The following is a 54,397-nucleotide window of genomic DNA, read 5'->3' as shown; positions in this document are numbered from 1 at the left end:
AGGTGCGAAAGGCGAACTAACTCGCGTTCTTAACGATGCAGTTGTAATCGCTCAGGAAGAAAATAACCTGACTTTCGGTCCTAAAGAAGGTGTTGCTAACGCATGGGCTCAAGCAGGTACTGCTCGCGCTCTAGTTAACAACATGGTTGTTGGTGTTACTGAAGGCTTTACTAAGAAGCTAACTCTTAAAGGTGTAGGTTACCGTGCTGCTATCAAAGGCAACGCTGTAGGTCTAACACTAGGCTTCTCACACCCAGTTGAGCACGAGTTGCCAGCGGGTATTAAAGCTGAATGTCCAAGCCAAACTGAAATCGTGATCACTGGTGCTGACAAGCAACTAGTTGGTCAAGTTGCGGCTGACATTCGTTCTTACCGTGAGCCTGAGCCATACAAAGGCAAAGGTGTTCGTTACGCAGATGAAAATGTGCGTACTAAAGAAGCTAAGAAGAAGTAAGGTAACACTATGGATAAGAAAGCATCTCGCATCCGTCGTGCTACACGTGCACGTCGTAAGATTGCAGAACTGGGTGCGACTCGCCTAGTTGTACACCGTACTCCTCGTCACGTGTACGCACAGGTTATCGCGGCTAACGGCTCTGAGGTTATCGCAGCAGCTTCTACTGTAGAAAAAGCGATCCGTGAGCAAGTGAAATACACTGGTAACGTTGATGCAGCTAAAGCAGTGGGTAAAGCTATTGCTGAGCGCGCTCTTGAGAAGGGCGTAACTGCAGTTGCATTTGATCGTTCTGGTTTCCAATACCACGGTCGAGTAGCGGCGCTAGCAGAATCTGCTCGCGAAGCTGGTCTGAAATTCTAAGGTAGGGTTGGAAGATGGCTAAAGAACAACAAGTTCAAGCGAATGATTTGCAAGAAAAGCTAATCGCAGTTAACCGCGTATCTAAGACGGTTAAAGGCGGTCGAATCATGAGCTTCACTGCACTAACAGTAGTTGGTGACGGTAATGGTCGTGTAGGTTTCGGTTACGGCAAAGCTCGTGAAGTACCTGCAGCGATTCAAAAAGCAATGGAAAAAGCGCGTCGTAACATGACTACGATCGCTCTAAACGAAGGCACTCTTCACCACCCAGTGAAAGGTCGCCATTCGGGCTCTAAAGTTTACATGCAGCCTGCTGCAGAAGGTACTGGTGTTATCGCAGGTGGTGCGATGCGTGCAGTACTAGAAGTTGCTGGTGTACACAACGTACTATCTAAAGCGTACGGTTCTACGAACCCTATCAACATCGTTCGTGCAACGATCGATGCACTAGGTAGCATGAAGTCACCAGAAATGGTTGCTGCTAAACGTGGTCTAACTGTTGAATCTATTTCGGAGTAAGAACACCATGGCAACTATTAAAGTAACTCAAACTAAAAGCTCAATTGGTCGTCTGCCAAAGCACAAAGCTACTTTGCGCGGTCTAGGTCTTCGTAAAATCAACCACACAGTAGAACTTGAAGATACTCCGTGTATTCGCGGTATGATCAACAAGGTTTACTACATGGTTAAAGTTGAGGAGTAATCAGAATGCGTTTGAATACTCTAGCACCGGCTGCTGGCGCGAAAACTTCTGCGAAGCGAGTAGGTCGTGGTATCGGTTCAGGCCTAGGTAAAACTGGTGGCCGTGGTCACAAAGGTCAAAAATCACGTTCTGGCGGCAGTGTTCGTCCAGGTTTCGAAGGCGGTCAGATGCCTCTGAAACAACGTCTACCAAAATTCGGTTTCACTTCTCGTAAGAGCCTAGTGTCTGCTGAAGTTCGTCTAGCTGAGCTAGCGAAAGTTTCTGGTGACGTAGTTGATCTAAACAGTCTTAAAGCTGCTAACATCATCACTAAGAACATCGAATTTGTAAAAGTTGTTCTTTCTGGTGAAATCAACAAAGCAGTGACTGTGAAAGGTCTACGTGTGACTAAAGGCGCTAAAGCTGCAATCGAAGCTGCAGGCGGTAAAATCGAGGAATAATCTCGAGGAACGAGGTACAGATGGCTAAGAAACCAGGACAAGATTTTCGTAGTGCTCAGAGCGGCTTAAGTGAACTAAAGTCGCGCTTGTTATTCGTAATTGGTGCACTTTTAGTATTCCGAGCCGGCTCCTTTGTGCCGATTCCTGGTATTGACGCTGCTGTACTTGCCGATTTGTTCGAACAGCAAAAAGGTACCATCGTTGAAATGTTTAACATGTTCTCCGGTGGTGCTCTTGAGCGTGCATCTATATTAGCATTGGGCATCATGCCGTATATTTCGGCATCTATTGTTGTCCAATTGCTAACTGTAGTTCATCCAGCGTTAGCTGAACTCAAAAAAGAGGGTGAAGCAGGCCGTCGTAAGATCAGCCAATACACACGCTACGGCACGCTTGTACTTGCAACCTTCCAAGCTATAGGTATTGCAACTGGCCTACCAAACATGGTCGACAATCTGGTTGTTATCAACCAAACCATGTTTACGCTAATTGCTACCGTAAGTTTAGTAACCGGTACCATGTTCTTAATGTGGTTAGGTGAACAAATTACAGAGCGAGGAATTGGTAACGGTATTTCGATACTGATTTTTGCAGGTATTGTTGCTGGATTGCCTTCTGCAATCGGTCAAACAATCGAGCAAGCGCGTCAAGGTGAATTGCATGTACTTCTTCTGTTGCTAATCGCGGTATTAGCTTTTGCAGTCATTTACTTCGTTGTTTTCATGGAACGTGGTCAACGCCGAATCGTCGTTAACTACGCGAAGCGTCAACAAGGTCGTAAAGTATTTGCTGCGCAAAGCTCGCATCTGCCTCTTAAAATTAACATGGCAGGTGTAATTCCAGCGATTTTTGCATCAAGCATTATCTTGTTCCCAGGAACATTGGCTCAGTGGTTTGGTCAAAACGGCGAGAGCAGCGCGTTCGGTTGGTTAACTGACGTGTCTTTGGCTCTTAGCCCAGGTCAACCGTTGTATGTAATGCTTTATGCAGCAGCAATTATCTTCTTCTGTTTTTTCTACACGGCGTTGGTTTTCAACCCGCGTGAAACAGCAGATAACTTGAAGAAGTCTGGTGCATTCGTACCCGGTATCCGCCCAGGTGAGCAGACAGCGAAGTACATTGATAAAGTAATGACACGTTTAACCCTTGCTGGTGCACTGTACATTACCTTTATCTGTCTGATTCCCGAGTTCATGATGGTCGCGTGGAACGTACGTTTCTACTTCGGCGGTACATCGCTACTAATCGTAGTTGTTGTAATTATGGACTTTATGGCACAGGTACAGACTCATCTGATGTCTCAACAGTATGATTCTGTGTTGAAGAAAGCGAATCTGAAAGGCTACGGCCGTTAATCCGGCGGTAGACTCAGTTTCATTTACGGAGTTTAGCAATGAAAGTTCGTGCTTCCGTTAAAAAAATCTGCCGTAACTGTAAAGTAATCAAGCGTAACGGTGTCGTTCGCGTGATTTGCAGTGAGCCAAAGCACAAACAGCGCCAAGGCTAATTAGCAGAAATTTTTACTTGAAAATGAAGGTTGGGTCGAGTATATTCCTCGGCCTACCTTTTGCGTGCAAAAGAAGTAGTATTCCGCAGCGTATCCATAACGGGCTTTGCTGCGGCTAATTCTTTTATAGAAACACTTAGGAGTGAATAATGGCCCGTATAGCAGGCATTAACATTCCTGATCAGAAACATGCAGTAATCGCTCTAACAGCGATCTACGGCATCGGTAAAACTCGCTCTCAAGCTATCCTAGCTGAAGTGGGTATTGCTGAAAATGTTAAGATCAGTGAACTAACTGAAGAGCAGATCGATCAACTGCGTGATGGTGTAGCTAAGTACACTGTAGAAGGTGATCTACGTCGTGAAGTATCTATGAACATCAAGCGTCTTATGGACCTTGGCTGTTACCGTGGTCTTCGTCATCGTCGCAGTCTACCACTACGTGGACAGCGTACTAAAACCAACGCTCGCACCCGTAAGGGTCCGCGTAAGCCGATCAAGAAATAATCGGGAAGGTAGAGTACAATGGCTAAACAACCAACTCGCGCTCGTAAGCGCGTACGCAAGCAAGTTGCAGATGGCGTTGCGCACATCCATGCTTCTTTCAATAACACAATCGTAACCATTACTGACCGTCAAGGTAACGCTCTTGCATGGGCTACTGCAGGTGGTTCTGGTTTCCGTGGTTCTCGTAAGTCTACTCCGTTCGCTGCACAGGTTGCTGCTGAGCGTTGTGCTGAAATGGCTAAAGAATACGGCCTAAAGAACTTGGAAGTTATGGTTAAGGGTCCTGGTCCAGGTCGCGAATCTACTGTTCGTGCACTAAACGCCGCTGGTTTCCGCATCACAAACATCGTTGATGCTACACCAATCCCTCATAACGGTTGTCGTCCACCTAAGAAACGTCGCGTATAACGTTTCTAGGACAATTGGAGAAGAATCATGGCAAGATATTTGGGTCCTAAGCTGAAGCTTAGCCGTCGTGAAGGCACTGACTTATTCCTTAAGTCTGGTGTTCGCGCGATCGATACCAAGTGTAAAATTGATAACGCACCAGGTGTACACGGCGCTCGTCGCGGTCGTCTATCTGAGTATGGCGTTCAGCTTCGTGAGAAGCAAAAAGTACGTCGTATGTACGGCGTTCTAGAAAAACAATTCCGTAACTACTACAAAGAAGCTGCTCGCCTAAAAGGCAACACTGGTGAAAACCTACTTCAGCTTCTTGAAGGTCGTCTTGATAACGTAGTTTACCGCATGGGCTTTGGTGCAACTCGCGCAGAAGCACGTCAGCTAGTTAGCCACAAAGCTATCCTAGTAAACGGTAAAGTTGTAAACGTTCCTTCTTTCAAAGTAGCGGCTAATGACGTTGTTTCTATTCGCGAGAAAGCTAAACAGCAAGCTCGTATTAAAGCGGCTCTAGAAGTTGCTGAACAACGTGAAAAACCAACTTGGATTGAAGTAGATGGTGGCAAGATGGAAGGTACATTCAAGCGTATGCCTGAGCGTTCTGATCTATCAGCTGACATCAACGAACAATTGATCGTCGAGCTTTACTCTAAGTAAGGTTTAAACTAAAGAGAGGACACAATGCAGGGTTCTGTAACAGAATTTCTTAAGCCACGTCTAGTTGACATCGAACAAATCAGCTCGACTCACGCAAAAGTAACTCTTGAGCCATTAGAGCGTGGCTTTGGTCATACTCTGGGTAATGCACTTCGCCGCATTCTTCTATCTTCTATGCCTGGTTGTGCAGTGACAGAAGTAGAAATCGAAGGCGTACTTCACGAGTACAGCACTAAAGAAGGTGTACAAGAAGATATTCTTGAAATCCTTCTAAACCTTAAAGGTTTGGCAGTGCGTGTTGCTGAAGGCAAAGATGAAGTGTTCATTACTTTGAACAAATCAGGCTCGGGCCCTGTGGTTGCAGGTGACATCACCCATGATGGTGATGTAGAGATCGCTAACCCTGAACACGTTATTTGTCACCTAACGGATGACAACGCTGAAATCGCAATGCGTATTAAAGTAGAACGTGGTCGTGGTTATGTTCCAGCTTCTGCGCGTATCCATAACGAAGAAGACGAGCGTCCAATCGGTCGCCTACTAGTAGATGCTACTTACAGCCCAGTAGACAAAATTGCCTACGCTGTAGAAGCAGCTCGTGTAGAACAGCGCACTGATCTAGACAAGCTTGTTATCGATATGGAAACAAACGGTACTCTAGAACCTGAGGAAGCAATCCGTCGTGCAGCTACAATCCTAGCTGAACAATTGGATGCATTCGTAGATCTTCGTGATGTACGAGTTCCTGAGGAGAAAGAAGAGAAGCCAGAATTCGATCCGATCCTACTGCGTCCTGTAGACGATCTTGAACTAACAGTTCGCTCTGCTAACTGTCTGAAAGCAGAAGCGATTCACTACATCGGTGATCTAGTACAACGTACTGAGGTTGAGCTACTTAAAACGCCTAACCTTGGTAAAAAGTCTCTTACTGAGATTAAAGACGTACTTGCGTCACGTGGTCTGTCTCTGGGCATGCGCCTAGAAAACTGGCCACCTGCATCAATCGCTGAAGATTAATCGATACTAGTTAGAAGGATTAGGTCATGCGCCATCGTAAGAGTGGTCGTCAACTCAACCGCAACAGCTCACATCGCAAAGCGATGTTCAGCAACATGGCTAGCTCTCTAGTACGTCATGAAGTTATCAAGACTACTTTGCCAAAAGCAAAAGAGCTACGTCGCGTAGTTGAGCCTTTGATTACACTAGCTAAGACTGACAGTGTTGCTAACCGTCGTCTAGCATTTGCACGTACTCGTGACAACGAAGTAGTTGCAAAACTATTTAACGAACTAGGTCCACGTTTTGCTGCTCGTCAGGGCGGTTACACTCGTATCCTAAAAGCTGGCTTCCGTGCTGGTGATAAAGCTCCAATGGCTTACATTGAGCTTGTAGATCGCCCAGCTGCTGAAGAAGCTGCTGAGTAATCAGTTCGTAAGAACGAGAAAGCCGAGCGTTAGCTCGGCTTTTTTGTATCTGCGATTCAGTAAATCTTTATATCCAGCCTGCATTTATTTTACTCCATGCAGACTGGCAATTTAAAAAGTGATTATCACTTGCGCTTATTTACTAGTATTCCACAACCCGCCTAACGAACTTAGAAGTCCCTCGCTAGCGCCTTGCTTGTTCAAGTAATCCAAGATTACTGGAGCAAACTGACTGATCATAGAGGGATCTAAACCCAACGTATCGAATGCACTTTTTACTGCACTGATATTCTCAATATTCCCCAGTAAGCTTTGTGCTCCTTGCAAGTTTGAAAGCCCAGGAATCAAAGACTGTAATTCACTGCTATTTTCTTGTGAAAGCTGGCTTTGAGCCAAAGCGAGTAGTGCGCCACTACCTCCAGCCGCTTGTTCTGTAGATACAGGTAATTGGCTAGTTAGCATGTCTGTTAATGGAGATGATTCAGTGTTCAGGCTACTACCTACCATATCCATTAGGCCACTTTCTTTACTTTTTTGCGTGACGGAATCTAAGAATGCGTGTGCACTACCAATGTTCATTGATAAGAGTGCCAGAGTCAGGAGTATTTTACGCATAGTACCTCCGAAGGTTGAGCGTTTTTAACGTGATTTTATTGTTTTAAAGGCTATCAGAATGAAAGGTTTAGAGGTGAGAAAGTCTATTCAGTTTAGACAAAAAAACGGCGCTAATGCGCCGTTTTATTAAATCATAATTGAAAATGGTTTCAATTAAAGAATATCTAGTAGTTCTACTTCGAAAACTAGTGCTGCGAATGGAGGGATAGCTGCACCAGCGCCACGCTCACCGTACGCAAGGTCTTGTGGTACGTATAGTTTCCACTTAGAACCAACAGGCATTAGTTGTAGTGCTTCTACCCAGCCTTTGATTACGCCTGTAACAGGGAATTCAGCTGGTTGACCGCGAGATACAGAGCTATCGAATACAGTACCGTCAGTTAGCTCACCGTGGTAGTGAACGCGAACTGAGCTTTCTGCTGTTGGAACTGCACCAGTACCTTCAGAAATGATTTCGTACTGAAGGCCAGAGTCTAGAACGTTAACTTCAGGGCGTAGTGCGTTGTCTTTTAGGAACGCTTCGCCTTCTGCTGCTGCAATTTTCGCTGCTTCTTGGCGAGCGGTTTCTGCACGAGTGTGAAGTTCTTGTAGTGCTTTGTTGATTTCATCAATTTCGATTGATGGCATGTCACCAGTTAGTGCTGTTGCAATACCCGCTGCGATAGCATCAACGCTAAGACCTTCAAGACCAGAACCTGCAAGTTGCTGACCCATTTGCAGACCAATGCCGTAGCTTGCTTTTTGTTCTGCAGTTTCAAATTTAATTTCAGACATGAATGTCGCTCTTGTTAGGAGTGATAAAGGCAACAGGATATCAGTTTCGAGCTTAGGTTTAAATGATTGCGACTGAATGCTTAATTGAGGCGGCCAGGGTGTGACTTATCTCTTACTCCAAGTGAAATTTCTGCTAATTTAATCCAAATTCCATTTTAGTTTAGTGAAAAACATATACTCTCCGCGTCGGTATTTTTATACTGGCAGTAGAAGTATTAAGGGACTCATTAAAATGAATCGTCGCAGAAAGAAAAAGCAGCAAGTCGACTATGTCGAATTGGTTAAACAAAAATTCGCTGCTATCGACTGGAAGCAGCCGTTCAACAAAGAGCAGTGGTTGGAGCGTATACAGCCTGTTAAGCAGTTTTGGCTGCGCCTACCGAAATTCCATCAACGAGCTTTGATGGTTTTAGTACCATTGATTCTGGTACTCCTTGTTATTCCTTTGCCGAATAAAACAGAACAATCAGTTGAGCAAGCTGAGGTCGATCATCAGCGCGTAGCGATTCAGCTGAACGCACAGAGTTTAAGCCAGCAAAGAACCTCTCAGAATTCTGGGCCGAAATCCGAAGACTGGAAAGAGTACACGGTTAAAAATGGCGACACGTTAGCGCAGGTTTTCAGAAGTAATCAGCTCTCGATGGCGGATCTTAGCGCTCTAGTAAAAATCGAAGGCAGTGATAAGCCGCTGAGCCAAATTAAACAAGGACAATTGATTCGCTTTAAGCTTAGCGATGAAGGCGAGTTGGATATGCTGCAACTAGAAAAAAGCGGCCGGTCCGTCATGTTTTTCCGCTTATCGGATGGGACCTTTGGGCGCAACAAGTAGATGCTTCAAATGAACTAAAGACGCGAAGGTATCGCGTCTTTTTAGTTTATCTATAAATTAGTTAACCTAGCAATGAACGCGTTATATCGCTACGGCTTCTTTTCGCATATCCACATGAGGAATACCATCCTCTAGGTAGCGATCAGAAATAACTTTGAATCCATGACTCGCATAAAACTGGATGAGATGCTCTTGAGCTCCTATATCAATCGTCTGTCCTGGCCACAATATTTCACACTGTGTTAATGCCTCTTCCAGCAACTTATGTCCCAGACCATCACCACGCGCAGTTTGTTTGGTGACGACTCGACCAATGCTCACATTGTCATACGTAGTGCCAGCGGGTAGCAATCGTGCGCAAGCAACAAGTTCATCACCGTGGTAACCTATTAGATGATAAACACCTTCCAGTGTGTCTTTGCCATCCAGTTCAGGATAAGGGCAGGTTTGTTCAACGACGAATACATCCACACGTAATTTCATCATTGTATACAATTGTGTGGTTGTCAGTTGAGCAAAGGGCAAAGTAATCCAAGTGAGCATGTTGTCATCCGTCATGAGAGTAGAGTGACTGACTTTACTTTGTTTTGTACTCATACTCATTAACAAAGGTTAATTATCACTGGTTTTCCCACTAAATCTGGTGATAATGTGCCCTCTTTTCATCTCACCTGAGGATATTCCCGTGAGCAAACAAACTTTTGATCAAGTCGGGCTAAACCCAGCGTTACTCGCCACACTTGATTCCCTGAACTACACCCACATGACGCCAATTCAAGCTTTGAGTTTGCCTGCAATCCTAAAACATCGTGATGTCATCGGGCAGGGTAAAACGGGCTCAGGTAAAACCGCTGCATTTGGTTTGGGTGTTTTATCGAACCTTAACGTCAAACGCTTTCGTGTCCAGTCATTAGTATTGTGTCCAACTCGTGAGCTTGCGGATCAAGTCGCGAAGGAAATTCGTACTTTAGGTCGTGGCATTCATAATATTAAAGTGCTTACTCTCTGCGGTGGGATGCCAATGGGGCCACAAATTGGTTCTCTGGAGCATGGCGCACATATCTTAGTCGGCACACCTGGCCGTATTTTGGATCACCTTGAGAAAGGCCGAATTAACCTGAGCGAGCTGAATACCTTGGTGCTAGATGAAGCTGATCGCATGTTGGACATGGGTTTCCAAGACGCATTAGATGCGATTATTGATGCAGCGCCAAAGCAGCGTCAAACTCTACTTTTCAGTGCTACTTTCCCAGAGAAAATTGAGCAAATTGCGCAGCGTATTATGCAGACGCCTGAAGTAATTAAGGTGGAATCGACTCATGATACCTCAAGCATTGCTCAGCATTTCTACAAAGTTGAAGGTTCGGAAGCGCGTGATGAAGCGTTGGCGAACTTGCTACTGACTCACCAACCAGAGTCCGCTGTGGTTTTTTGCAATACCAAAAAAGAAGTGCAAAGTGTCGCAGATGAGTTGCATCGCAAAGGGTTCAGCGTTATCGATATCCATGGGGACTTAGAACAGCGTGAACGCGATCAAGCATTGGTGCAGTTTGCTAACAAGAGTGTTTCTATCCTTGTCGCAACAGACGTCGCGGCGCGTGGTTTGGACGTAGATAACCTTGATGCAGTCTTTAACTTTGAGCTATCGCGCGATCCTGAGGTTCATGTACACCGTATTGGTCGTACAGGTCGTGCGGGTAGTAAAGGTTTAGCGTTCAGCTTTTTTGGTGAGAAAGACGGTTTACGTGTAGCTCGTATTGAAGAATACCTAGAGATGGACGTGGTACCAGCAACATTGCCTGCCAAATCAAATCAGCAGCCATACCAAGCGAAGATGGTGACGATTAACATTGATGGCGGTAAGAAACAGAAAGTACGACCGGGTGATATTTTAGGTTGTTTGACAGGAAAAAATGGTATTCCAGGCTCTCAAGTTGGCAAGATCCACCTATTCCCGATGCGCGCCTACGTTGCGGTCGAGAAGTCAGCTGCCAAAAAGGCTCTACAAACCATTAGTAATGGCAAGATGAAAGGGCGTCAGTTCCGGGCGCGGCTTCTTAAATAGCATAGAAAGGCTCTTCGTTTGAAGGGCCTTTTCTTTTTCGAGTTTACTTGGATGTGTGATCTTTAGTTAAGCGCGCTTTAATTCGGCTCAAACTGATAGGTGTGATCCCAAGATAAGCAGCTATTTGGCTATCGGTAATACGTAGCTTTAAGTCTGGGTAGTGGGCGCAAAATAATTGGTATCGTTCCTCTGGCGAGTAGAGCAGCATAAAGCGTTCTTTGTTCTCTTTATTAACCAGTTGGTTTTCGAGTAGCTTTAAGTAAATGGCGTGTTTTTCTGCTCGCCATTGATGCAACGTTTCAATTGGTAAGCAAAATAGCTGACAAGCGCTCAGCGTTTCCAATAAGTAAGGCGAAGGTTGGTTCTTAATTATGCTCTCAAAGCCGATAACCCAGTCTTTTTCCCAATAAAATTCTTTACTGAACTCTTTGCCCTGCTCAGTGAGATAGCTTGCATGGCATAAGCCTTCAATAATGAAGTAAAGGTGCGAGCTAAACTCTCCTTGGTGGTTAAGAATGTGGCGCGTAGGCAGTTCGAGTAACTCACCATTTTCGATAAGTTGGTTTGCTTCTGTGTCTAAGAAGCCATGATTGACTAAGTCTGAAAAAAGATCGCTGTGCATGTGATAACTCAGAAACGGTTTTCTTTATTCTAACGGGTTTTATTGATAACAAAAAAGCGGCTCATGAGAGCCGCTTAGCGTTGTTGTCAAATCAGCCTTACTTATTCAGATCGATTTGGTAAATCGCGAAACCAATGTCGTCAGTCGCGACACGTTTCATTGGGTATTGACCTTTATCTTTAATGAATTGCGCCGCTTTATCGCTAGGAGATGTTTCGAAGCGAATATCTAGCTTTTTATCGGATTTAATCGGTGCGAAAGACCAGTTGTTGTCAGCGCTTGGTGTCACTTCACCTTTTTCTTCACTCACGCGAGAAATATAAGCGGCGACGACAGAGCGGTTTTCATCTGGTGCGTCAAACGCAATAAAGTCTGGGCCCGTACCAGGGAAGGTATTGCTATAAGCACGGTAGTTATTAGTTGCGATGATGAAGTCTTGTTTTGGATCAACTGGCTTACCATTGAATGTCAGATTCACAATACGCTGAGAATCTGGATTAATCACTTTGCAGCTCGCATCGTATTTGGGCGGTTGGGTGATATCGATCTGGTAGTTCACCCCATCAATGACATCGAAGTTGTACGTACGGAAATTATCCCAATCAATCAAAGATTGTGGTTCAGGATTGTTGATGTCGATGTGGTTGAATTGACCCGCGCTGCACTCTAGCCATTCGCGAACCTCTTTACCTTTCACTTTCATCGCGACCAAGGTGTTGGGATATAAATAAAGATCGGCAGCATTACGGAAGGTGAGCTGACCGGATTCGACTTCTGTAAAGTTATTCGGATCGTTCTTACGCCCCCCGACTTTAAATGGTGCTGCGGCACTCAATACTGGAATGTCAGCGAGATCTGGGTCGCCTTGAATAAAGCGTTCCACGTAATCTTTCTGAGCAAGGTTAACGATCTGAATGGTTGGGTCGTCCTGCACCAATGCCAAGAAGCTATACATGACATCATTTGCTTTGCCGATTGGTTGGTTTACAAATTCACGAGTGCCTTTGTGATCCTCTTCTAACGCTTTCACAATACCTTCATCGGCTTTAGCTAATGACTTCTTATTTACTTTATCGAAGATAGGGCGTGCTTCTGCTTGGCCTTCAACTACTTGCCATCTGCCGTCTTCCTCTTTCAGCATCAAATCCATCACACCTACATGACTTCCCCAGCGACCAGGCATCACTGACGTCACACCATTGATGGTCCCTTTCTCGGTATCAACACCAGGTAGGTTTGCAAAGTCTTTCCCTGGGAAGACCGCGTGAGAGTGGCCAAAAGCAATCGCATCAATACCTTCAACTTCTGTGAGGTAGTAAACTGAGTTTTCAGCGCCAAGCTTGTATGGGTCAGTAGAAATGCCCGAGTGTGGAATCGCCACAATCACGTCTGCGCCTTCTTTCTTCATTTGAGGAATGAGTTTTTCTGCCGTTTCCTTAATGTCTTTAGCAAAGACTTTGCCTTCTAAGTTCTTCTTGTCCCACACCATTATTTGTGGTGGTACAAAGCCGATATAACCCACTTTTATTTGATGCGCTTCGCCGTTTGTGTCTTTAAAGGTGTGGGTTTTGATCAGGTAAGGCTTGAAGTAATGCTCACCGGTTTTTTTATCAAATACGTTTGCGTTGATGTAAGGGAAGTTTGCACCCTTCAACGTCTTTTGTAGGAAATCTAAGCCATAGTTGAACTCATGATTGCCAATGTTGCCCACATCGTAGTCTAGTTGGTTCATCGCCTTGTAGACTGGGTGGACATCGCCAGCGTTAATCCCTTTCGCCGCCATGTAATCGCCCATTGGGCTGCCCTGAATTAAATCGCCGTTATCTACTAATACCGTGTTTTCTGCCTCGGACTTAGCCTGTTTCACTATGGTCGCAGCGCGACTTAAACCAATTTGCTGTGATGGTTGGTCTTTGTAGTAATCGTAATCCATCACGTTGGTGTGAATGTCGGTGGTTTCGATGATACGAAGCTTGATGGTATCGGCCATAGCAGGGCCCGCAAGCGTTAGCATGCCACTTAACACTGCGAGGGAAATAGGGTGAACTGCCACTTTCATTTGGTGCTCCAATTCAATGGGAAGGGGGAATCGTACCGCGTAATGTATCAAACGCTGGTGCAACTTAATGATAAAGATACAGAAAACTGTGAACATAAATCAGTTTACTGAACCTTATTCATATTAACCGCCGACTTTTTCACGCTTTTGAATGAGACCAAACAAAAACTTCTTAGCAGATTTTTGAATAAAAAATGAAATTTTAGAATTTCAGGTAATATAAACGCCCCGCCATAATGCTTGCATAACGATATCAATGGACGATGAGCAAGCACATGGCAACGAACGATTCAGTCACTTCTTTTCCTAAACCAAAGCCCCGGTTAGTTTCTGACAACCCAGTAGCTGGTGTTACTCGTTTTGCAAAGCAATCGCTACAGCCTGGTGAAGTCGCCTTAGTGGGAGCGGGGCCGGGTGATCCTGAACTTTTGACAGTGAAAGCACTGAACTGTTTGCAGCAAGCCGATGTGGTTTTGTACGACTACTTGGTGTCTGAAGAAATCATGGCCTTGATCCCTAGCGATACGATTTTAGTGTGCGTTGGGAAGCGAGCTGGGCATCACAGTGTGCCGCAGGAGAAGACGAATCAGCTTTTGGTGGATTTTGCCAAACAGGGCTACAAAGTAGTGCGCATTAAAGGTGGTGATCCATTTGTATTCGGTCGTGGCGGTGAAGAGCTGGAAGTGCTTGCTGATGCAGGCGTCCGTTTTCAGGTCGTCCCTGGCATTACCGCGGCAGCTGGCGCAACGGCCTATGCTGGGATTCCACTGACTCATCGCGATTACGCGCAATCGGCCATCTTTGTGACCGGCCACTTGAAAGAAGAAAGCGATGAGATGGATTGGTCAACGTTGGCTCGTGGGAATCAGACTTTAGTGATCTACATGGGGCTGATGAAATCACACTATATTCAGGATCAACTCATTAAGCATGGTCGTTCAGCGTCGACTCCGATTGCCATTATTGAGCGTGGTACGCAGATTCAACAAAAAGTATTTACGGGAGAGCTCTCCCAACTCTCTGATTTATCGAAGGAAGCACAATCGCCATCTTTGATTGTTGTCGGAGAGGTAGTGCGACTGTCTCAAAAGTTAGACTGGTTTTTGTCTAGTACTGAATTCAACAAAAGTGCTATTGCCAACTCCATATAATTTCAGACCAAAGATTAGAGACGTAATGCGCCTTCAAGCTTAAAAAGGAAATACAAAACATGGACCAACAACGTTTAACTCACCTTAAACAACTCGAAGCGGAGAGTATCCATATTATCCGCGAAGTTGCGGCTGAGTTTGATAACCCAGTCATGATGTATTCGATTGGTAAAGACTCATCAGTGATGCTGCACCTAGCGCGTAAAGCGTTTTACCCGGGCAAAATTCCATTCCCACTTTTGCATGTCGATACCGACTGGAAATTCCGCGAGATGATTGAGTTTCGCGATCGCACCGCTGCCAAATACGGCTTTGAGCTTTTGGTACATAAGAACCCAGAAGGTCTAGCAATGGGCTGCAGTCCGTTTGTTCATGGCTCGTCAAAGCATACGGACATCATGAAAACGCAAGGTCTTAAGCAGGCGCTAAACAAATATGGCTTCGATGCTGCTTTTGGTGGCGCTCGTCGTGATGAAGAAAAATCACGCGCAAAAGAACGAGTGTATTCGTTCCGTGACAAGAACCATACCTGGGACCCTAAAAATCAACGTCCAGAGCTGTGGAAGACGTACAACGGTCAGGTCAATAAAGGGGAGAGCATTCGTGTATTCCCACTTTCGAACTGGACGGAGCTTGATATCTGGCAATACATCTATTTAGAAAACATCGAGATCGTACCGCTTTATCTCGCTGACAAACGTCCAGTTGTTGAACGCGACGGCATGCTAATCATGGTTGATGATGATCGTATGGAGCTTCAACCGGGTGAAGTGATCGAAGAGAAGAGTGTGCGTTTCCGTACTCTTGGTTGTTATCCATTAACTGGGGCTATCGAGTCTGAAGCGAACACTTTGACCGGCATTATCGAAGAGATGCTGGTGGCAACGTCGAGTGAGCGCCAAGGTCGAGCGATCGACCACGATCAGTCAGGATCGATGGAGCTTAAAAAACGTCAAGGTTACTTCTAAAGGATCTAAGGAAAGATAATGAACAGTGCAGTTGAAGCTCAATTAGCCGAGCTTGGTATCGAAGGCTATTTAACACAACACCAGTACAAGTCGTTACTTAGATTCTTGACTTGTGGCTCGGTAGATGACGGTAAAAGTACACTAATCGGTCGCTTACTCCATGACTCAAAACAAATTTATGAAGATCAGCTAGCGGCAGTGCACTCAGACAGCCAACGTGTGGGCACCACGGGTGAAAAGCCTGACCTTGCGTTGTTGGTCGATGGCTTACAAGCTGAGCGCGAGCAGGGGATCACAATTGATGTAGCTTACCGCTATTTCTCGACGCAGAAACGTAAGTTCATCATCGCCGATACTCCTGGACACGAGCAGTACACGCGCAATATGGCAACAGGCGCATCGACGTGTGACTTAGCGGTGATCTTAGTTGATGCACGTAAAGGCATTCTTGATCAAACTCGTCGTCACTCTTTTATTTCCAACCTACTGGGTTTGAAACACTTTGTTGTGGCGATCAACAAGATGGATTTAGTGGATTACTCTCAAGAGCGCTTTGAAGAAATCCGCGATGAGTATCTTAAGTTTTCTGAGAACCTGACCGGGGATATTGATATTCAAATCATCCCGATTTCGGCGCTTGAAGGTGACAATGTGGTGGATAAAGGGCAAAACCTAAGCTGGTTTAAAGGCCCGTCATTGCTTGAACTTCTTGAAACGGTCGATGTGGATCAAGAAAAAGGTGCGGGTGAGTTCCGCTTCCCTGTGCAATACGTTAACCGTCCTAACCTCGATTTCCGTGGTTTTGCGGGGACGATTTCTTCAGGTTCGATCAAAGTCGGTGATGCCATCAAAGCATTGCCATCGGGGAAAACGTCAACCGTGGCACGCATTGTTACGTTTGATGGTGATATTGAGGAAGCTCGTGCTGGGTTGGCGGTCACTCTGACGCTAAGCGATGAGATCGATATTAGCCGTGGCGATTTGATTGTCCTAGACAATGCTCAAGTGGAAACCACAAACCACTTGCTTGCCGATGTGGTATGGATGACAGAGCAACCTCTGCAACCGGGTCGTGACTACGACATCAAAATCGCGGGTAAGAAAACTGTGGGCCATGTTGAAGCGATTCGTCACCAATATGATATCAACAACCTATCGACTCATAGTGCGGCAGAGCTGCCATTGAATGGTATTGGCTTGTGTGAATGGTCTCTCAATGAGTCAGTTGCGCTGGACAATTACCAAGATTGTGCTGATACCGGCGGCTTCATCATTATCGATCGTCTGACGAACGTGACGGTTGGTGCAGGCATGGTCAAAGAAAGCCTCGCGGTGGTTGAGCGCGACTTGACGGACATCTCTGCGTTTGAAGTTGAGCTGAATGCACTTGTGCGTAAACACTTCCCACACTGGGAAGCAAAAGACGTCAGCCAATTGCTGAAAAAGTAATTGGCGCGCCCGAGCACGATAAGCTCTGATTCTATCTGTTGTTGTGCTTGGGGCGTCGCTGCCTAACTGAGTTGCGAAATGCAGTTAGGTTATTCTCCTAATACCAGAATGCTTCGGTGAAGCCCAAGAAAACCGAGCATTCTGACGTTCTTTTCGCTTGCGCTGATTTTGGTCTGTTTACTCGTTTGTCTGGTGTCTCACGGATAAATGAGCCGTTGTTGTGCCCTTTGGGCGATTTGGTAAGGAAAGGCTATGTGGGAACAAGGGTTTGTATTAGCGATTTTGCTTGGCATTATCACTTGTTTGCTTGTCACAAAAATTAAGCCTAGTTATGTCTTTGCGGGTGCCGCTTTTATTGCATTTATGGCGGGAATGATGGATTCAGCCACGATCGCATCCAACTTTACCAACTCTTCGTTATTGACTCTGGTTCTGTTGATTCTTGCATCGTGTGCTTTAGAAAAAACGTTACTGATCAGTTGGGTGAGCCGTAGTATTTCTGAAGGCCAGTTAGGTAGTGTGATCGCTAAGCTCGGTGTATCAACGGCCTTGCTCTCTTCATTCACGAATAATACCGCCGTGGTTGTCTCATTGATTGGGGCGATTAAGCGTAATCAGCAGCATGCGCCTTCGAAATTACTCATCCCGCTGTCTTACGCCGCCATTTTTGGTGGCACATTAACTTTGATAGGTACGTCGACTAACTTAATCATCAACAGCTTTGTTGAAGATGCCGGTTTGCCGAGCCTGAGTTTTTTTACACCCACGATGATTGGCTTGGCGGTGTTGGTGGGAGGAATGCTGATTCTTATCCCGCTCAGTTACTTACTGCCGAACTACGATGATCAAAGCCAAGAAGATTTACCGTACTTTCTTGAGTCTCGCGTAGAGCCTGGTTCACCGTTAGTTGGGCGCACGGTCAGCGAGAATAATTTACGTGCGCTGCGCAAACTGTTTCTTGCGGAGGTTGTACGAGATGGCGTGACGGTTTCCTCTGTAGGACCGGATTTCGTACTCAATGCGAAAGACCGATTGTTGTTTTGTGGTGATGTTGAGAGCGTCGCGACCCTGCAAGAAATTCCGGGCCTCAAGCTTTTTGGTCAGCAGCACTTGAATGGGCAAAATTTTATTGAAGTTGTGGTGAGCTCATCCGCGACGTTTTGCTATAAAACACTTAAAGAGAGCCGATTCCGTGACCGCTTTGATGCCGTTGTTGTCGCTATTCGTCGTGGCCATGAGCGCCTAGAGGGCGGTTTGGGTAGCATTACCTTAGCGCCAGGTGACACGTTAGTTCTGGTTCCGGGGAAGCGTTTTGAATCGGAGCGCCGAGCTCATCGTAAAGAGTTTGTTTTAGTGCATGATTTGGACTCTAGCGCTCGGCTTGATACGAATAAATCCTCCATCGTGCTACTGGGTTTTGCTGCCGTAATTGGGTGTGCGCTATTAGAACTAGTACCGATTATTAAAGGCCTTGCCGCGTATCTTATTGCACTTATCGCGTTTGGCATTGTACAGATTTCAGAACTGCGCCGCCGTTTTCCGATCGATATCGTCGTGATTGTCGGCTCTGCTTTGTCCATCGCTCAATTGATGATCTCTTCCGGCTTGTCAGAGAGAATGGGAGCGATGTTTATTGAAGCGTTCAATGGCTGGGGCGTGTTTGGAGCCTTGGTCGCAACTTACATCATGACATTAGTTCTTACTGAACTGGTGACGAATAATGCCGCGGCTGCGCTTTCTTTTCCTATTGGCTATAGCATGGCGGTCGGTTATGGCGTTGATCCGATGCCATTCATTATGGCGGTCTTGTTTGGCGCCAGTGCGAGCTTTATTTCTCCCTACGGTTATCAAACCAACTTGCTGGTGTACAGCGTAGGAAATTACAAATTGACCGACTATGTGAGAATTGGTGTGCCGATTTCGATTGTGTACTCTGTATTAGTACTTACTTTGATTCCGGTCTTCTTCCCGTTTTAATTCCGATATTTACAAGGATACGTTATGACTGCCGAAACGACGGTAAAAGATGAAAACATTGTTTGGCACCAGCATTCGGTTGATAAACAGTTTCGTGCTGAATTAAAGAAACAAAAACCTGCCGTATTGTGGTTTACCGGCTTATCTGGAGCGGGTAAATCAACCGTAGCGGGGGCGTTGGAAAATCGCCTTGCAGCATTGGGTTACCACACTTATTTATTGGATGGTGACAATGTGCGACATGGCCTGTGTAGTGATTTGGGCTTTTCTGAGCAGGATCGTCGCGAGAACATTCGTCGTATTGGTGAACTGGCTAAACTGATGGCGGATGCAGGCTTAATTGTGTTGTCGGCGTTCATTTCACCGCATCGTGCAGAGCGACAGCTAGTGCGCGACTTATTGCCAGAAGGGGAGTTTATCGAAGTGTTCGTCAATGCATCTCTAGAAGTCTGCGAAGGTCGCGATCCTAAAGGTTTGTACCGCAAAGCACGTGCGGGAGAAATTCCTAACTTCACTGGTATTGATTCTGAATATCAAGCACCGAAGAATCCGGAAGTCGATTTACCAGCGGGCGAAAAAAGCGTCGATGAGCTGGTGGACTTGTGCTTGGAAGCGCTTAAGTCGCGTGCAGTGATCCGATAAATAAGCATTTGGATCATTGGTGACCTCAAGCTCTTTGATCGGCTTAAGAAGCATTTGGATCATGGGTGGTCAAATGCTTCTCAAACTGCCTACACGGTATGATGAACCGTACTTTTAGCGTCACTATGGACACTAAATCTATGATTTAAAAGCGCAAGCATTTGGTCGTAGTAGTCGGCATGTGGTTTGTTACCGAGCAAGGTACAGAGTTCATTGCCTGTTGGCGTGAAGCGGTAATATAAAAGACGGACGCCTTTGCTGTTCACGTTCAGCGACAAGTTTTTACCTTGGTAGGTGAGGATCAATGGCGTCTCGATACCAATTTCGCCAGATTCAAGCTCGGTACTATGCAGTAACCCTAGTTCAATCAACAGCAACAAACTTGAATAGGGCAGCTGAAAACTTCCCATGTTTAAGCTGTTGGCGATGTCTCGTTTGCCGAAGCTAAATATTCCTCCTTGCGCTTTATAACCAATTAACAGCTTGCGACTGTGATCCCCTCCAAAACTGCACGCTAGAGAGGCGGCTCTTTGCAGAGTTTGCGCTTCTTTTGGTGACATATCTTTGAGGACTTTTAGCGCTTTCATAGACGTCGAGCCTGGGTTTGTCACTTCACGCTTCATCACTTGAGCCCATAACTTTTGCATCGCGCTGTTATGGATGTCTTGAGCCATTTCAAAAAAACGATACAACCAGTCTTGGTCAGGCTCTCCGGCTGTTTCATCTCGGCATGAACTGTGTGCTAGCTTTAAAATCTGCTCTAGGTTTTTTTGTCGCTGTTCTTGGCGTCTCTGTTCACGCAGTTGGGCTCTTTCAAGCGCGGATTTGGCTGGTGGATCGGTTTGTAGTAAGGCATCAAGACCGTGTATTTGGGCAATGGTTTTTACCTTGCTGGCACTGTCTTTGATGTAGCCCTGCTTCTTTTCTTGTTGTGTATTTTTTTGTGCGTTTGACTGATGTTCGATGACAACAGGTTGCTTTGTCGGTTCTGCCATTAATTTTCCTACCAAGAACTGCGCTGTTCGCTTGTTTAAATTTACACCTTATCTAACCAGGCGACCAGATAGGAGTTCTCAGTTTTTGAACGAATAGGGCTATCCAAAATGATAATGAGTTGTTAAAATTGTTATCGTTATTTTGGAGGGACAATGAAGTTCTCAGAAGCAGGTAAACTCAAAAAGCACCTGTCGATAGCGTTTCTTTTGGTTATTTATGTTGGCGTATTAGCGTATTTGTCTCGTTATATCGTGTAACACAGAACTAAAAAAGGCGCCGATGTGACGCCTTAGGTGTACCGATGCATGTCAACGACTTAAACTACATATCGTCGTAGGCTTCTATTTTCGATCCCTCAATAACGTAAGCCGTTTCAGCCAGCTCGTGGCTTATCGTCTCGGTTTTCAACTCCCCAACCACATATATGACATCCCACAGTTCTTGAACGGGTGCGCCTTTGGGAAACTTCACGTAAATGATTTGGTTTGGTGGCGGTGGTGGTACGTGGATACAAGCTCCAAAGTATGGCACCAACAAAAACTCGGTGACGGTATTCGCGTCACCTTCAAGCGGGATGACAAAGCCCGGGATTTTAACTTGGCTTCCATTTAGCTCTGGTCGAACGTTACCAATTTTAGACTGTTGCGCTGCGCCGCCACTGTGATCAGAAGCTGGCATGCCCACGCTGTCGAACAGTTTGCGTTCTTTCTCAGGTACTAGATCAATCCAGTCGAGCGTTAATGGCTCCTCGCTTGCGAGTACTGGTGCTATAAATGAGACGATCAGCAAGCAACTTGCGAGTATTTTTCTCCACATTTTATTAAATCCTTATTGTCATTCCGTCACTTAGTGACTGTCGGTAGGCGCGAAAAGCCGGGATGAAACCAATTACAATTCCAGCGCATTGTACGAAACCTAATAGCATCCATTCATAGGGCGATAAGAGGCTTAAAGTCAGATGTATTCCATAATGCTGTTGAATGATGGGTTGCACGATGGCGAGAATGGCATACAGCCCTGCCAGTCCGGTCACAATTCCGACAGCAGTAAGTAGACTGGCTTCGCTGATCAACAATGAGAAAACATGACGGGGTCTTGCCCCCATAGCGCGCAAAATCGCCATTTCACGGCGGCGCTCCTGCAAGCTGGTTAATAAGCTGCTTAGCATGCCGAGTAATCCTGCAATCACCACAAAGCCAGACACTGCCATTAAGGCTTGCTCGGCAACAGACATCATTCCCCACAGTTCATGCAACGCAACCCCTGGCATAATCGCGCTAAGCGGTTCTTTGGGATAAGTGTTGATTTGCCTTTGTAGGGCGAAAGTCTGAATACGAGATTTCAAACCGACCAGCATCGCGGTAATTTGCTTGGGCTGAAAGTCTCTGTTTTTGAGGTCTTGTGCCTTGGGTGTTGGGCCTAAACGTGCACCGCTTTCCCACCCGACGTGAATCGCTTCGATGGCTTCTAGCGAGACATGAACGGTTTTGTCGACTGGCGTGCCTGTGGGCGCAAGAATCCCGACAACTTTGAATGGCAGGTTGTCATGTCGGCTAAAGCCTACATCACTAATGCCGTGTGCAATGATGATTTCACTACCGACGTGATACCCCAGCTGTTTTGCGACATCAGAACCGAGCACGGTTTCAAATAAACCATTGAATTCTCGGCCTTCTGAAAAGGTTAGTGGTTGCTTACTTCCGAATTTATAGTGTTCAAAATAGCTGTGGTTGGTTCCCATTACTCGGAATCCTTTGTGCGAGTCGCCAAGTGAGATTGGAATCGCCCAATCTACTGCTCGATGATTGGCAAACTCTTGGTAGCTCTTCCAGTCAATGTTGTTGGTGGCATTGCCAATGCGAAACACAGAGTAGAGCAGCAAGTTCACTTGTCCAGAACGACCACCAATGATGAGGTCGGTGCCTGAAATTGTATTGGCGAAGCTGTCTTTTGCCTGAGTACGAATGCGTTCTACTCCTAAAAGGAGTATGACAGAAATCGCGACTGTCATGATGGTTAATATTGCCGTCGCCTTACGATTGATTAAGCTCTTCCACGCGAGCTTTGCAACAGCGCTCATGATGCGGCTCCTAGGTCAGATGCTTGGTTAATATCTGGTAGGTTAAGTGTGCGGTCAAATAAGGGCTCAAGCGTTGGATCGTGACTGACGAAGATCAGCGTAGCGTTGGCTTGATTCGTTTGCTCCATCAGGAGTTCAATAAACGCTTTACGGTTATCGTGGTCTAAAGCGGAGGTTGGCTCGTCAGCAATCACTAACCCCGGATACCCAATGAGTGCTCGTGCAGCCGCAACACGTTGTTGTTGGCCAATGCTCAGTTCCGATACCGGACGAGCATGAAGCTCGCTGGGTAGGTGGAGCCTTTCAAGCAGAGCTTGAGCTTGCTCTTCTAACGTTTGAGATGACGTTCTTGAAAGCGCGCGGCCACGTCGTGTTTGACTGAATTGGCAAGGCAGTAGTACGTTTTCAAGTACGTTTAAATAAGGCAATAAATTGAACTGCTGAAAGATATAGCCAATGTGATCGGCGCGAAATTTGTCTCTTTGACTTGCACTTAAACTAACAAGGTCAGTATTCAGTACGGATAGAGAGCCTGATGTTAACGTGTTGATGCCAGTTAGTAGGGCAAGCAGCGTAGATTTACCGCAGCCACTGGGACCTTTGATAAATACGTGCTCACCTTGGGCAATATGTAACTGTGGAATATGAATGGTTGCGTGTGTTGAACCGGGCCAGACAAACTGGGCATTATTTAGCTCAACAACATTTGACATGATTTCAGTCATACTAAATCACCAAAGCATTGGCGTGTAAGTGTGTACTTACACGCCACTCGTGTTATTTGATTACAATTTGGGAGTTATCTTTGCTCAGTTTGATGGCTGATTGCATGGTGTCAGTGAATATATTGACGTTGATTGACTCAGTCGTTGGAAATTGATTAAACCAGTCGGTTTGAATGTGACTGAGTTGGTTAACTTGGTCACAGCTGAAGCGATATTGCACCGAAAACTCACCATGTCCGCCATTTTCATGCTCCTCATGGTGAGCATCGTGACCGTCATGGTGCTCATGTTCATCATGATGTTCATTGTGGTGATCATGGTGTTCGTGCCCTTCATGATCGTGATTTGCATGGTCATCATGGTCGTGCTCGCTATGATCATGGTCTTCATGAGGGTTGCTGAGGTTATGGTTTACGTAAGCTTCTTCAATATCACAATTGGCTTGCGCGTTAATAGCAAACAGTGTGTTGCTGTCTTCTAGGGTGGCAATGGCTTGTTTAAGTGCTTGCTCTTGCAGTTCATTTTCTGGAGCATGCTCGAAACCGACCACATCGGCACCGGGAGCAGTAATCTCCACTAGCAGATCCTTTCCATCTTGGGCGATATTAAATTCGACGTGACCATGCACATGAGCACCGTGCTGGCGGTATTCGTCCGCATTTGCTGCTGTCGATAAAGAGAGACCAATGACAAGCGCTAAAACATGTTTCGATGACATTTTGTGTTTCCTAATTTTGCTGGCACTAACCCGAGCAATACCGGATCAGATTTTTATTTACTAAGGTGCGATTCGCTGACACGTTAGGTGCAGGAATACGCACAAATTATGTTGAGTGTGGAATAGTTTGGAAATTAAGCAAAATAAGGCGGGGCACGAGCTGCACCACGAATGTCTTCACTATTAACAAGGCGCTGAAAGACATCATGGTATTGGATGCGCGTAAATGTTGGCGTCGATAGGGTCGGTTGAGCTTTGGCTATGCCGTGCTGAACCCCAGAAAATAGCTGGCAATGATGGTGTGTGTGGTGTTCGGGAGTCAGATCAACTTGATGAAGGATTACCGCAAAGTTCCAAGCGATCAGCAACGCGACACTGAAAAATAAAACAGTGCGATGCCAATGCTTCCGTATCTTTTGCTGGTGGTGGTACATCTGAGCTCCTCTTACCGACTGTTATAATATAACACCCATAATGAGTAAAAGTTCACTCTTTTGTTGGCTAGTGGGAAAATTTACGTCAACACATGCGATGTCGCCGAATCTGAGACAGTCTCCTTGGTGGAATCACTGAGCGTTAAACTAGGCTCAAGCTTTAAGTTTGGTCGCATGGCTCCTTATACTGCGTACTACGGATATTAAGGAGCCAAGCAACGAGACTAGATGTTCTGTTTAATTAGCTCGATCACCTTTGCAATTTCATCTTGCTCAAGTGCGCCTTCTTTTACAAACAGCACTTTGCCTGTTTTGTCTTGAACAATAATGGCAGAGCTTTCTTCTTTAAGATCCCAAGTGTTGGCGACTACGCCATTTTCATCCAGAACCATAGATGACCAAGGAAACTCTTTTTTGCTGTCTTGGGCTGAAGATTTCACGAACGAACCTGTCCCCCAGATCGCATCATCTTGGTTAATGATCGTAGTTGTTTGGTAGCTTTCTTGCGGGAATTGCGCGGCGGTTATTGCTGACATCAAAGGGGCGTTCATTTCTTTTGAACTGCTACGACCTGCGATTGCTTGAATAACACGAACCTTACCCTGCATATGCTGGGTTGCCCATGGTTGGTATGCCACGCCCTCACCCTGCAAAACAATCTCGCCATAAGCCGCGACCTTGGCAGAAGGAACGGTCTCACCGACAGATAGGTTGTGTGCAAACGCAAAGCTTGGCGTTATAGCCAATAGTAGAGGCAGGAGAGTCTTAGTTTTCATATTGTTATATTCCGTACGAGTTGGAAGTTTTCCAGTATATATCCAGATCTAGGAAATTTGTAGAACTGTTGATAACATTTATTTAACGTATGGGGTGGTGTAATATTGCGTTATATTTAGAATTTGCTAAAATGAACCTCGTCGCAGATTGCGCATCAAGATTGCAGAGGATAAATAAGCAATCCGTGTTTTCTCAAAGGAATTGAGGTGAGTTATGCTACGTGAGTTTGCTGTATACCGACCATTACAAGTGGCACGTTTCGTTAAAACGTTGTTCAAAGGTCAATTCTTTATTGCTGGGGTTGGATGTTTTCAGTTCGACAATGGCAAAGTTTTGCTCCCTGACGTCAACGATCAGAAAAGACTCACCATCTTTAAAGAAGTCAACCAAGTGATTGCTTCGCTGTCTGTTTAAGAGCCCGTTGGCTTGAATTTAGTTTTCGATTTCAAAAAAGAGCGACCTATTCGGTCGCTCTTTTTGGTTTGAGTTAGTCGTAGGAACTAACTTTGTAAGCTGGGTGGGAAGCAAACACCTGTGCCACCGATACCGCAGTAACCGTCAGGGTTTTTAGCCAGGTATTGCTGGTGGTAAGTTTCGGCAAAATAATACGGGCCCGCTGGCTGTATCTCAGTGGTGATATTCTCGCGTAGTTCCTCTTGCAGTGCTTGTTGATACAAGAGCTTCGATTTTTCTGCGCTCTCTTGCTGCTTCGCGGAATAAGTGTAAATAGCCGAACGGTATTGTGTGCCCAAATCGTTACCTTGACGCATCCCCTGGGTTGGGTCATGTTTCTCCCAAAAAACGGCCAGTAGTTTTTCTAAGGAAATCACGCGTTCATCGAAGACGACTCGTACTACCTCTGTATGGCCTGTTTTACTCGTACACACCTCTTCATAAGTAGGATTGGGTGTATATCCACCGGCGTAGCCAACCGAAGTGGAGATAACCCCATCCAGTTGCCAAAATACGCGCTCAGCACCCCAAAAGCAGCCCATTCCCAGCAGAATTTGTTGTTGATGCGGCTCCAATGGTGCCTTTAAGTTAGATTTATTTACAAAATGATGATCTTCAACCTGCATCGGTTGATCTCTACCTGGCAAGGCATCTTCTATACTGATCAATGTTTGTTTGTTGAGCATGGTATTTGTCCTTCAATACGTGTCTTAAATTTGCGAACTTTTTCATTTCGTCTGTATCTGATGCTGTGATGACATAGACCGCGTTAAACCTATTAATATTACAGACTTAGACTTTAATTGGCGTTATCATTATTTACGTTTACTTAACCTCATTCAGCCAAAAAAGCATGATAAAAAAAGCTCTCCTCACCATTGTTGGCCTGTTTGCCTTTTCTCATGGTGCCTATGCCGATGTTTCTTTGACTTTAAAAGGCATCGATGGCGCTTTAGAAGAGAATGTCAGTGCGTACCTGTCGTCCATTCCAGCGAAGGACTACTCCACTTCTCTGCGTTTTCAAGCGAGATTAGATCAAAGTATCACTGAAGCTCTCAATGCGCTTGGGTATTATCATGCAAAAATTTCATACTCTATTCCGGAAGGGAATGATGAGTTGATCGTCAGCATCAAGCCGGGTTTACCTGTGAAAGTGAAAGTCATGGATGTGGTGATCACAGGTGAAGCAAAAGACGATGAAGAGTTCGCCAAACTTATTGAACGTTCACCGCTTAAAGTCGGCAAAGTATTGAATCAAGGTGAATACGATAGCCTGAAATCGGGTATTCGTAACTTGGCGTTGCAGCGTGGTTATTTCAATGGTGATTACAAGCTCAGCAAACTTGAAGTGATTCCTGACTTCAATGAAGCGAACGTGCGTTTGCATTATGACAGTGGTATTCGTTATCACTTTGGTCCGATTAACATTACTGGCAGTCAGATTTGGGAAAACCGTGTTGAATCAATGCGACCTTTTGAAATTGGTGAACCTTACTTGGTTTCGCAAGTGGGGGAGTACAACCAAAATCTGTCTAATACAGATTGGTTTTCATCGGTTTTTGTGGAGCCTGATTTAAGTAAATTGGATGAGGGACGCGAATTGCCAATTAAGGTCTCGCTCGCGCCAGCGTCAAAAAACCAAATAGAAACCGGTCTTGGTTACTCGACCGATACTGGTGTGCGTGGCACGTTAAAATGGAAAAAACCATGGGTTAGTTCACGTGGCCACAGCTTTAATACGGCGTTATCACTATCAAAGCCAGAGCAGACGATCACGGCAGGCTACAAAATCCCGCTTGATGATGTATTGCGTGAATACTACCAACTGCAATTTGGTTTAAAACACCTTGATAACCGAGATACGGAGAGTTTGGAATCCAACCTGGCAGTTGAACGACATTGGCTAACCGATGGCGGCTGGCATAAAACCATTTATGTTCGTCACTTGTACGAAAACTTCTCTCAAGGTCTGCAAGATGATGGGGTGCAATTTGTGTTACCCGGAGCCACTTTTTCACGAACTCGTGTCCGTGGTGGCAACATGCCAATGTGGGGGGATAAGCAAAGTGTAACGATCGAATATGGTGATCCTGCTTTGCTGTCAGAAACGCGAGTATTGCGCCTATTAGGTCGATCATCTTGGATCCGCGGGATCGGTGATAATCATCGTGGTTTGTTCCGCTTAGAAGGTGGTGCGAACATCACTGACGAATTTGAAAAGCTTTCACCTTCCCTGCGTTTCTTCGCTGGTGGTGATAACAACATTCGTGGTTATGGATATGAGTCTATTTCACCTGTGGATGAAAGTGGCGCCTTGACGGGTGGTAAATACATCGTCAGCAGCACATTAGAATATCAATATCGCGTGTATGGAAACTGGTGGGCAGCCACCTTCTACGATATTGGTGATGCATTTAACGAAACACCTGAATGGAAATCGGGTGCTGGTGTGGGTATCCGTTGGGCGTCTCCGGTTGGACCGGTTAGCTTTGATTTTGCGTGGGGACTGGATGAAAAACCAGAAAGAGAGTTCCGCATCCACTTCTCATTGGGGCCTGAGTTATGATCAAAATGATGTTTAAGTGGACCAAATGGCTGTCGCTAAGTTTGATTGGTCTATTGCTGTTGCTCATCATTTTTGTTGCGACAGTGCTATTTACTCACCCTGGTCTTAAGCTCGCGTTGTGGGGAGCAGAAAAGGCTTTACCGCAACTACAGATAGAGAAAGTTCAGGGTTCATTATTTCCTCGTTTTGAGCTACAGAACGTCAGTTTTGTCGACGAATCTTTGAACATCGACGCCAAAGTCGATCGTTTAGCGTTAGCGGTTAACTTCCGTTGTTTCTTTGATCCTAAAGTCTGTGTCGATGAGCTAACCCTGCAAGGTGTTAACTTTCAGATGCCAGAGCTCCCTCCGGCAGGCGAAGAGCCAGAGGAGACACCGCCATTACGTACAGTCAGTACACCAGTCCCTATTTTTGTTAATAAGGTCAGTTTTGATGACATTAACTTAAACATTTTGGGCAACCAAATTGACTGGCAAGATTTCTCTACCGGGCTTTCTATGCAAGGCGACCGTTTAGTGATTGCGCCGACGGCATTAAAAGACATCAATGTTGCACTGGCTCCAAGTGAAGCTGAACCTGAAGCCGCCACCGACGAGCCGAAAGACGCTGACGCTCCGCCGCAAGATATTATGTTACCCGAGGTGTGGATTCCACTCACTGTGGAAGCAAGACGCCTTGATATTCATAACTTCAAGCTTGCAGGTGAGAAGCCGGTGATCGTTCACCAGCTTGGTGTTGTAGCGAAAGCGGGGGGCGACCGTGTTGATGTGAAAACATTAGAGCTCGATATGCCTGAAGTGGAAGGTAAGTTAAGCACGCAAGTAACGCTTTCTGCCGACTATCCTCTCAAAGCTCAGCTCGATGCGCTGGTGAAGCAAGCGGATGCGAAAGGGCAAAAGCTGTCGCTGTCAGCTGCTGGTTCGGTGGGAGACCTTTCTCTCACTGCGACCTTATCTGAACTAGTCGAAGCGGAGATCAAAGGTGAACTTCAGCCCCTGAAAGCGCAGTTACCCTTTGATGTTGCAATCAAAAATGTGCAAGCGCAATGGCCGTTAATCGGTCAAAGTGATTATCAAGTATCGGTACCAAGTTTATCTGCAAAAGGTTCCCTGGACGGATACACCGTGGCACTAGAAACACAAGCTTCGGGTAAAGATATTCCTGCTGTAGATGTTGTACTAAACGGCAAAGGCACATTAGAGCAAATCGATCTTGAAAGCCTGGTAGTCAAAACATTGGGCGGTGAGCTATCCGGTCAGGTGATGGCGAATTGGGCTGCGCCAATCAACTGGCAAGCTGACCTTAATTTGCAACATATTCAACCAGGGCTTCAATGGGAAGAAGCGGAAGGCGATATCAGTGGTAGCCTCTCGACTTCAGGTTCTTTAACAGAACAAGGCGGTTGGCAAGTCAGTTTACCTAAGTTAGATATCGATGGCATTTTGCGCGGTTATCCGCTGAATGTGGAAGGCCAACTGGAAGCGTCTGATAAGAATGGCAAAGGTGAAGACATTCAGCTTACCACGCAAGGTTTAGCGCTTTCTCATGGCCCTAACCAATTGAGTGCCAAGGGTAATATTGATAAGCAGATATTAATGGATGTTGAGGTTAACTTCCCCGATTTTTCGAAAAGTGTTCCGGACCTAGCGGGTAAGATGCAAGGCAACGTGGCGCTGCGTGGTAGCTTGAAAGAGCCTGACATCAAATTAGACCTAGCGCTAAACCAAGTGAACTGGCAGCAGCAAGCGAACGTCGAAAACATAACTTTGAAGGGGGATGTGACGCCTCTGCCAGCACCGAAAGCGAATTTAAGCCTCATTGCGAACAACATTACCTACGACGACATTAAAGTTGATAGTGCAGACCTTGAAGTTTCTGGGGATGAAAAACTGCACCAACTGACGCTAGATGTGGTGTCTGACATTGTATCAACCAGCTTAGAAATTGAAGGCTCATTCATACAGAAGCCGCAAATGATCTGGGATGGTGCATTGCGTCGTCTTACTTTGAGCACGCCGCAGGGACCTTGGGCGTTGCAGAAATCGACGGCGGTTAAAGTCAACATTGATAAACAAATCGCTGATGTTCAAGCACATTGTTGGCTGCAAGCCAATTCGAGTGTTTGTTTGACCGAAGATATTAGTGTTGGTCAAAGTGGCGAAGCCAAGTTAGCTGTGAACGACTTTGACTTTGAACAAATCAAGCAGTTCCTGCCGCCAGAGACGAAATTACAAGGGTCGGTCAACGCGCAAGCGACAGCAAAATGGGCACCAGAGATGAAGCCGGAAGTCACGGTGAACGTTGATATGCCTAAAGGTCAAGTAGAGCAAGCACTAGAGCAGCCGATAACTCTTGGTTGGGTAAGCTTTAGCTTTAAAGCGGCGCTGGCAAAAGACAAGTTAGATGCTGAGTGGTTATTTGATGTGAGAGACAATGGTGACTTATCAGGTCAGGTTTCTTTGGTCGATGTAACGTCTGAGCAGCCTGAGATTGACGGTAAGGTCTCGCTATCGACATTCCATCTGGATTTCTTAGCGCCGTTGATAGGTGAGTACAGCCTATTCAAAGCGAACATGAATACTGATTTGGCGATATCTGGTGATGTTATGCACCCTAAGGTCAACGGTCAGTTCTTGATTGATCAAATGAAGCTACAAGGTGAAGTCACGCCGATAGACATTAACTCCGGTCAGGTCGCGATCAACTTTAAAGGTCACCAAGCGGATCTTGATGCGGGTATCATGACGCCAGATGGTGAGTTGGAAGTGACTGGTGAGGCCGATTGGCAGGATCTACAAAATTGGCATACCAAAGCGCGCGTATTTGCGAAAGAGCTTCAGGTGGATCTTCCACCAATGGTAAAAATCAAAGTTGAGCCGGACATGACTATTGATGTCACACCACAGCTTGCTAAGGTCGAAGGTAATATTAATCTGCCTTGGGGACGAGTAGTGGTTGAAGAGCTGCCACCAAGTGCGGTTGGTGTTTCAAGCGACACCGTGATTTTGGACCAGAACTTACAGCCTGTGAGTGATATCGAGCCAATGCCATTTGATGTTGAAACGGATATCAACATTAAAATCGGTGATGACTTCCAACTGGCCGCCTTTGGCTTGAAAGGTGGCCTGAAAGGTAACCTCAATGTGACACAGAAAGATAAAGGTCCGTTCATCGTTGGTGAGGTTAATATCGTCGACGGTTCATACCGCTCTTTTGGTCAGGATTTGGTGATTGAAGAAGGTAAGATCTTAATGAATGGTCCGGCAGATCAGCCGTACGTTTCTATTAAGGCGATTCGAAATCCAGATAATACCCAAGATGACGTGATTGCTGGTGTGCGTGTAACAGGACCAGCATCGGATCCAAATGTGGAGATATTCTCTGAGCCAGCGATGCCTCAAGCGAATGCGCTCTCTTACCTACTTCGTGGTCAAGACATTGATGGCGAAGCGGGAGGCAATGCTATGACGACCACGTTGATCGGCCTAAGTTTGGCAAAGAGTGGACGCGTGGTTGGTGAAATCGGCGAAGCCTTTGGGGTTCAAGATTTACAATTGGATACGGCGGGTTCGGGCGATGATTCTCAAGTGACCGTCAGTGGTTACATTCTGCCGGGATTACAGGTGAAATACGGCGTCGGCATCTTTAACTCACTAGGCGAGTTCACCGTGCGTTATCGATTGATGCAAGATCTGTATTTAGAGGCGGTTTCTGGTGTAGATAGTGCGGTTGACCTACTCTATCAATTTGAGTTCGATTAGAGCTTGTTCGCCTGCGTACATAAATTTCATGACTAAGGAGTGGTTATGCAGCATTTAGTTTTTGTATATGGGACCTTGCGTAAAGGAGAGTGTAATCATCACTTTCTGAGCTCGGCCCAGTTTCTTGGTCAGCATGAAACGGACGCTCAGTTCGCACTGTATGACTTAGGTCCTTATCCCGCGTTGTCTGTTGGGCAGCGCTCGATACAAGGTGAAGTGTATCTGATTGATGATGAAACCTTATCCGAGCTAGATAAGTTGGAAGATGTGCCAGTAGAGTATCGTCGAGAGAGTATCGTCACGCCGTTTGGCCAAGCTTGGATCTACTTGTATCAAGATACTGAACAACTGACCGAAGAAATCGCTTCCGGAGATTGGTGTCAAAAGGTGTGAGCTATACTGACATTATCAACAGCGACGAGCTGGTCACTAAGGAGTCATGATGAAAGTATTCGTAATTGGAGCAATGGCGTTGATTCTTGCTGCATGCGCGCAAACAACCCTGCCGACCTCGAGTAATGCTACCGACTGGCAAGCGTTTGGTAAGCAGTCTGCCTTAGATGGATTAAGAGTTTTATCTGAAGATCGTATCGCTGCACTGGATGGTACTAATCATGCTACGCCTGAACTGATCATTGCCTATCAAACGGGTTATCAGCAAGGGAAGCAAGAGTATTGTGAACAAAGCGCGTACATGCTTGGTGTTATCGGGCGTCCGTATTTTGGTATTTGTGATGACCTAGACCCTTTCTTTCAGCATGACTATGACGCTGGCCGAATGTCTTCTGCAGGCGCGCCTATCTAGTTGACTTACACAAGATGAAAAGCAAAAGAGCTGCCCTAAAGCAGCTCTTTTTAATTTTGTATCAGCCGTGATGCTTACTTTTTCTGAGCGCGCTCGTAAGATTCTAGGATTTCAGCTTTAGCGGCAGCAACATCTGCCCAACCATCCACTTTCACCCATTTACCTGCTTCAAGCTCTTTGTAACGCTCAAAGAATTGCGTGATCTGCGCTTTCAGTAGTTCTGGGATATCGTCCACATCTTGGATGTGATCGTACTCTTTCGAGATTTTGGTGTGTGGAACCGCAAACACTTTTGCGTCTTCACCTGACTCATCCGTCATCTTCAAAACGCCAACAGGACGGCAGCGAATCACTGAACCTGGCATAAGTGGGTATGGTGTTGGTACCAGTACGTCGACTGGGTCGCCATCAAGAGACAGCGTATTGTTCACGTAGCCATAGTTACATGGGTAGAACATCGGTGCAGACATGAAACGGTCGACAAATACCGCACCAGAGTCTTTATCTACTTCGTACTTGATTGGATCTGCATTTGCAGGAATTTCGATCACGACATAGATATCTTCAGGCAGCGACTTGCCTGCTGGCACATGGTTTAAGCTCATTAGAATATTCCTTTTCATTAACGATGAGTCACACAGAAGCGGCTTCATCTGATGATAAATTCGCGTTTCACTTTAGCGACAAAAACGCGGCAGGTAAACACCTGCCGCGTTGGACAAAGGTCTGAAATTATTCTTCGTCGCGGTGCAGTTCAAGGAACTCTTCAACTTTGCGAACCATGTTCTTAGAACCAACAAAGAAAGGCACACGTTGGTGCAATTCGGTTGGTTTGATATCCATGATGCGATTGACGCCGTCTGATGCAATACCGCCCGCTTGCTCAATTAAGAACGCCATTGGGTTACATTCATAAAGCAGACGCAGTTTGCCCTGAGGATGGCTTTGCGTACTAGGGTAAAGGTAGATACCACCTTTCAGTAAGTTGCGGTGGAAATCAGCAACCAATGAGCCAATGTAGCGAGAAGTGTATGGACGACCGTCTTCTGGCACATTCTCTTGGCAGTACTTGATGTACTTCTTCACCCCTTGAGGGAAGCGAATATAGTTACCTTCGTTGATCGAATAAATCTTGCCTTCTTCTGGGATCATCATGTTTTCATGAGAAAGGCAGAAGCTGCCAATAGATGGGTCGTAAGTAAAGCCGTTTACGCCGTTACCCGTGGTGTAAACCAACATGGTTGATGAACCGTAAATCACGTAACCAGCGGCAACTTGCTTATGACCAGGCTGAAGGAAATCTTCTTCTGTCGCTGGTGTGCCAATAGGTGAAACACGGCGATAAATAGAGAAGATAGTACCGACAGAGACGTTCACATCGATGTTAGAAGAACCATCAAGTGGGTCCATCAGTACCACATATTTGGCGTTTTGGTTGAGCTCTTTGTTGAAAGCAACCGCTTCGTCTTCTTCCTCACTGGCAACGCCACACACTTGGTCACGAGCTTCAAGCGCGGCTTTGAACTTATCGTTCGCGTAAACATCGAGCTTTTGCTGGTCTTCACCTTGGACATTTTCCGTGCCTACAGCACCAGTGATATCACCGAGACCCGCTGCGTTGATTTCGCGGTTAACGATTTTTGCAGCTAAACGAATGGAGGCTAAAAGGGATGATAGATCACCGCTAGCGTGGGGGAAATCCGCTTGTTTTTCGACAATGAACTCGCCTAGGGTGCGCAGTCCTGACATGGTTAATCCTTACATTTTTATTTCATTGGGGGTAGTGCGCAAGTGAGCATCTCTTTATGGATGTTAAACGATTGCGCTGGATGTAAGTTTAAGTCGCAGATCTTTTTAATGGTAATGAAGTAACTGTTTGAGATCTCAATTTATTTGTAGACTTGTTTGAGGTATTCATCAGTAAGCAAGAGGTTGTACAGTCTGTGTTCAACCTTGTCATATTTGTGAAAGGGACTGCAAGAAGAAGGCTAAAGTCTCTCGCTTTTCTGGTTGTGATCGCGATAATGAAAGCATTAAAGAACGCATTACAAGGTTTAGTTTATGCACATTCATATCTTGGGTATCTGTGGCACATTTATGGGCGGCGCTGCGATTTTAGCGCGCCAATTAGGGCATAAAGTCACTGGTTCTGATGCCAACGTTTACCCACCGATGAGCACGTTGCTTGAGTCTCAAGGTATTGAAATTATTGAAGGCTTCGACCCGTCTCAACTCGACCCTCAACCAGACCTTGTGGTGATCGGTAATGCCATGAGCCGCGGTAACCCATGTGTTGAACACGTGCTCAATACCAACATGCGCTACACCTCTGGTCCGCAGTGGCTCAACGAGTTTTTGCTGCACGATCGCTGGGTATTGGCGGTATCGGGGACACACGGTAAAACGACCACGTCGAGCATGCTGGCTTGGATACTCGAAGACTGCGGTTATCAACCTGGTTTCCTAGTTGGTGGAGTACTTGGTAACTTTGGAGTCTCTGCTCGTTTGGGTGAAAGCATGTTTTTTGTCGTTGAAGCGGACGAATATGACAGTGCTTTTTTCGATAAGCGTTCTAAGTTTGTGCATTACCATCCTCGAACCTTAATCATGAACAACCTTGAGTTTGATCATGCTGACATCTTCGATGATCTAGAGGCGATCAAGCGCCAATTCCATCATTTAGTGCGAACGGTTCCCGGCAATGGCTTAATCTTAGCTCCGAAGCAAGACCAAGCTTTGGCGGATGTATTAGAGCGTGGTTGCTGGACAGAAAAGCAGTTTTCAGGTGTTGATGGCGACTGGCAGGCGCACAAATTAGTGGTCGATGGCTCAAAATTTGAAGTTGCTCTACAAGGCGAGAAGGTCGGTACCGTCGAATGGGATTTGGTGGGTGATCATAACGTTGATAATGCGTTAATGGCGATTGCCGCGGCGCGACACGTTGGCGTAACGCCGGAGCTTGCGTGTCAGGCTCTGGGCCGTTTCATTAACACCAAGCGCCGTCTTGAGTTAAAAGGTGAAGAGCAAGGTGTGACGGTTTACGATGATTTTGCGCATCACCCAACGGCAATTGAACTCACCGTCGGTGGTTTGCGTAACAAGGTAGGCGAAAAACGCATTCTTGCCGTGTTGGAACCTCGTTCTGCCACTATGAAGCGCGGCGTGCACAAAAACACACTCGCGGATTCGCTACACAGCGCAGATGAAGTGTTCTTATTCCAACCAGACAACATCGAATGGTCGGTGCAAGATATCGCGGAACAATGTCAGCAACCTGCTTTTGTTGACGCTGACATCGATAACTTTGTAGCGAAAATCGTTGAACGTGCGCAGCCAGGTGACCAAATCCTCGTGATGAGTAATGGTGGCTTTGGCGGTATTCACGGCAAGATCCTCGAGCAACTTAAACAAAAAGCCTGATTTTATGCAAAACAAACAGCAGCAAGCAGAAAAAGCCATCACTTTAGCGTTAACTGGAGCATCTGGTGCGCCTTATGGTCTGCGCCTTTTAGAATGTTTAGTCGCGGCGGATTATCATGTCTACGTTCTGATTTCTTCGGCGGCTCGCGTTGTGATGGCAACCGAACACAACCTTAAGCTGCCAAGTGGGCCAGACGCCGCAAAGCAAGCGCTGGTGGAACATCTCAACTGTGATCCAAATAACATCACTGTTTGTGGTAAAGATGACTGGTTCTCACCGGTAGCGTCTGGCTCAGCGGCACCAAAGCAAATGGTGGTTTGCCCATGTTCAGCAGGAAGTGTTGCGGCGATCGCGCATGGTATGTCGGACAACTTGATCGAACGGGCGGCTGATGTGGTAATGAAAGAACGCGGGCAACTGTTGCTCGTGGTTCGTGAAACGCCATTTTCAACGCTACATCTGGAGAACATGCACAAGCTATCGCAAATGGGCGTCACCATCATGCCAGCGGCTCCGGGCTTCTACCATCAGCCAAAGAGCATTGAAGACTTAGTGGATTTTATGGTGGCGAGAATTCTCGACCACTTAGGTATTGAGCAAGGTTTAGTGCCTCGTTGGGGCTATGACCAGCGCTCGTGAGCTGATTGTGTAACCACTCAAATACCTTTACAATCCATCCAACTCATCGGGGAGCAAACCCATTTTGCATTGAGTCAATCAATGCATTTGGGCGCTGAGACCTAAGTGCTTTACTAGGGACCCGTATTACCTGAACCAGATAATGCTGGCGTAGGAATTGAGTCTGGATATTGGAAGTCCTTAATAGCCGCCTCAAACCCTGTGCCGCTCAACTTATTTCTCTGAAATACTCATGGAGAGCGAGCAGTGAAAACCACTTCAAGTCTGATTGCCTTAGCTGCAATTACCTCTACTTCAGCGTTTGCTGCTGAAAAACCATTAACTATTTATACCTACGATTCTTTTGCCGCAGATTGGGGGCCGGGTCCTAAAATCGAGCAAGCTTTTGAAGCAAAATGTGGCTGTGACGTTAACTTCGTGGCGTTGGACGATGGTGTGTCGATCCTGAATCGTCTTCGTCTTGAAGGCGGTAATAGCAAAGCCGACATCGTGTTAGGTTTGGATAACAACCTGATGGCGGAAGCGAAGAAAACCGGTCTGCTTACCGAGCACAATGTGGATACGGCCAACACAGTGTTACCAAATGGTTGGAGCGACACGACGTTTGTACCGTACGATTACGGCTACTTCGCATTTGTGTACAACACAGAGAAACTGGCTAATCCGCCGAAAAGCATGAAAGAGCTGGTGGAAACGCGCGACGATTTGAAAGTGATTTATCAAGATCCGCGTACGTCAACGCCGGGCCAAGGCTTGATGCTGTGGATGAAATCCATCTATGGCGACGATGTGACGCAAGCGTGGCAGAAGCTAGCGAGCAAAACCGTAACGGTCACGAAAGGTTGGTCAGAAGCGTATTCCATGTTCCTTAACGGCGAGTCGGACTTAGTGCTTTCTTACACTACGTCACCTGCGTACCACTTAATTGCGGAAAACGATTCAAAGTTTGCGACGGCGAATTTTGCTGAAGGTCACTACATGCAAGTTGAAGTCGCCGCTAAAGTGAAAGGGGCAAAAAATTCAGAACTTGCTGATCAATTTATGAATTTCATTTTAAGTGATGAGTTCCAGTCAGCGATGCCAACGGGTAACTGGATGTACCCTGTTACTGACGTTGAGTTACCTAAAGGTTTTGAAACCTTGAGCGTTCCAAACAAGTCGTTGAGCTTTAGTGCTGATGAAGTGGCAAAAATGCGTAAGTCTTGGATTCGCGAATGGCAAAGCGCACTGACGTTTTAGCTGACGTTCCACCCCTCATCTGAATGAGATAGGTTTTACCTTTGAATTCTGTTCCAAAAATAGGTTTAGGGGTCGCGATGATCATCGCGACCTTTGTTGTTTCTGCCCTAGGTGCTTTGATTGTTCAAGCCCCTTCACTTGATGTGTCTGTGGTATGGGACGACCCGTATTATCAACATGTCACCAAGTTCAGCTTCTACCAAGCTTTTCTTTCCACATTGCTCAGTGTTGGCTTTGCCATTCCAGTTGCGCACGCGCTTTCACGTCGCCAATTTTGGGGTAAGTCATTACTGCTTAAGCTATTTGCATCGACGCTAGTTTTGCCTGTTTTGGTTGGTGTTTTCGGGCTATTAGCGATTTATGGCAACAGCGGTTTGTTAGCGCAGTGGCTACAGAGTTTCGATAGCAAACTGCCATTTTCTATTTACGGTTTGAACGGCATTTTACTCGCCCATGTGTTCTTTAATTTACCTTACGCGGCGCGCTTGCTGTTGCAAGCATTAGAATCTATTCCTGCCGAGCAACATAAGCTGTGTGCGCATTTAGGTATGAACCATTGGAATAAGTTTCGTTGGGTGGAATGGCCGCGTTTAAGACAGCAACTTCCCCACGTTTGTGGTTTGGTATTTATGCTGTGCTTCACCAGTTTCGCCACTGTAATGGCATTGGGGGGCGGGCCAAAATCTACCACCATTGAATTGGCCATTTACCAAGCGATTAAGTTTGATTTTGATTTACAAGCTGGGGCGTTATTGGCGCTGTGGCAGATGCTGTTATGTGGACTGCTTGCCATTGGAGTGCAGAAGTTAACAAAGCCTGTTTCTATCAGTGCTGGCAGCACATCGGTACAGCAATATTTAACGAAGGATCATGGGTGGTCAAAAGCTTGGGATAGCTTTTGGATCATAGGTGCCTTTTTACTGGTGATACCACCGTTATTGATGGTGTTACTGAGTGGCATCAACCAACAAGTTTGGACGGTGTTAACCGATGAACGTTTTTGGTCTGCGTTATCTAACTCACTCAAAGTGGCAGGGTTAGCCAGTGCGCTTGCGGTCGCTGCGGGCGTGTCCATATTGTTGACCAGCCGTCGTTGGCGTTTGCAGTACAAAAACACGCGAGCCGATCAGATTGAGCTAATCGGCACCATTATTTTGGTGACTCCAGGGCTGGTGATTAGCACCGGTTTATTCTTGCTGTTGCGATCATTTACCGATGTTTTTAGCTTGGCGTTTTTTGTCGTGATTTTGGTGAACGGTTTGATGGCTTTGCCTTACGTGATCAAAACGCTGGCACAGCCAATGCTGCACATCGAGCAGCAATACCAGTATGTGTGTGCCAGCTTAGGCATGCGTGGCTGGCAACGCTTTAAAGTGGTGGAGTGGCAGGCGCTGCGCAAGCCATTCGCACATGCGTTTGCGATCAGCTTTATGTTTGCGATTGGCGATTTAAGTGCTATCGCGTTGTTTGGCGGACAAGAGTTCCGCACTTTACCTCTGTATTTATTCCAGCTGCTTGGCAGCTATCAGATGGACGCGGCTGCGGTGGTATCGGTGACCTTGTTGTTGTTGAGTGTGGGCTGTTTTGCCTTGATTGAGAAAGTATTGAAAACGAAGGAGAGAGCGTAATGTTAGTGTTGGATGATGTGCAGTACACCTACCAACGTGAGCTGTTTCGTTTTGACTTAACGATTGAGCAAGGTCAGATAGTGTCGCTGATGGGACCAAGTGGGGCTGGAAAATCGACGTTGCTGGCGTTGGTGGCTGGATTTATCCATCCTGACCAAGGTGACATTCGGGTTGATGGTGAGTCTATTGTGCGTAAAGAGCCTTATCAGCGTCCTTTCTCCATGCTGTTCCAAGAGCATAACTTGTTTTCTCACTTGTCGGTGCGTGACAACATTGGCTTAGGTTTACACCCAGGGCTGAAGCTCACTGTAGACCAAAAGCGTCAGGTTGAACAAGCGGCGCAGCAAGTTGGCGTTGCAGAGTACCTCGACCGTTTGCCTGAGCACCTTTCTGGAGGGCAGCGTCAACGTGTTGCCTTGGCGCGTTGTTTTGTTCAGCCTCATCCCATGTGGCTGTTGGATGAGCCTTTCTCGGCGCTTGATCCGGTGTTGCGTGAAGAGATGCTAGGCTTGGTAAAAAAACTGGCAGCAGAGCGGGGAATAACCGTATTGATGGTCACGCACCATTTAAGCGATGCCAAAGCTATTGCCAGCCACTTTGTGTTTGTGGCTGATGGCAAAGTGGAAGCAGCGGATAGTATGTCTGCATTGAGTGAACTGCATGCTAGTGAGAAGCTTGCGGCATTTATCCGAGCCGCACGCTAATGCTCAATGGTGGCGGGATTATGCTTCACCGCAACACAAACCATGTCGAGGACCAAATTCAAACTGAGATCTTAGGCTCATGATATGGTCAATCATCGCTTGTACTCGTCGCGTTCGGTTTGCGCCAGGACGATAGACTAAATAAATAGGCATTGGTACCGTGTGCCATTGAGGTAAAACTCTGACTAAGGAGCCATTTTCCAGCTCTTGCGTCATGTTTTGCATAGGTAAGTTAGCGATTCCCAATCCTTTGAGCGCGCCTTTTAATACCGCTTCTACGGTGGTGCTAGAGAAGTTACTACTTACCGAGACGTTGACGGTGCTGTCCTGCGAAATCAACGTCCAAGGGCCTATCTCTGAAACATACTGGTATCTCAAACAGTTGTGTGTTGTCAGATCTTCTGGAGTCTCAGGTACACCGCACTCAGCTAAATACTCAGGACTGGCGGCCAATACTCGGGTGGTGTAGCCCAATTTTTTAGCAATCAGTCGATCATCGACGATCTGGCCGACTCGAATTGCCATATCAAAACCGTGTGAAAACAGATCAACAAAATCGTTCGATGCTTCTAACGCAATTTGTACTTTTGGCCATTGTTTTAAAAATGGTAAAAAGATGTGCTCAGCCATATACGCGTCCAATGCTGGTGGCGCAGCAATGCGAAGCCGACCTTGGATCTGCTGTTCCATTTCCTGAACGTCTTGACCAATCGAGTGAAATTCTTCAACTAAGCTTGCAGCACGCTCTAAAACCATTTGACCAGCTTCGGTAATCACCAACTTTCGGGTCGTGCGCTCTAGGAGCTTGGCTTCAAAGTGTTGTTCGAGTTTGGTTATGGCTTTACTAACAGTAGATTTTGGTAGGTTTAACTCCAGCGCGCACTTGGTTAAGCTCAGTAGTCGACAGCTTGTGACAAAGATAGAGAGTGTCCTAAAGTCAATTGTTTCTAAATTTCGAACAATCACTTTCAATTATCCATATTGTTTCAATATTGATCTGATTATAGTCTGGCTCCTCATCCTTAGCCATCAAGTTATTGTCATTTGAGGTAAACAATATGTCCAACTCTGTAGACTTATTTTCTCCTATCGAACTCGGTCAATTAGCATTAGATAACCGTGCCATTATGGCCCCTTTAACGCGCGCTCGTGCCAGCGCAGATCATATCCCGAATGACCTTATGGTTGAGTATTATGCTCAACGCGCGAGTGCTGGACTTATCATTGCTGAATGCACCATGGTGATGGAAGGAACGTCTGCTTTTATGGCAGAACCGGGCATTTATAACGAAGAACAAATTGCAGCTTGGAAAAAGGTAACGGATGCGGTTCATGAGAGAGGCGGTAAGATCGTATTGCAAATTTGGCATGCGGGACGCGCTTGTCATCCTGAACTGAATGATGGGAAAACGCCTGTTGCAGCGAGCGCACTAGCCATTCGTGATGAGTTAGTCCATACCCCTTCAGGTAAGCAAGCATATACGGTACCACGAGCACTCGAAGTGGATGAGATAGCTTCTATTGTGGCAGCGTTTAAGCAAGGTGCGGAAAACGCCAAGAGAGCAGGCTTTGATGGTGTGGAGATACATGGCGCCAATGGTTATCTTATTGATAATTTCCTTCGTGATGGATCGAATTTACGTACTGATGAGTACGGTGGCTCGGTCGAAAATCGTGCTCGTTTCTTACTTGAGATTGTTAAAGAAGTGGTCGAGGTATGGGGACCTGGAAGAGTAGGGCTGCGCACATCACCATTAAATGGATTTAATGATATGAAAGACAGCGATCCGGTTGGCTTGGTTCGTTATTTAGCCGAGCAACTTAATGCTTTCGATCTTGCTTATTGGCACGTGATGCGTGCGGATCTAAAGGGCGTACAAAAAGCAGATGTTCTCAAGCCAGCACGCGAAAACTATCAAGGTTACCTAATGGCCAACGTGGGCTACAGTGCACAAGAAGCGACAACGGCAATTGCAGAAAATCAAGTTGATGTGGTCGCATTTGGCGTTCCATTTATCGCCAACCCAGATTTAGTTGAGCGATTTAAGAAAAATGCACCTCTTAATGAGGCAAAACCTGAGCACTTTTATTTAGGTGGAGCAGAAGGTTATACTGATTACCCAGTAATGGCATAATCATTACTTGTTCAATATAAAAAGGACGCTAATGTTAGCGTCCTTTTTCGTTTCTTTAGTTGTTTAACCTTGCGGTTTCACGACCATCACATTGATTGGAGAATATTCCACGACCTTACTTGCGACAGAGCCAAGCATTACTTTATTGATTTTAGAACGCTTGTGACTTGGCATAATGATGAGATCAGCGCCCAAGCGCTCTGCATAATCAAGAATTGTCGCGTAGGCTTTGCCCTCAGCAACATGCACTTGGTACACAACATCTTCAGCAATATGCTTATTGGCGAAAGCTTTTAATTGCTGCTTCACGTCTTGCTTCATTTTGGCTGCTGCATCTTTTGGGAAGTATGTAGCAACCATCGACATGTGAATTCCAGGTAATACTGTTAGAAGGTGGATTTGCGCATTCGCTTGCTTTGCTTGCCAAACCGCTAGTTCAACCGCTCGGTCTGAAAAGCCTTGGTCATTTAGATCAACCGGAACAAGAATTTGTTTGTACATTCAATGTCTCTCACTAAGGCCCCTTGTCCTCGGGGCCAAATCGGTTATGCGCTCAATTGTTCCTTACGAGCACGACGTTTTTGGTTCATGGCAAGCACCAGCAAAATCATTAAGCATGGCACAAATACCCATTCTTTCATCGGACGTTCTGCATCTTGGATAATCCACTTGATCTCCCAATCAAAGTCGATACCTGCAGACTCTGCCGGACTACCAAACTCGACCATATCGACAATCATTTTGTTGTCGCTTTCGGTCAGCATCAGACCCATAGAAGAAATACGTGCTTCCGCTGTTGTCGCACTGTCTTCGAACGGAAGACGAACCGTTTTCTCGATGTAGTCGCCCTCAAGGTTTTCGCCGGCAACACGTAGCTCCAATGATTCTCCTACATTTAGCGTTTCCGTGATTTGAGCTACCTCAACGCCAGGAGAAAGAACTTTCGCTGGATACAGCATGTCCCACCAAAAACCAGGACGGAAAAACGAAAATGTCAGTACTAATAATAGAACGGTTTCCCACCACTTGTTACGCGTGAACCACCATCCTTGTGTTGCGGCGGAAAAGATCAGCATCGCAATGATCGATGAGATGACAGTGAGTGCTAAATGCCACCAAGAGTCTATCCCCATCAACAGTAGCTGGGTATTGAACACAAACATGAATGGCAAAATGGCGGTTCGAATATCGTAAGTAAAGCCTTGGATACCTGTACGAATCGGGTCTGATTTAGCAATCGCAGCCGCCGCAAATGCCGCAAGACCTACGGGTGGGGTGTCGTCGGCCAAAATACCAAAGTAGAAAACGAACAAGTGCACCGCAATGAGTGGGATGATCAAGCCATGTGCTGCACCTAGCGTGACAATAACCGGTGCCATCAACGTAGATACTACGATGTAGTTCGCCGTTGTCGGTAGACCCATCCCAAGAACCAAGCTGATTATTGCGGTAAACAGCAGCATAAGAATGATGCTACCGCCAGAGATAAACTCAACGAAGTCCGTCATGACCAGGCCGATACCCGTTAGGGTGACGACCCCAACTACGGTACCTGCCGCTGCCGTTGCAACGCCGATACCAATCATGTTGCGAGCGCCAGCAACCAAGCTCTCAGCCAGATCGACGAAGCCATCTTTGGTTTGCTGCATCATGTCACCTTGCTTTGATAACAGAGCAATCAATGGACGCTGAGTCAGCAAAATGAAAATCATGAACACCGTTGCCCAGAATGCTGAAAGACCTGGCGAGAAGCGCTCTACAGTCAGACACCAAACCAATACAACGATAGGCAGTAGATAGTGCAAACCAGATTTAACCGTTGGGCCAGGATCTGGTACTTCTGTTAACTCTGCATCAATCTCAATTGCGCCATCTTGCATATGATTTGCTGAGATCTTCACCAAGCCAACGTACGCAATTAACAGGGCAACCGTAACAATTGGCGTCGCGGCATCACCAAAGACATCTTTCGTCCAACCCACTCCGTAGTAAACCAATGCGCTGATCACACACAGTCCCAAGATTGTGCCAGTAAAGGAAAGCAAACTTTGTACTAACGTTGGGTTGTGGCGACGAGGAAGACCTGTCATACCCGCTTTACACGCCTCAAGGTGAACGATGTAAATCAAAGCGATGTAAGAGATAAGTGCCGGAAGTAGGGCAGCCTTAATCACCTCAACGTATGAGATACCGACATATTCCACCATCAAGAATGCCGCTGCGCCCATGATTGGTGGTGTTAACTGACCATTAGTTGAGGCGGCAACTTCAACGGCTCCAGCTTTGGTGCCCGGAAAACCGACACGTTTCATCAATGGAATGGTAAAGGTACCAGTGGTTACCACGTTTGCGATTGAAGAGCCAGAAACAAGCCCGGATAAACCAGATGCAACAACGGCCGCTTTTGCAGGACCACCTTTCATATGACCCAGTAAAGAGAAGGCGACTTTAATGAAGTAAGCACCTGCGCCAGCGCGTTCCAGCATGGCGCCAAACAATACAAACAAGAACACAAAAGAGGTTGAAACGCCTAATGCGACACCGAATACACCTTCCGTTGTTAGCCATAAGTGAGACATGGCCTTGTTTAAGCTCGCTCCTTTATGCGCGATGACATCGGGCATGTAAGGGCCAGCAAAGGTGTAAGTAAGGAAGACAGCAGCAACCACCATCAGTGGTGGACCGAGCGCTCGGCGTGTTGCTTCTAAAAGGAGAACCATACCGATGACAGCAACGACGATATCTACCGTTGTTGGTGCACCGGAACGTCCAGCTAGCTCGGTATAAAAAAGGTAAATATATGCCGCAGAAAAACTACCTGCTAGCGCCAATATCCAATCGACAAGAGGGATATGATCGCGAGGGGAATTTTTCATCGCTGGATAAGCAGTGAAAGCCAAGAAGATCGCGAAAGTGAGGTGGATTGATCGCGCTTCCGTGTCGTTCAGTACGCCGAAATTAAAAATAAATGGTAGCGGAGATGCGTACCATAATTGAAATAGTGACCAACACAGAGGAACAAACCAAAGGATTCGTCCTTGCATTCCCGAGGGGCTACGTGCACCTGTGTCTGCCTGAGCCACCATTTCTTGCACATCTTGTGACGGAGCTTGATTCGTCGCCATGTACTTTTTCCTTATTATTGATGGTCCTGTCGGATTTTTATCGAGAACCACACTTCGCCTTTATCAGTGTAGCGAATGGAGCGAAGTTTGCTTTCGAGTATTTTGCTGCCTGAACTCAAAGTGTTGAATTTTGGAGACTCTGCTAGGCGGCGTTTAAGTTTTTCTTGGGTATGAACTCGCAATTTTCGGAAGAAAACTGGCGAATGAAGCATGCAGTTAGCACGTGCTACAACCTGCATGCTCAAACAGGCAGAAAACCATCTTTTCCTGCCTGTGAGTTTGGAGTCTGAGGAAGTTACTTAAGTAGACCCACTTCTTTGTAGTATTTTTCTGCACCTGGGTGAAGAGGGATAGATAGACCCGCTTTCACCATGTCTTCTTTTTTCAGGTTTGCAAACGCAGGGTGTAGACGTTTGAACGTATCGAAGTTTTCAAACACGGCTTTTGCAACGTTGTAAGCGACATCGTCTGAAACGTCTGCTGTTGTAACCATCGTTGCCGCAACACCAAAGCTGTTTACGTCTTTGTCTGTGCCACGATACATGCCAGCCGGCACTGAGCTAAAGGCGTAGTATGGGTTATCAGCAACAATCTTATCGATTTTCGGGCCAGTTGCAGAAACTAGCTTAGCATCACATGATGTTGTTGCTTCTTTGATTGAACCGTTCGGGTGACCCACCATGTAAATGAATGCGTCAATTTTGTTGTCACAAAGTGCTTGAGAACGCTCAGAGCCCTTTAGCTCAGAAGCCAATTTGAAGCTGTCGTTTGTCCAGCCCATCGCTTCCATAACAACGCCCATGGTTGCACGGTCACCAGAGCCAGGGTTACCGATGTTTACGCGCTTACCTTTTAGGTCTTCAACGTTTTCGATACCTGAATCTGCACGAGCAATGATGTTGAAAGGTTCTGTATGAAGAGAGAACATTGCACGTAGCTTTTTGTACGGGCCTTGTTCCGCAAACTTACTCGTACCGTTGTAGCCGTGGTACTGCCAATCCGATTGCACGATACCAAAATCTAACTCGCCAGCACGGATAGTGTTAACGTTGTAAATAGAGCCGCCAGTCGATTCTACTGAACAACGAATGTTGTGTTCTTTACGACCTTTATTGACCAATTTACAGATAGCACCACCAGTAGGGTAGTAAACACCTGTAACAGAGCCAGTACCGATAGTAATAAACTCTTGAGCGTTAACTGCGCCTGCACCCATTACTGCTGCAGCGATAGCGCCTACTTTGAGAAGTTTGTTAAATGCCATGAATTTCCCTTCCTTATATTCATTATTTACCCGGAAATAACCATAAATCACTTCTGGAGTTTCCTATTTGGAAACGGCATCTTTTCCAATCCAATCGTTTGAAAAAGCGAGCGAATCATAACAAAAAATTGGCAGAAAATTATCCAATTGTTAAATGTTATAGTTGATAAGTCTGAATCTTGTGCAGGAGGATAGTGTTAGATTTGTGATTTAATTCTTTTTATAACAAACACTTAATAAGTATTAAGTGAACGAAGTGAAAAAGATCAATTGCGTGATGTTAATCACAAAATAGGTGGTTAAATAATGGTCTGGATAAGCAAAAAATTTACATAAATCATGGGCTACAAAATGAGATTTCTTTTATAGCCCACAAAGAGTTAGCTGATCTAAATGTGAAAGAACTTAGCCAGTGTATTCGAACAGTTCACACACTGATTTGAACAACTGTTCAGTCGTAATCGCCATCGTTGGAGTGATAAAGATAGTGTCATCACCTGCAACAACACCAAGAATACCTTCGGATTTACCCAGTGAGTCAAGCAAGCGAGCAATCAACTGCGCAGCACCAGGGCCAGTATGGATAACAACTAATGCCGCGTTATGGTCAATGTCTAGCACCAGTTCACGCAAAGAGCTGCTTACAGTCGGTACGCCTAGCTCAGCAGGAAGGCAGTAAACCATTTCCATTTTTGCATTGCGTGTGCGGACGGCGCCAAATTTAGTCAGCATGCGTGATACTTTCGATTGGTTAATGCTTTCAAATCCTTGTTGTTTGAGTGCATCAACAATCTCACCCTGTGAGCCAAAGCTCTCTTCTTTTAATAGGGCTTTAAAGGCGCGGACTAAGTTGTCTTGTTTTTCTGAATTGCGCATAGTCATTACGAATCTCTTATTACGGGTCAGCAATTTTGCATATTCTCGCATATATATTCATGCGGTGCCAAAGAGTCCCAGTATTATGTTAGTTACGTCACTGTAAACTATATACCACATGGAATTCTTTAATTATATGAAGTAGGGCTGTTTTTGTTTTCTTGAATTCCTTGTCATTTCAACAGAATAAAAGAATAATCCAAGCCCCATTTGTAGCACGGTAACAGCGAGTTGCGCGAGGTCGCAAAGCTAGCGTTAATTGATTGTAATCAAGTTGTGATTCCGATAGCTTTATTTAAGTTGGTTACAAACTACCCTACGAATACGTTTATAAGAGAAATACTCTCAAGGAGAACTACATGAAAGTAGCCGTTATTGGTGCCGCTGGTGGCATCGGTCAAGCCCTGGCCCTTCTACTTAAGAACCGTCTTCCTGCTGGTTCTGATTTAGCCCTATACGATATTGCTCCAGTAACTCCTGGTGTGGCTGCTGATCTTAGCCACATCCCGACGCCAGTTTCTATCAAAGGTTACGCGGGTGAAGATCCTACTCCAGCACTAGAAGGTGCGGATGTTGTGCTGATTTCTGCAGGTGTTGCTCGTAAGCCTGGTATGGATCGCGCGGATCTATTCAATGTAAATGCTGGTATCGTTAAGTCGCTAGCGGAGAAGATTGCGGTTGTTTGTCCGAAAGCTTGTGTTGGTATCATCACAAACCCGGTAAATACAACAGTGCCAATTGCCGCTGAAGTACTTAAAAAAGCGGGTGTTTACGATAAGCGTCGCTTGTTCGGTGTAACAACACTGGATGTTATCCGTTCAGAAACATTCGTTGCAGAGCTAAAAGACAAAGATCCAGGTGACATTCGCGTACCTGTTATCGGTGGTCACTCTGGCGTAACGATCTTACCTCTACTGTCTCAAGTGGAAGGCGTTGAGTTTACAGCTGAAGAAGTAGAAGCATTAACGAAACGTATTCAAAACGCAGGTACTGAAGTTGTAGAAGCGAAAGCGGGTGGTGGTAGTGCAACACTATCAATGGGCCAAGCTGCATGTCGCTTTGGTCTGTCTCTAGTTCGTGCTCTTCAAGGTGAAGAAGGCGTAGTTGAATGTGCATACGTTGAAGGCGACGGTGAACACGCGACTTACTTCGCACAGCCTGTGAAACTGGGTAAAGAAGGCGTAGAAGAAGTACTAAGCTACGGCAAACTCAGCGACTACGAAAAGTCTGCACTAGACGGTATGCTAGAAACACTAAATGGCGACATCAACATTGGTGTTGAATTCGCAAAGTAATCTAGAAAGCTCGAATAAGAAGAAAGCCGATCAAAATGATCGGCTTTTTTGATCTTTGGCTTCTCTGCTTCGTAAAATTACTTGATCAAAACAACGTGGTGAAGGAGAAGATGATGGAAGCAAGTCGAATCCGTAAAGGCATGGTTGTTGAGTGCCAGCAGGGCGTAGGTACGATATTGGTGGTCGACCGTGAAGCAGAGACGGTACTGTTGTCGAAACAAGGCTCTGATCAGCAGATTGCGGTTAGCTTTGATGAAATAGAAGATGACCCACAACTGCATGGCGGTAGTGACAGATATTACTAGCGCCTATCACGGCATTAGGTATCAGATACAAAAAAGGAAGAGCTTGCTCTTCCTTTTTGTTTTAAGTCTTGCGTTATGGGTTGCTATGATTACTTCGTGCGTTGTACCGCGACATGAGCCAGAGTAATAAGCGCTTGCTTGTATTCAGACTCCGGCAATACTGATAGTTCTTCGATTGCTTTGTCTGCTTCTTCTAGTGCTTTTTGCGTCGTGTATTCCAGAGATCCGGCCTCTTTCATCACCGCGAGAATTTCTTCTAAGCGATCCATGCCATTGGCCTTCTCAATTGCTTCGCGAATCATGAGGGCATTGTCTGGCGTGGTATTACGCATAGCGTGAAGTAGAGGTAAAGTTGGCTTGCCTTCAGCCAAATCATCCCCCACATTTTTACCCATGTCTTCGCCATCAGAGGTGTAATCCATGACGTCATCAATAAGCTGAAACGCAGTACCCAAATACTTACCGTAATTTTGCATTGCGATTTCAACATGCTCAGGAGCATCGTTTAAGATTGCGCCAATTTGAGTTGCGGACTCAAATAAGCGTGCCGTCTTAGAGTAGATGACTTGCATGTAGCTTTCTTCTGTCGTGTCAGGATCGTTACAGTTCATCAACTGCTGAACTTCACCTTCGGCGATCACGTTTACGGCGTTGCTCATTAGCTTAAGGATCTTCATGGATCCTAGCTCTGTCATCATTTGGAATGAGCGAGTATAGATAAAGTCCCCAACTAACACGCTAGCAGCATTGCCAAATGCAGCATTCGCAGTTGCTTTACCGCGGCGCATGTCTGATTCGTCGACCACGTCATCATGCAGCAAAGTCGCTGTATGGATGAACTCAATAAACGCAGCTGCCATTGTATGACCGTTGCCTTGGTAACCAAGTGCGCGGGCTGACAGTATCGCTAAAAGCGGTCTCAGACGTTTGCCTCCACCACTCACGATATAAAAACCGAGCTGGTTGATTAAAGAGACATCAGAATTAAGTTGGGCTTGAATTGTTTCATTCACTTTTGCCATGTCATCGGCAGTAAGCGCTTGGATAGTTTTAAAATCCATCGTATATCCGGCTGAAGTTAGACCCTGCAAGGCTTATTCGATTTATATAATTGTCGAATAATACACTAAAAAACGTTGATTAATACATTACTAAAGGGCATGATTGCCGCACTTTTCTTTGGCGATTAGCTTTTCGCCAATTTTTTCAAAATATGGCTTGTCATAGGAGCATCTATTCTGTAGAATCTGCGCCCTATTGATGATTAGTTTAGCGCACACCCTCAAGAAAGGCTGTGCGGAAAAAGCGGAGTAAAATATGTACGCTGTTTTCCAATCTGGTGGTAAACAACACCGTGTAAGCGAAGGTCAAACTCTTCGTTTAGAGAAATTAGACGTTGAAACTGGTGCAACTGTAGAATTTGATAAAGTTCTTCTTGTTGCTAACGGCGAAGACATCAAAGTTGGTGCTCCTCTTGTAGAGGGCGGCAAAATTGTTGCTGAAGTTGTACAACACGGTCGTGGCGATAAAGTTAAAATCGTTAAGTTCCGTCGTCGTAAGCACTCTCGTAAGCAACAGGGTCACCGTCAGTGGTTCACTGAAGTGAAGATCACTGGTATCAACGCTTAATCTATTAGGAGAGTTTAACAATGGCACACAAAAAAGCTGGTGGTTCTACTCGTAACGGCCGCGATTCAGAAAGCAAACGTCTAGGTGTTAAGCGTTTCGGTGGTGAATCTGTACTTGCAGGTAACATCATCGTTCGTCAACGTGGTACTAAGTTCCACGCTGGTAACAACGTAGGTATCGGTAAAGACCACACTCTATTCGCTCTTACTGAAGGTAAAGTGAAGTTCGAAGTGAAAGGTCCTAAGAACCGTAAGTTTGTAAGCATCGAAGCTGAGTAATTAGGTTTTTACCAAGTTACTTAATAGCTTTAAGCTGAATGCAAAAGCCCTGCCAAATCGGCGGGGTTTTTTATTTATGGCAGTCGACATATCGAAGTTTCTCGTTTCCACGTTATTTGTGGGCTGGGAGCTTAGATCTGTCATCTGCTAAAATTGTCAGATGACAAAGTAGATTTAATCCACGCACGAAGTAGTCGGAGTAAAAGATGAAGTTCGTAGATGAAGCGGTAGTAAAAGTTCAGGCTGGCGACGGCGGTAGCGGCGTTGTGAGTTTCTGGCGTGAAAAATTCATCACTAAAGGTGGCCCTGATGGCGGTGATGGTGGCGACGGTGGTGATGTTTATATCCAAGCCGATGAAAACCTTAACACTCTGATTGATTATCGTTTCCAGCGCTTCTACGAAGCGGAGCGTGGTGAGAATGGCCGCGGCGGTAACTGTACTGGTAAACGTGGTAAAGACATCGTTCTTCGTGTGCCTGTAGGTACGCGCGCAGTGGATATCCACACAAATGAAATCGTGGCAGAAGTTGCTGAACACGGTAAGAAAGTGATGATCGCAAAAGGCGGTTGGCACGGTCTAGGTAACACGCGTTTCAAATCTTCAGTAAACCGCGCGCCTCGTCAAAGAACATTAGGCACAAAAGGTGAAGTACGTGAAATTCGCCTTGAACTATTGCTTCTTGCTGACGTTGGTATGCTTGGTCTACCTAATGCAGGTAAATCAACCTTTATCCGCGCAGTCTCAGCAGCAAAACCAAAAGTCGCTGATTACCCATTCACGACGTTGATCCCAAGCTTGGGCGTAGTGAGTGTCGTACCAGAGAAAAGCTTTGTTGTTGCAGACATTCCAGGTCTTATCGAAGGTGCAGCAGATGGCGCTGGTCTTGGTATTCGATTCTTGAAGCACTTAGAGCGTTGCCGAGTGTTGCTGCACATGATCGATATTATGCCAATTGATCAGTCTGATCCGGTGCAAAATGCACTGACGATCATTGATGAGCTAGAGCAATACAGTGAAAAACTGGCAAGCAAGCCACGCTGGTTAGTATTCAACAAAGTTGATTTAATGCCTGAAGAAGAAGCGAATGAGAAGATCCAAGAAATCTTAGACGCACTAGGCTGGGAAGACGAGTACTTTAAGATCTCGGCGATCAACCGTAACGGTACTAAAGAGCTTTGTTACAAATTGGCTGACTTTATGGATAACCTACCTCGCGAAGAGGAAGAAGTGGCTGAAGAAGATAAAGTTAACTTCATGTGGGATGACTACCATAAAGATGCGATGGCGGGTAAAGACGTTATCACTGAAGATGATGACGACGATTGGGATGACTGGGACGATGAAGAAGATGACGGTCACGTTGTCTACGTTCGTGACTAATCAGAACCGTCAAACAATGCCTGTTTGCCTATAATTCATTAAGCCGCAATTATTTATTGCGGCTTTTTTTGTATCTAAATCATGTTTAGATGGTGTGATTTACGGCACAATAGCCGATACGTCGTGATTTTTGAGGGCTAGTTTGGACCTCTCGCGTATGAATGAGCAACACCCTAAAAGGAATTAGACTGATTTATGACTCTAGAAACCATACCGTCTGGAGAGTTGGCGGTATCCACTCAACGATCTATTTCTCGCCTTGTTGCCCAAGCCGGGCAAATGCTACTCGCTCATGGTGCTGAAAGTACTCTGGTGAGCGATATTATGCGCCGTATTGGCCTTGCTTGTGGGGTTAATGAAGTTGCGGTTGCGCTATCAGCCAATGCACTGGTTGTAACGACGGTAATGGATGGACACTGCATCACCACTACCCGAAGTTGTGCCGATCGTGGCATTAATATGCGCGTTATTACGCAAATTCAACGTATCTGCATCATGATGGAGCGTGGGCTGCTCGATGCAACCATGGCGCAGAAAAAGCTGAACGCCATCAGTCCAGAGCGTTATAACCGCTGGCTGGTGGTGTTTATGATTGGCTTGTCATGTGCGGCATTCAGTCATCTGGCAGGTGGTGATTTGGGGGTATTTGTTATGACCTTTTTAGCATCAGCTGGTGGCATGATCGTTCGCCAAGAAATTGGTCATCGTCACTTTAATCCTTTACTGAACTTTGCAGCGACCGCCTTTGTCACGACCTTAATTTCTGCGCAAGCGGAAATCTACCAAATCGGCAATCTGCCCACCGTTGCAATGGCATCGTCGGTATTAATGCTCGTACCGGGTTTCCCGTTGATTAACTCGGTGGCAGACATGCTGAAAGGGCACATTAACATGGGTATTGCCCGGTTTGTGATGGCCAGCTTACTGACGTTGGCGACGTGTTTGGGCATCGTTGCTGCGATGAGCGTTACTGGAATTTGGGGGTGGGCAATCTAATGAGTTTGTTTGATTTGATGCTTGGCCTGCTGAATGACATGTTTTTCGCTGCGATTCCCGCAGTTGGATTTGCACTGGTTTTTAACGTGCCACAAAGAGCTTTAGTGTATTGCGCTGTTGGCGGCGCGATTGGACACGGCAGCCGTTATTTGATGATGCAGTTTGGTATTCCCATTGAATGGGCGACCTTTTTTGCCGCGACGCTAGTTGGGATGATTGGTGTGTACTGGTCTCGCCGCTTTCTCGCGCACCCAAAAGTGTTCACAGTGGCAGCTTTGATCCCGATGGTACCTGGCGTGTTTGCTTACAAAGCAATGATAGCCATGGTTGAGATCAACCATATTGGTTATTCACCTGAGCTCGTTGCAACTTGTATGGAGAACTTTCTTAAGGCCATGTTTATTATTGCAGGTTTAGCTGTTGGTCTTGCTGTTCCAGGGCTGTTATTCTATCGCCGCAGACCAATTGTATAAGGACCTAACATGATCATTAGTATGATTGCCGCGATGGCCGACAATCGCATCATTGGCAAAGACAATCAAATGCCTTGGCATCTTCCCGCT

General features: G+C 46.0%; 59 protein-coding genes and 1 riboswitch (2 of these 60 only partly in view). Of the genes, 38 read left to right on the top strand and 21 right to left on the bottom strand.

Features of this window, described 5'->3' with window-relative positions; all coding sequences use genetic code 11:
* From rplF to rplQ, 12 genes are all read left to right on the top strand, one after another.
* Positions 1-454, top strand: partial view of a 50S ribosomal protein L6 gene (gene rplF, locus D8S93_RS09070; RefSeq protein ID WP_005392377.1) — the 3' portion only. Its footprint begins 80 nt before the window's first position; only the last 454 of its 534 coding nucleotides appear in the window; the start codon falls outside the window, past its left edge; its stop codon occupies positions 452-454.
* A 9-nt stretch (positions 455-463) separates the two neighbouring features.
* The gene (gene rplR, locus D8S93_RS09065; protein ID WP_005379568.1) at positions 464-817 is read left to right on the top strand and encodes a 50S ribosomal protein L18; all 354 of its coding nucleotides are present in this window, start codon (positions 464-466) and stop codon (positions 815-817) included.
* A gap of 14 nt (positions 818-831) precedes the next feature.
* Positions 832-1,335, top strand: a complete 504-nt coding sequence (gene rpsE, locus D8S93_RS09060) for a 30S ribosomal protein S5 (RefSeq protein ID WP_004745894.1) — start codon at positions 832-834, stop codon at positions 1,333-1,335.
* A 7-nt stretch (positions 1,336-1,342) separates the two neighbouring features.
* Positions 1,343-1,519, top strand: a complete 177-nt coding sequence (rpmD, locus tag D8S93_RS09055) for a 50S ribosomal protein L30 (RefSeq protein ID WP_005379565.1) — start codon at positions 1,343-1,345, stop codon at positions 1,517-1,519.
* A 5-nt stretch (positions 1,520-1,524) separates the two neighbouring features.
* Positions 1,525-1,959, top strand: a complete 435-nt coding sequence (gene rplO, locus D8S93_RS09050; RefSeq protein WP_005383155.1) for a 50S ribosomal protein L15 — start codon at positions 1,525-1,527, stop codon at positions 1,957-1,959.
* Between the two features lie 20 nt (positions 1,960-1,979).
* Positions 1,980-3,314: a preprotein translocase subunit SecY gene (gene secY / locus D8S93_RS09045; RefSeq protein ID WP_005379562.1), complete on the top strand. Its 1,335-nt coding sequence runs from the start codon at positions 1,980-1,982 to the stop codon at positions 3,312-3,314.
* Positions 3,315-3,352: 38 nt separating this feature from the next.
* A complete protein-coding gene (gene rpmJ, locus D8S93_RS09040) occupies positions 3,353-3,466 on the top strand; it encodes a 50S ribosomal protein L36 (protein WP_000868186.1) in 114 nt (37 codons plus the stop codon).
* 149 nt (positions 3,467-3,615) lie between these two features.
* On the top strand, positions 3,616-3,972 hold the full coding sequence (gene rpsM / locus D8S93_RS09035) for a 30S ribosomal protein S13 (protein WP_005383154.1): 357 nt from the start codon (positions 3,616-3,618) through the stop codon (positions 3,970-3,972).
* Positions 3,973-3,990: 18 nt separating this feature from the next.
* On the top strand, positions 3,991-4,380 hold the full coding sequence (rpsK, locus tag D8S93_RS09030) for a 30S ribosomal protein S11 (protein WP_001118870.1): 390 nt from the start codon (positions 3,991-3,993) through the stop codon (positions 4,378-4,380).
* A gap of 27 nt (positions 4,381-4,407) precedes the next feature.
* Positions 4,408-5,028: a 30S ribosomal protein S4 gene (rpsD, locus tag D8S93_RS09025; protein ID WP_005383146.1), complete on the top strand. Its 621-nt coding sequence runs from the start codon at positions 4,408-4,410 to the stop codon at positions 5,026-5,028.
* A 24-nt stretch (positions 5,029-5,052) separates the two neighbouring features.
* On the top strand, positions 5,053-6,045 hold the full coding sequence (locus D8S93_RS09020; protein WP_005383143.1) for a DNA-directed RNA polymerase subunit alpha: 993 nt from the start codon (positions 5,053-5,055) through the stop codon (positions 6,043-6,045).
* A 26-nt stretch (positions 6,046-6,071) separates the two neighbouring features.
* Positions 6,072-6,452: a 50S ribosomal protein L17 gene (gene rplQ / locus D8S93_RS09015; protein ID WP_005383141.1), complete on the top strand. Its 381-nt coding sequence runs from the start codon at positions 6,072-6,074 to the stop codon at positions 6,450-6,452.
* A gap of 135 nt (positions 6,453-6,587) precedes the next feature.
* On the opposite strand, the gene D8S93_RS09010 is transcribed toward rplQ, so the two are convergent.
* On the bottom strand, positions 6,588-7,067 hold the full coding sequence (locus D8S93_RS09010) for a DUF2780 domain-containing protein (RefSeq protein WP_109168735.1): 480 nt from the start codon (positions 7,065-7,067) through the stop codon (positions 6,588-6,590).
* Between the two features lie 153 nt (positions 7,068-7,220).
* Positions 7,221-7,841 carry an FKBP-type peptidyl-prolyl cis-trans isomerase gene (locus tag D8S93_RS09005; RefSeq protein WP_005392370.1) on the bottom strand — a complete coding sequence of 207 codons (621 nt, stop codon included), beginning with the start codon at positions 7,839-7,841 and terminating at the stop codon, positions 7,221-7,223.
* Positions 7,842-8,073: 232 nt separating this feature from the next.
* Between D8S93_RS09005 and D8S93_RS09000 the strand changes: the two genes are divergently transcribed.
* Positions 8,074-8,670, top strand: coding sequence for a LysM-like peptidoglycan-binding domain-containing protein (locus D8S93_RS09000; protein ID WP_046874056.1), 597 nt, complete (start codon positions 8,074-8,076; stop codon positions 8,668-8,670).
* 81 nt (positions 8,671-8,751) lie between these two features.
* On the opposite strand, the gene D8S93_RS08995 is transcribed toward D8S93_RS09000, so the two are convergent.
* On the bottom strand, positions 8,752-9,213 hold the full coding sequence (locus D8S93_RS08995; RefSeq protein ID WP_031780248.1) for a GNAT family N-acetyltransferase: 462 nt from the start codon (positions 9,211-9,213) through the stop codon (positions 8,752-8,754).
* Positions 9,214-9,355: 142 nt separating this feature from the next.
* Here D8S93_RS08995 and dbpA point away from each other — a divergent pair, with 142 nt between their 5' ends.
* Positions 9,356-10,735 (top strand): ATP-dependent RNA helicase DbpA, encoded by a 1,380-nt coding sequence (gene dbpA / locus D8S93_RS08990; protein WP_012841169.1) that lies wholly within the window; start codon positions 9,356-9,358, stop codon positions 10,733-10,735.
* A gap of 43 nt (positions 10,736-10,778) precedes the next feature.
* Here dbpA and D8S93_RS08985 read toward each other — a convergent pair whose 3' ends face one another.
* Both D8S93_RS08985 and cpdB read right to left on the bottom strand, forming a co-directional pair.
* Positions 10,779-11,357 (bottom strand): Crp/Fnr family transcriptional regulator, encoded by a 579-nt coding sequence (locus D8S93_RS08985; protein ID WP_012841168.1) that lies wholly within the window; start codon positions 11,355-11,357, stop codon positions 10,779-10,781.
* A 97-nt stretch (positions 11,358-11,454) separates the two neighbouring features.
* On the bottom strand, positions 11,455-13,416 hold the full coding sequence (cpdB, locus tag D8S93_RS08980) for a 2',3'-cyclic-nucleotide 2'-phosphodiesterase (RefSeq protein WP_152812846.1): 1,962 nt from the start codon (positions 13,414-13,416) through the stop codon (positions 11,455-11,457).
* 275 nt (positions 13,417-13,691) lie between these two features.
* Here cpdB and cobA point away from each other — a divergent pair, with 275 nt between their 5' ends.
* From cobA to cysC, 5 genes are all read left to right on the top strand, one after another.
* Complete coding sequence (cobA, locus tag D8S93_RS08975; RefSeq protein ID WP_193621593.1) at positions 13,692-14,567, top strand: uroporphyrinogen-III C-methyltransferase; 876 nt, start codon at positions 13,692-13,694, stop codon at positions 14,565-14,567.
* A gap of 59 nt (positions 14,568-14,626) precedes the next feature.
* Entirely contained in the window at positions 14,627-15,535 is a 909-nt protein-coding gene (gene cysD, locus D8S93_RS08970) for a sulfate adenylyltransferase subunit CysD (protein ID WP_005379592.1), read from the top strand.
* Between the two features lie 18 nt (positions 15,536-15,553).
* Positions 15,554-16,984, top strand: a complete 1,431-nt coding sequence (gene cysN, locus D8S93_RS08965) for a sulfate adenylyltransferase subunit CysN (protein WP_046874053.1) — start codon at positions 15,554-15,556, stop codon at positions 16,982-16,984.
* Between the two features lie 252 nt (positions 16,985-17,236).
* Positions 17,237-18,961 (top strand): SLC13 family permease, encoded by a 1,725-nt coding sequence (locus D8S93_RS08960; protein WP_005392351.1) that lies wholly within the window; start codon positions 17,237-17,239, stop codon positions 18,959-18,961.
* 24 nt (positions 18,962-18,985) lie between these two features.
* Positions 18,986-19,603, top strand: a complete 618-nt coding sequence (gene cysC / locus D8S93_RS08955) for an adenylyl-sulfate kinase (protein ID WP_005392350.1) — start codon at positions 18,986-18,988, stop codon at positions 19,601-19,603.
* An 89-nt stretch (positions 19,604-19,692) separates the two neighbouring features.
* Here the strand turns inward: cysC and D8S93_RS08950 are convergent, their stop codons facing one another.
* The 7 genes from D8S93_RS08950 to D8S93_RS08920 form a co-directional block, all read right to left on the bottom strand.
* Positions 19,693-20,598: a TIGR03899 family protein gene (locus D8S93_RS08950; RefSeq protein ID WP_006742971.1), complete on the bottom strand. Its 906-nt coding sequence runs from the start codon at positions 20,596-20,598 to the stop codon at positions 19,693-19,695.
* A gap of 322 nt (positions 20,599-20,920) precedes the next feature.
* Positions 20,921-21,415, bottom strand: a complete 495-nt coding sequence (locus D8S93_RS08945; protein ID WP_012841166.1) for a DUF3299 domain-containing protein — start codon at positions 21,413-21,415, stop codon at positions 20,921-20,923.
* Positions 21,416-21,419: 4 nt separating this feature from the next.
* Positions 21,420-22,679 (bottom strand): ABC transporter permease, encoded by a 1,260-nt coding sequence (locus tag D8S93_RS08940; RefSeq protein WP_152812842.1) that lies wholly within the window; start codon positions 22,677-22,679, stop codon positions 21,420-21,422.
* Positions 22,676-23,404: an ABC transporter ATP-binding protein gene (locus tag D8S93_RS08935; protein WP_152812840.1), complete on the bottom strand. Its 729-nt coding sequence runs from the start codon at positions 23,402-23,404 to the stop codon at positions 22,676-22,678. Before D8S93_RS08935 ends, D8S93_RS08940 begins: the two co-directional genes overlap by 4 nt.
* Positions 23,405-23,456: 52 nt before the next feature.
* Positions 23,457-24,122 (bottom strand): zinc uptake protein ZrgA, encoded by a 666-nt coding sequence (gene zrgA / locus D8S93_RS08930; protein WP_152812838.1) that lies wholly within the window; start codon positions 24,120-24,122, stop codon positions 23,457-23,459.
* A 134-nt stretch (positions 24,123-24,256) separates the two neighbouring features.
* Entirely contained in the window at positions 24,257-24,556 is a 300-nt protein-coding gene (locus tag D8S93_RS08925; protein ID WP_005392338.1) for a DUF2607 family protein, read from the bottom strand.
* A gap of 224 nt (positions 24,557-24,780) precedes the next feature.
* Positions 24,781-25,332: a YtfJ family protein gene (locus D8S93_RS08920; RefSeq protein ID WP_005392336.1), complete on the bottom strand. Its 552-nt coding sequence runs from the start codon at positions 25,330-25,332 to the stop codon at positions 24,781-24,783.
* Positions 25,333-25,546: 214 nt separating this feature from the next.
* Here D8S93_RS08920 and D8S93_RS08915 point away from each other — a divergent pair, with 214 nt between their 5' ends.
* Complete coding sequence (locus D8S93_RS08915) at positions 25,547-25,747, top strand: DUF1107 domain-containing protein (protein WP_012841164.1); 201 nt, start codon at positions 25,547-25,549, stop codon at positions 25,745-25,747.
* Between the two features lie 86 nt (positions 25,748-25,833).
* On the opposite strand, the gene msrA is transcribed toward D8S93_RS08915, so the two are convergent.
* Positions 25,834-26,472: a peptide-methionine (S)-S-oxide reductase MsrA gene (gene msrA, locus D8S93_RS08910; RefSeq protein ID WP_152812836.1), complete on the bottom strand. Its 639-nt coding sequence runs from the start codon at positions 26,470-26,472 to the stop codon at positions 25,834-25,836.
* Positions 26,473-26,639: 167 nt separating this feature from the next.
* On the opposite strand from msrA, the gene D8S93_RS08905 reads away from it, so the two are divergent.
* Genes D8S93_RS08905 through D8S93_RS08890 form a run of 4 tightly spaced genes read left to right on the top strand, consistent with a single transcriptional unit; the run spans position 26,640 to position 32,918 of the window.
* Positions 26,640-28,352 (top strand): autotransporter assembly complex protein TamA, encoded by a 1,713-nt coding sequence (locus D8S93_RS08905; RefSeq protein ID WP_046874047.1) that lies wholly within the window; start codon positions 26,640-26,642, stop codon positions 28,350-28,352.
* Entirely contained in the window at positions 28,349-32,113 is a 3,765-nt protein-coding gene (locus D8S93_RS08900) for a translocation/assembly module TamB domain-containing protein (RefSeq protein WP_152812834.1), read from the top strand. The genes D8S93_RS08905 and D8S93_RS08900 overlap by 4 nt, the downstream gene beginning before the upstream one ends.
* A 45-nt stretch (positions 32,114-32,158) precedes the next feature.
* Entirely contained in the window at positions 32,159-32,506 is a 348-nt protein-coding gene (locus tag D8S93_RS08895; RefSeq protein WP_012841162.1) for a gamma-glutamylcyclotransferase, read from the top strand.
* Between the two features lie 49 nt (positions 32,507-32,555).
* Entirely contained in the window at positions 32,556-32,918 is a 363-nt protein-coding gene (locus D8S93_RS08890) for a DUF2799 domain-containing protein (RefSeq protein ID WP_145474456.1), read from the top strand.
* A 74-nt stretch (positions 32,919-32,992) separates the two neighbouring features.
* Here the strand turns inward: D8S93_RS08890 and ppa are convergent, their stop codons facing one another.
* Together ppa and fbp are read right to left on the bottom strand one after the other, a co-directional pair.
* The gene (ppa, locus tag D8S93_RS08885) at positions 32,993-33,523 is read right to left on the bottom strand and encodes an inorganic diphosphatase (protein ID WP_012841160.1); all 531 of its coding nucleotides are present in this window, start codon (positions 33,521-33,523) and stop codon (positions 32,993-32,995) included.
* Between the two features lie 127 nt (positions 33,524-33,650).
* Positions 33,651-34,667, bottom strand: a complete 1,017-nt coding sequence (fbp, locus tag D8S93_RS08880; protein ID WP_005392321.1) for a class 1 fructose-bisphosphatase — start codon at positions 34,665-34,667, stop codon at positions 33,651-33,653.
* A 312-nt stretch (positions 34,668-34,979) separates the two neighbouring features.
* Here fbp and mpl point away from each other — a divergent pair, with 312 nt between their 5' ends.
* From mpl to thiQ, 5 genes are all read left to right on the top strand, one after another.
* Complete coding sequence (gene mpl, locus D8S93_RS08870) at positions 34,980-36,338, top strand: UDP-N-acetylmuramate:L-alanyl-gamma-D-glutamyl-meso-diaminopimelate ligase (RefSeq protein ID WP_124007403.1); 1,359 nt, start codon at positions 34,980-34,982, stop codon at positions 36,336-36,338.
* A 4-nt stretch (positions 36,339-36,342) separates the two neighbouring features.
* The gene (locus D8S93_RS08865) at positions 36,343-36,978 is read left to right on the top strand and encodes a flavin prenyltransferase UbiX (RefSeq protein ID WP_005392319.1); all 636 of its coding nucleotides are present in this window, start codon (positions 36,343-36,345) and stop codon (positions 36,976-36,978) included.
* 37 nt (positions 36,979-37,015) lie between these two features.
* Positions 37,016-37,152, top strand: a riboswitch (TPP riboswitch).
* Between the two features lie 72 nt (positions 37,153-37,224).
* A complete protein-coding gene (gene thiB / locus D8S93_RS08860; RefSeq protein ID WP_225461747.1) occupies positions 37,225-38,217 on the top strand; it encodes a thiamine ABC transporter substrate binding subunit in 993 nt (330 codons plus the stop codon).
* 41 nt (positions 38,218-38,258) lie between these two features.
* Entirely contained in the window at positions 38,259-39,845 is a 1,587-nt protein-coding gene (thiP, locus tag D8S93_RS08855; protein ID WP_114323100.1) for a thiamine/thiamine pyrophosphate ABC transporter permease ThiP, read from the top strand.
* Positions 39,845-40,549 (top strand): thiamine ABC transporter ATP-binding protein, encoded by a 705-nt coding sequence (gene thiQ, locus D8S93_RS08850; RefSeq protein WP_152812832.1) that lies wholly within the window; start codon positions 39,845-39,847, stop codon positions 40,547-40,549. The genes thiP and thiQ overlap by 1 nt, the downstream gene beginning before the upstream one ends.
* Before the next feature lie 18 nt (positions 40,550-40,567).
* Here thiQ and D8S93_RS08845 read toward each other — a convergent pair whose 3' ends face one another.
* Positions 40,568-41,515, bottom strand: coding sequence for a LysR family transcriptional regulator (locus D8S93_RS08845; protein ID WP_272164854.1), 948 nt, complete (start codon positions 41,513-41,515; stop codon positions 40,568-40,570).
* A 92-nt stretch (positions 41,516-41,607) separates the two neighbouring features.
* On the opposite strand from D8S93_RS08845, the gene D8S93_RS08840 reads away from it, so the two are divergent.
* Complete coding sequence (locus tag D8S93_RS08840) at positions 41,608-42,684, top strand: alkene reductase (RefSeq protein WP_152812828.1); 1,077 nt, start codon at positions 41,608-41,610, stop codon at positions 42,682-42,684.
* 63 nt (positions 42,685-42,747) lie between these two features.
* On the opposite strand, the gene D8S93_RS08835 is transcribed toward D8S93_RS08840, so the two are convergent.
* From D8S93_RS08835 to argR, 4 genes are all read right to left on the bottom strand, one after another.
* Positions 42,748-43,185: a universal stress protein gene (locus D8S93_RS08835; protein WP_005392306.1), complete on the bottom strand. Its 438-nt coding sequence runs from the start codon at positions 43,183-43,185 to the stop codon at positions 42,748-42,750.
* A 44-nt stretch (positions 43,186-43,229) separates the two neighbouring features.
* Positions 43,230-45,809: a TRAP transporter permease gene (locus tag D8S93_RS08830; RefSeq protein ID WP_152812826.1), complete on the bottom strand. Its 2,580-nt coding sequence runs from the start codon at positions 45,807-45,809 to the stop codon at positions 43,230-43,232.
* A gap of 295 nt (positions 45,810-46,104) precedes the next feature.
* Positions 46,105-47,073 carry a TAXI family TRAP transporter solute-binding subunit gene (locus tag D8S93_RS08825; RefSeq protein ID WP_005392302.1) on the bottom strand — a complete coding sequence of 323 codons (969 nt, stop codon included), beginning with the start codon at positions 47,071-47,073 and terminating at the stop codon, positions 46,105-46,107.
* A 405-nt stretch (positions 47,074-47,478) separates the two neighbouring features.
* A complete protein-coding gene (argR, locus tag D8S93_RS08815; protein WP_031780246.1) occupies positions 47,479-47,949 on the bottom strand; it encodes a transcriptional regulator ArgR in 471 nt (156 codons plus the stop codon).
* 359 nt (positions 47,950-48,308) lie between these two features.
* Between argR and mdh the strand changes: the two genes are divergently transcribed.
* Together mdh and D8S93_RS08805 are read left to right on the top strand one after the other, a co-directional pair.
* Complete coding sequence (gene mdh / locus D8S93_RS08810) at positions 48,309-49,244, top strand: malate dehydrogenase (RefSeq protein WP_005392300.1); 936 nt, start codon at positions 48,309-48,311, stop codon at positions 49,242-49,244.
* Positions 49,245-49,357: 113 nt separating this feature from the next.
* Positions 49,358-49,549 carry a hypothetical protein gene (locus D8S93_RS08805; RefSeq protein ID WP_005392299.1) on the top strand — a complete coding sequence of 64 codons (192 nt, stop codon included), beginning with the start codon at positions 49,358-49,360 and terminating at the stop codon, positions 49,547-49,549.
* Positions 49,550-49,638: 89 nt separating this feature from the next.
* Here D8S93_RS08805 and ispB read toward each other — a convergent pair whose 3' ends face one another.
* Entirely contained in the window at positions 49,639-50,610 is a 972-nt protein-coding gene (ispB, locus tag D8S93_RS08800) for an octaprenyl diphosphate synthase (RefSeq protein WP_005392297.1), read from the bottom strand.
* Positions 50,611-50,866: 256 nt separating this feature from the next.
* On the opposite strand from ispB, the gene rplU reads away from it, so the two are divergent.
* The 6 genes from rplU to folA all read left to right on the top strand — a co-directional run.
* On the top strand, positions 50,867-51,178 hold the full coding sequence (rplU, locus tag D8S93_RS08795) for a 50S ribosomal protein L21 (RefSeq protein ID WP_005383096.1): 312 nt from the start codon (positions 50,867-50,869) through the stop codon (positions 51,176-51,178).
* 20 nt (positions 51,179-51,198) lie between these two features.
* On the top strand, positions 51,199-51,456 hold the full coding sequence (gene rpmA, locus D8S93_RS08790; RefSeq protein ID WP_005383095.1) for a 50S ribosomal protein L27: 258 nt from the start codon (positions 51,199-51,201) through the stop codon (positions 51,454-51,456).
* 206 nt (positions 51,457-51,662) lie between these two features.
* On the top strand, positions 51,663-52,838 hold the full coding sequence (gene cgtA, locus D8S93_RS08785) for an Obg family GTPase CgtA (RefSeq protein ID WP_005383091.1): 1,176 nt from the start codon (positions 51,663-51,665) through the stop codon (positions 52,836-52,838).
* Between the two features lie 195 nt (positions 52,839-53,033).
* Complete coding sequence (locus tag D8S93_RS08780; protein WP_053809456.1) at positions 53,034-53,834, top strand: threonine/serine exporter family protein; 801 nt, start codon at positions 53,034-53,036, stop codon at positions 53,832-53,834.
* Positions 53,834-54,307: a threonine/serine exporter family protein gene (locus D8S93_RS08775; RefSeq protein ID WP_005392295.1), complete on the top strand. Its 474-nt coding sequence runs from the start codon at positions 53,834-53,836 to the stop codon at positions 54,305-54,307. The genes D8S93_RS08780 and D8S93_RS08775 overlap by 1 nt, the downstream gene beginning before the upstream one ends.
* A 9-nt stretch (positions 54,308-54,316) precedes the next feature.
* On the top strand, positions 54,317-54,397 hold the 5' end (the start) of the coding sequence (folA, locus tag D8S93_RS08770) for a type 3 dihydrofolate reductase (RefSeq protein ID WP_005392293.1). The gene runs 399 nt beyond the window's last position; 81 of the gene's 480 nt are visible here — the first part of the coding sequence; the start codon lies at positions 54,317-54,319; its stop codon lies beyond the right edge, outside the window.

Source organism: Vibrio sp. VGrn 2 (genome assembly GCF_009361695.1).
Classification (GTDB): Bacteria; Pseudomonadota; Gammaproteobacteria; order Enterobacterales; family Vibrionaceae; genus Vibrio; species Vibrio diabolicus.
The sequence above is the reverse complement of the archived record's forward strand: the minus strand, read 5'-3'. Positions and strand labels throughout refer to the sequence as shown.

What these genes read in the sequence shown, in the direction of transcription:
- D8S93_RS08865 (WP_005392319.1), top strand. Translation starts at nt 36,343, where the DNA reads ATGCAAAACAAACAGCAGCAAGCAGAAAAAGCCATCACTTTAGCGTTA.
- D8S93_RS08895 (WP_012841162.1), top strand. Translation starts at nt 32,159, where the DNA reads ATGCAGCATTTAGTTTTTGTATATGGGACCTTGCGTAAAGGAGAGTGT.
- D8S93_RS08825 (WP_005392302.1), bottom strand. Translation starts at nt 47,073, where the DNA reads ATGGCATTTAACAAACTTCTCAAAGTAGGCGCTATCGCTGCAGCAGTA.
- cgtA (WP_005383091.1), top strand. Translation starts at nt 51,663, where the DNA reads ATGAAGTTCGTAGATGAAGCGGTAGTAAAAGTTCAGGCTGGCGACGGC.
- cysC (WP_005392350.1), top strand. Translation starts at nt 18,986, where the DNA reads ATGACTGCCGAAACGACGGTAAAAGATGAAAACATTGTTTGGCACCAG.
- cobA (WP_193621593.1), top strand. Translation starts at nt 13,692, where the DNA reads ATGGCAACGAACGATTCAGTCACTTCTTTTCCTAAACCAAAGCCCCGG.
- rpmD (WP_005379565.1), top strand. Translation starts at nt 1,343, where the DNA reads ATGGCAACTATTAAAGTAACTCAAACTAAAAGCTCAATTGGTCGTCTG.
- mdh (WP_005392300.1), top strand. Translation starts at nt 48,309, where the DNA reads ATGAAAGTAGCCGTTATTGGTGCCGCTGGTGGCATCGGTCAAGCCCTG.
- cysN (WP_046874053.1), top strand. Translation starts at nt 15,554, where the DNA reads ATGAACAGTGCAGTTGAAGCTCAATTAGCCGAGCTTGGTATCGAAGGC.
- rplO (WP_005383155.1), top strand. Translation starts at nt 1,525, where the DNA reads ATGCGTTTGAATACTCTAGCACCGGCTGCTGGCGCGAAAACTTCTGCG.
- ispB (WP_005392297.1), bottom strand. Translation starts at nt 50,610, where the DNA reads ATGGATTTTAAAACTATCCAAGCGCTTACTGCCGATGACATGGCAAAA.
- rpsE (WP_004745894.1), top strand. Translation starts at nt 832, where the DNA reads ATGGCTAAAGAACAACAAGTTCAAGCGAATGATTTGCAAGAAAAGCTA.
- D8S93_RS08960 (WP_005392351.1), top strand. Translation starts at nt 17,237, where the DNA reads ATGTGGGAACAAGGGTTTGTATTAGCGATTTTGCTTGGCATTATCACT.
- D8S93_RS08830 (WP_152812826.1), bottom strand. Translation starts at nt 45,809, where the DNA reads ATGGCGACGAATCAAGCTCCGTCACAAGATGTGCAAGAAATGGTGGCT.
- zrgA (WP_152812838.1), bottom strand. Translation starts at nt 24,122, where the DNA reads ATGTCATCGAAACATGTTTTAGCGCTTGTCATTGGTCTCTCTTTATCG.
- secY (WP_005379562.1), top strand. Translation starts at nt 1,980, where the DNA reads ATGGCTAAGAAACCAGGACAAGATTTTCGTAGTGCTCAGAGCGGCTTA.
- rplU (WP_005383096.1), top strand. Translation starts at nt 50,867, where the DNA reads ATGTACGCTGTTTTCCAATCTGGTGGTAAACAACACCGTGTAAGCGAA.
- D8S93_RS08805 (WP_005392299.1), top strand. Translation starts at nt 49,358, where the DNA reads ATGGAAGCAAGTCGAATCCGTAAAGGCATGGTTGTTGAGTGCCAGCAG.
- D8S93_RS08985 (WP_012841168.1), bottom strand. Translation starts at nt 11,357, where the DNA reads ATGCACAGCGATCTTTTTTCAGACTTAGTCAATCATGGCTTCTTAGAC.
- fbp (WP_005392321.1), bottom strand. Translation starts at nt 34,667, where the DNA reads ATGTCAGGACTGCGCACCCTAGGCGAGTTCATTGTCGAAAAACAAGCG.
- D8S93_RS08775 (WP_005392295.1), top strand. Translation starts at nt 53,834, where the DNA reads ATGAGTTTGTTTGATTTGATGCTTGGCCTGCTGAATGACATGTTTTTC.
- D8S93_RS08920 (WP_005392336.1), bottom strand. Translation starts at nt 25,332, where the DNA reads ATGAAAACTAAGACTCTCCTGCCTCTACTATTGGCTATAACGCCAAGC.
- thiQ (WP_152812832.1), top strand. Translation starts at nt 39,845, where the DNA reads ATGTTAGTGTTGGATGATGTGCAGTACACCTACCAACGTGAGCTGTTT.
- cpdB (WP_152812846.1), bottom strand. Translation starts at nt 13,416, where the DNA reads ATGAAAGTGGCAGTTCACCCTATTTCCCTCGCAGTGTTAAGTGGCATG.
- D8S93_RS08840 (WP_152812828.1), top strand. Translation starts at nt 41,608, where the DNA reads ATGTCCAACTCTGTAGACTTATTTTCTCCTATCGAACTCGGTCAATTA.
- D8S93_RS08905 (WP_046874047.1), top strand. Translation starts at nt 26,640, where the DNA reads ATGATAAAAAAAGCTCTCCTCACCATTGTTGGCCTGTTTGCCTTTTCT.
- argR (WP_031780246.1), bottom strand. Translation starts at nt 47,949, where the DNA reads ATGCGCAATTCAGAAAAACAAGACAACTTAGTCCGCGCCTTTAAAGCC.
- D8S93_RS08915 (WP_012841164.1), top strand. Translation starts at nt 25,547, where the DNA reads ATGCTACGTGAGTTTGCTGTATACCGACCATTACAAGTGGCACGTTTC.
- mpl (WP_124007403.1), top strand. Translation starts at nt 34,980, where the DNA reads ATGCACATTCATATCTTGGGTATCTGTGGCACATTTATGGGCGGCGCT.
- D8S93_RS08900 (WP_152812834.1), top strand. Translation starts at nt 28,349, where the DNA reads ATGATCAAAATGATGTTTAAGTGGACCAAATGGCTGTCGCTAAGTTTG.
- D8S93_RS08945 (WP_012841166.1), bottom strand. Translation starts at nt 21,415, where the DNA reads ATGTGGAGAAAAATACTCGCAAGTTGCTTGCTGATCGTCTCATTTATA.
- msrA (WP_152812836.1), bottom strand. Translation starts at nt 26,472, where the DNA reads ATGCTCAACAAACAAACATTGATCAGTATAGAAGATGCCTTGCCAGGT.
- rplQ (WP_005383141.1), top strand. Translation starts at nt 6,072, where the DNA reads ATGCGCCATCGTAAGAGTGGTCGTCAACTCAACCGCAACAGCTCACAT.
- cysD (WP_005379592.1), top strand. Translation starts at nt 14,627, where the DNA reads ATGGACCAACAACGTTTAACTCACCTTAAACAACTCGAAGCGGAGAGT.
- D8S93_RS09010 (WP_109168735.1), bottom strand. Translation starts at nt 7,067, where the DNA reads ATGCGTAAAATACTCCTGACTCTGGCACTCTTATCAATGAACATTGGT.
- D8S93_RS09020 (WP_005383143.1), top strand. Translation starts at nt 5,053, where the DNA reads ATGCAGGGTTCTGTAACAGAATTTCTTAAGCCACGTCTAGTTGACATC.
- rpsD (WP_005383146.1), top strand. Translation starts at nt 4,408, where the DNA reads ATGGCAAGATATTTGGGTCCTAAGCTGAAGCTTAGCCGTCGTGAAGGC.
- rpsM (WP_005383154.1), top strand. Translation starts at nt 3,616, where the DNA reads ATGGCCCGTATAGCAGGCATTAACATTCCTGATCAGAAACATGCAGTA.
- D8S93_RS08890 (WP_145474456.1), top strand. Translation starts at nt 32,556, where the DNA reads ATGAAAGTATTCGTAATTGGAGCAATGGCGTTGATTCTTGCTGCATGC.
- D8S93_RS09000 (WP_046874056.1), top strand. Translation starts at nt 8,074, where the DNA reads ATGAATCGTCGCAGAAAGAAAAAGCAGCAAGTCGACTATGTCGAATTG.
- ppa (WP_012841160.1), bottom strand. Translation starts at nt 33,523, where the DNA reads ATGAGCTTAAACCATGTGCCAGCAGGCAAGTCGCTGCCTGAAGATATC.
- D8S93_RS08925 (WP_005392338.1), bottom strand. Translation starts at nt 24,556, where the DNA reads ATGTACCACCACCAGCAAAAGATACGGAAGCATTGGCATCGCACTGTT.
- rplR (WP_005379568.1), top strand. Translation starts at nt 464, where the DNA reads ATGGATAAGAAAGCATCTCGCATCCGTCGTGCTACACGTGCACGTCGT.
- D8S93_RS08950 (WP_006742971.1), bottom strand. Translation starts at nt 20,598, where the DNA reads ATGGCAGAACCGACAAAGCAACCTGTTGTCATCGAACATCAGTCAAAC.
- D8S93_RS08780 (WP_053809456.1), top strand. Translation starts at nt 53,034, where the DNA reads ATGACTCTAGAAACCATACCGTCTGGAGAGTTGGCGGTATCCACTCAA.
- D8S93_RS08940 (WP_152812842.1), bottom strand. Translation starts at nt 22,679, where the DNA reads ATGAGCGCTGTTGCAAAGCTCGCGTGGAAGAGCTTAATCAATCGTAAG.
- D8S93_RS08995 (WP_031780248.1), bottom strand. Translation starts at nt 9,213, where the DNA reads ATGCTCACTTGGATTACTTTGCCCTTTGCTCAACTGACAACCACACAA.
- D8S93_RS08935 (WP_152812840.1), bottom strand. Translation starts at nt 23,404, where the DNA reads ATGACTGAAATCATGTCAAATGTTGTTGAGCTAAATAATGCCCAGTTT.
- rpsK (WP_001118870.1), top strand. Translation starts at nt 3,991, where the DNA reads ATGGCTAAACAACCAACTCGCGCTCGTAAGCGCGTACGCAAGCAAGTT.
- rpmJ (WP_000868186.1), top strand. Translation starts at nt 3,353, where the DNA reads ATGAAAGTTCGTGCTTCCGTTAAAAAAATCTGCCGTAACTGTAAAGTA.
- D8S93_RS09005 (WP_005392370.1), bottom strand. Translation starts at nt 7,841, where the DNA reads ATGTCTGAAATTAAATTTGAAACTGCAGAACAAAAAGCAAGCTACGGC.
- rpmA (WP_005383095.1), top strand. Translation starts at nt 51,199, where the DNA reads ATGGCACACAAAAAAGCTGGTGGTTCTACTCGTAACGGCCGCGATTCA.
- D8S93_RS08835 (WP_005392306.1), bottom strand. Translation starts at nt 43,185, where the DNA reads ATGTACAAACAAATTCTTGTTCCGGTTGATCTAAATGACCAAGGCTTT.